The 56,551-nt window shown below is 61.8% G+C and carries 55 protein-coding genes (1 of these 55 cut by a window edge); 24 read left to right on the top strand and 31 right to left on the bottom strand.

Annotated features, from left to right (window positions below):
- Window positions 1-318 carry the end of an endonuclease/exonuclease/phosphatase family protein gene (locus HX786_RS13640; RefSeq protein WP_177055646.1) on the top strand. 771 nt of this gene lie to the left of the window's left edge, so the window shows 318 of its 1,089 coding nt (coding positions 772-1,089); its start codon lies beyond the left edge, outside the window; its stop codon occupies window positions 316-318.
- Window positions 319-456: 138 nt separating this feature from the next.
- Here HX786_RS13640 and hrpB read toward each other — a convergent pair whose 3' ends face one another.
- Window positions 457-2,964 carry an ATP-dependent helicase HrpB gene (hrpB, locus tag HX786_RS13635; RefSeq protein ID WP_178912212.1) on the bottom strand — a complete coding sequence of 836 codons (2,508 nt, stop codon included), beginning with the start codon at window positions 2,962-2,964 and terminating at the stop codon, window positions 457-459.
- A gap of 168 nt (window positions 2,965-3,132) precedes the next feature.
- Here hrpB and HX786_RS13630 point away from each other — a divergent pair, with 168 nt between their 5' ends.
- Complete coding sequence (locus HX786_RS13630; protein WP_017476229.1) at window positions 3,133-3,552, top strand: hypothetical protein; 420 nt, start codon at window positions 3,133-3,135, stop codon at window positions 3,550-3,552.
- Between the two features lie 15 nt (window positions 3,553-3,567).
- Entirely contained in the window at window positions 3,568-4,461 is an 894-nt protein-coding gene (locus HX786_RS13625; RefSeq protein ID WP_087693591.1) for a cation diffusion facilitator family transporter, read from the top strand.
- On the opposite strand, the gene HX786_RS13620 is transcribed toward HX786_RS13625, so the two are convergent.
- Window positions 4,458-5,585: a DUF6515 family protein gene (locus HX786_RS13620; protein WP_178912211.1), complete on the bottom strand. Its 1,128-nt coding sequence runs from the start codon at window positions 5,583-5,585 to the stop codon at window positions 4,458-4,460. The genes HX786_RS13625 and HX786_RS13620 overlap by 4 nt on opposite strands.
- 414 nt (window positions 5,586-5,999) lie before the next feature.
- On the opposite strand from HX786_RS13620, the gene HX786_RS13615 reads away from it, so the two are divergent.
- Both HX786_RS13615 and HX786_RS13610 read left to right on the top strand, forming a co-directional pair.
- A complete protein-coding gene (locus HX786_RS13615; RefSeq protein WP_003194418.1) occupies window positions 6,000-6,479 on the top strand; it encodes an Lrp/AsnC family transcriptional regulator in 480 nt (159 codons plus the stop codon).
- 228 nt (window positions 6,480-6,707) lie between these two features.
- Window positions 6,708-6,917 carry a DUF2788 domain-containing protein gene (locus tag HX786_RS13610; protein WP_026077819.1) on the top strand — a complete coding sequence of 70 codons (210 nt, stop codon included), beginning with the start codon at window positions 6,708-6,710 and terminating at the stop codon, window positions 6,915-6,917.
- Here HX786_RS13610 and HX786_RS13605 read toward each other — a convergent pair.
- The 4 genes from HX786_RS13605 to HX786_RS13590 all read right to left on the bottom strand — a co-directional run bounded on the left by HX786_RS13605 (window position 6,912) and on the right by HX786_RS13590 (window position 13,414).
- On the bottom strand, window positions 6,912-7,553 hold the full coding sequence (locus tag HX786_RS13605) for a pseudouridine synthase (RefSeq protein ID WP_003215483.1): 642 nt from the start codon (window positions 7,551-7,553) through the stop codon (window positions 6,912-6,914). The two genes, HX786_RS13610 and HX786_RS13605, sit on opposite strands and share 6 nt — an antisense overlap.
- Window positions 7,554-7,624: 71 nt before the next feature.
- Window positions 7,625-9,124 (bottom strand): AMP nucleosidase, encoded by a 1,500-nt coding sequence (gene amn, locus HX786_RS13600; RefSeq protein ID WP_172834544.1) that lies wholly within the window; start codon window positions 9,122-9,124, stop codon window positions 7,625-7,627.
- 170 nt (window positions 9,125-9,294) lie between these two features.
- Complete coding sequence (locus HX786_RS13595) at window positions 9,295-10,947, bottom strand: acyl-CoA dehydrogenase family protein (RefSeq protein ID WP_178912210.1); 1,653 nt, start codon at window positions 10,945-10,947, stop codon at window positions 9,295-9,297.
- 88 nt (window positions 10,948-11,035) lie between these two features.
- Window positions 11,036-13,414, bottom strand: coding sequence for a hybrid sensor histidine kinase/response regulator (locus HX786_RS13590; protein WP_178912209.1), 2,379 nt, complete (start codon window positions 13,412-13,414; stop codon window positions 11,036-11,038).
- A gap of 286 nt (window positions 13,415-13,700) precedes the next feature.
- Here HX786_RS13590 and HX786_RS13585 point away from each other — a divergent pair, with 286 nt between their 5' ends.
- From HX786_RS13585 to HX786_RS13570, 4 genes are all read left to right on the top strand, one after another.
- Window positions 13,701-14,498, top strand: coding sequence for a hydroxymethylpyrimidine/phosphomethylpyrimidine kinase (locus HX786_RS13585; RefSeq protein ID WP_177008849.1), 798 nt, complete (start codon window positions 13,701-13,703; stop codon window positions 14,496-14,498).
- Window positions 14,499-14,516: 18 nt separating this feature from the next.
- Window positions 14,517-15,140, top strand: a complete 624-nt coding sequence (gene thiE, locus HX786_RS13580) for a thiamine phosphate synthase (protein WP_178912208.1) — start codon at window positions 14,517-14,519, stop codon at window positions 15,138-15,140.
- Between the two features lie 17 nt (window positions 15,141-15,157).
- Window positions 15,158-16,441: a glutamate-1-semialdehyde 2,1-aminomutase gene (hemL, locus tag HX786_RS13575; protein ID WP_178912207.1), complete on the top strand. Its 1,284-nt coding sequence runs from the start codon at window positions 15,158-15,160 to the stop codon at window positions 16,439-16,441.
- Window positions 16,442-16,666: 225 nt separating this feature from the next.
- Entirely contained in the window at window positions 16,667-17,233 is a 567-nt protein-coding gene (locus HX786_RS13570; protein WP_177008851.1) for a tetratricopeptide repeat protein, read from the top strand.
- Here the strand turns inward: HX786_RS13570 and HX786_RS13565 are convergent.
- From HX786_RS13565 to HX786_RS13540, 6 genes are all read right to left on the bottom strand, one after another.
- Entirely contained in the window at window positions 17,225-18,337 is a 1,113-nt protein-coding gene (locus HX786_RS13565) for a succinylglutamate desuccinylase/aspartoacylase family protein (RefSeq protein ID WP_177055640.1), read from the bottom strand. The two genes, HX786_RS13570 and HX786_RS13565, sit on opposite strands and share 9 nt — an antisense overlap.
- Window positions 18,338-18,346: 9 nt before the next feature.
- A complete protein-coding gene (locus HX786_RS13560; RefSeq protein WP_003215465.1) occupies window positions 18,347-19,057 on the bottom strand; it encodes an ABC transporter permease in 711 nt (236 codons plus the stop codon).
- Window positions 19,054-19,770 (bottom strand): ABC transporter permease, encoded by a 717-nt coding sequence (locus HX786_RS13555; protein ID WP_003215463.1) that lies wholly within the window; start codon window positions 19,768-19,770, stop codon window positions 19,054-19,056. The genes HX786_RS13560 and HX786_RS13555 overlap by 4 nt, the downstream gene beginning before the upstream one ends.
- A gap of 31 nt (window positions 19,771-19,801) precedes the next feature.
- A complete protein-coding gene (locus HX786_RS13550; protein WP_177008854.1) occupies window positions 19,802-20,560 on the bottom strand; it encodes a transporter substrate-binding domain-containing protein in 759 nt (252 codons plus the stop codon).
- 38 nt (window positions 20,561-20,598) lie between these two features.
- Complete coding sequence (locus HX786_RS13545) at window positions 20,599-22,653, bottom strand: NAD(P)-binding protein (protein WP_178912206.1); 2,055 nt, start codon at window positions 22,651-22,653, stop codon at window positions 20,599-20,601.
- Between the two features lie 283 nt (window positions 22,654-22,936).
- A complete protein-coding gene (locus HX786_RS13540) occupies window positions 22,937-23,263 on the bottom strand; it encodes a DUF1820 family protein (protein ID WP_003215457.1) in 327 nt (108 codons plus the stop codon).
- Between the two features lie 132 nt (window positions 23,264-23,395).
- Here HX786_RS13540 and miaB point away from each other — a divergent pair, with 132 nt between their 5' ends.
- From miaB to lnt, 5 genes are all read left to right on the top strand, one after another.
- Entirely contained in the window at window positions 23,396-24,721 is a 1,326-nt protein-coding gene (gene miaB, locus HX786_RS13535; RefSeq protein WP_178912205.1) for a tRNA (N6-isopentenyl adenosine(37)-C2)-methylthiotransferase MiaB, read from the top strand.
- Window positions 24,722-24,939: 218 nt separating this feature from the next.
- Window positions 24,940-25,941 (top strand): PhoH family protein, encoded by a 1,002-nt coding sequence (locus HX786_RS13530; protein ID WP_003215453.1) that lies wholly within the window; start codon window positions 24,940-24,942, stop codon window positions 25,939-25,941.
- Window positions 25,934-26,407, top strand: a complete 474-nt coding sequence (gene ybeY, locus HX786_RS13525) for an rRNA maturation RNase YbeY (RefSeq protein WP_003215452.1) — start codon at window positions 25,934-25,936, stop codon at window positions 26,405-26,407. Before HX786_RS13530 ends, ybeY begins: the two co-directional genes overlap by 8 nt.
- Before the next feature lie 27 nt (window positions 26,408-26,434).
- Window positions 26,435-27,274: an HlyC/CorC family transporter gene (locus HX786_RS13520; RefSeq protein WP_003215451.1), complete on the top strand. Its 840-nt coding sequence runs from the start codon at window positions 26,435-26,437 to the stop codon at window positions 27,272-27,274.
- Window positions 27,275-27,282: 8 nt separating this feature from the next.
- On the top strand, window positions 27,283-28,806 hold the full coding sequence (gene lnt / locus HX786_RS13515; protein WP_178912204.1) for an apolipoprotein N-acyltransferase: 1,524 nt from the start codon (window positions 27,283-27,285) through the stop codon (window positions 28,804-28,806).
- Window positions 28,807-28,929: 123 nt separating this feature from the next.
- Here lnt and HX786_RS13510 read toward each other — a convergent pair whose 3' ends face one another.
- Complete coding sequence (locus HX786_RS13510) at window positions 28,930-29,691, bottom strand: YdcF family protein (RefSeq protein ID WP_008436576.1); 762 nt, start codon at window positions 29,689-29,691, stop codon at window positions 28,930-28,932.
- A 103-nt stretch (window positions 29,692-29,794) separates the two neighbouring features.
- Window positions 29,795-30,112, bottom strand: coding sequence for a hypothetical protein (locus HX786_RS13505; RefSeq protein ID WP_008436575.1), 318 nt, complete (start codon window positions 30,110-30,112; stop codon window positions 29,795-29,797).
- A 261-nt stretch (window positions 30,113-30,373) separates the two neighbouring features.
- Between HX786_RS13505 and leuS the strand changes: the two genes are divergently transcribed.
- The 5 genes from leuS to HX786_RS13480 all read left to right on the top strand — a co-directional run bounded on the left by leuS (window position 30,374) and on the right by HX786_RS13480 (window position 36,389).
- Entirely contained in the window at window positions 30,374-32,980 is a 2,607-nt protein-coding gene (leuS, locus tag HX786_RS13500) for a leucine--tRNA ligase (protein WP_178912203.1), read from the top strand.
- A 90-nt stretch (window positions 32,981-33,070) separates the two neighbouring features.
- Window positions 33,071-33,676, top strand: coding sequence for an LPS assembly lipoprotein LptE (gene lptE, locus HX786_RS13495; protein WP_008436571.1), 606 nt, complete (start codon window positions 33,071-33,073; stop codon window positions 33,674-33,676).
- Between the two features lie 39 nt (window positions 33,677-33,715).
- Window positions 33,716-34,753, top strand: coding sequence for a DNA polymerase III subunit delta (holA, locus tag HX786_RS13490; protein WP_178912202.1), 1,038 nt, complete (start codon window positions 33,716-33,718; stop codon window positions 34,751-34,753).
- A gap of 84 nt (window positions 34,754-34,837) precedes the next feature.
- Entirely contained in the window at window positions 34,838-35,002 is a 165-nt protein-coding gene (arfA, locus tag HX786_RS13485) for an alternative ribosome rescue factor ArfA (RefSeq protein WP_102369962.1), read from the top strand.
- 61 nt (window positions 35,003-35,063) lie between these two features.
- Window positions 35,064-36,389 (top strand): lytic murein transglycosylase, encoded by a 1,326-nt coding sequence (locus tag HX786_RS13480; protein WP_003215443.1) that lies wholly within the window; start codon window positions 35,064-35,066, stop codon window positions 36,387-36,389.
- A gap of 133 nt (window positions 36,390-36,522) precedes the next feature.
- On the opposite strand, the gene HX786_RS13475 is transcribed toward HX786_RS13480, so the two are convergent.
- The 13 genes from HX786_RS13475 to HX786_RS13415 form a co-directional block, all read right to left on the bottom strand.
- Entirely contained in the window at window positions 36,523-37,458 is a 936-nt protein-coding gene (locus HX786_RS13475; RefSeq protein ID WP_178912201.1) for an LD-carboxypeptidase, read from the bottom strand.
- Window positions 37,459-37,691: 233 nt separating this feature from the next.
- Window positions 37,692-38,711 (bottom strand): lipoyl synthase, encoded by a 1,020-nt coding sequence (gene lipA, locus HX786_RS13470; RefSeq protein WP_003215441.1) that lies wholly within the window; start codon window positions 38,709-38,711, stop codon window positions 37,692-37,694.
- A gap of 2 nt (window positions 38,712-38,713) precedes the next feature.
- Window positions 38,714-39,361 carry a lipoyl(octanoyl) transferase LipB gene (lipB, locus tag HX786_RS13465; RefSeq protein WP_003215439.1) on the bottom strand — a complete coding sequence of 216 codons (648 nt, stop codon included), beginning with the start codon at window positions 39,359-39,361 and terminating at the stop codon, window positions 38,714-38,716.
- Window positions 39,361-39,636 carry a DUF493 domain-containing protein gene (locus tag HX786_RS13460; protein ID WP_003215438.1) on the bottom strand — a complete coding sequence of 92 codons (276 nt, stop codon included), beginning with the start codon at window positions 39,634-39,636 and terminating at the stop codon, window positions 39,361-39,363. Before HX786_RS13460 ends, lipB begins: the two co-directional genes overlap by 1 nt.
- 84 nt (window positions 39,637-39,720) lie before the next feature.
- The gene (locus tag HX786_RS13455; protein WP_003215437.1) at window positions 39,721-40,878 is read right to left on the bottom strand and encodes a D-alanyl-D-alanine carboxypeptidase family protein; all 1,158 of its coding nucleotides are present in this window, start codon (window positions 40,876-40,878) and stop codon (window positions 39,721-39,723) included.
- Window positions 40,879-41,063: 185 nt separating this feature from the next.
- Entirely contained in the window at window positions 41,064-42,062 is a 999-nt protein-coding gene (locus HX786_RS13450) for a septal ring lytic transglycosylase RlpA family protein (RefSeq protein ID WP_003215436.1), read from the bottom strand.
- Window positions 42,062-43,075: a lytic murein transglycosylase B gene (gene mltB, locus HX786_RS13445; RefSeq protein WP_003215435.1), complete on the bottom strand. Its 1,014-nt coding sequence runs from the start codon at window positions 43,073-43,075 to the stop codon at window positions 42,062-42,064. The genes HX786_RS13450 and mltB overlap by 1 nt, the downstream gene beginning before the upstream one ends.
- A gap of 17 nt (window positions 43,076-43,092) precedes the next feature.
- On the bottom strand, window positions 43,093-44,196 hold the full coding sequence (gene rodA, locus HX786_RS13440) for a rod shape-determining protein RodA (protein WP_050442794.1): 1,104 nt from the start codon (window positions 44,194-44,196) through the stop codon (window positions 43,093-43,095).
- A 31-nt stretch (window positions 44,197-44,227) separates the two neighbouring features.
- Window positions 44,228-46,126: a penicillin-binding protein 2 gene (gene mrdA, locus HX786_RS13435; RefSeq protein ID WP_003215433.1), complete on the bottom strand. Its 1,899-nt coding sequence runs from the start codon at window positions 46,124-46,126 to the stop codon at window positions 44,228-44,230.
- 15 nt (window positions 46,127-46,141) lie between these two features.
- Entirely contained in the window at window positions 46,142-46,609 is a 468-nt protein-coding gene (gene rlmH, locus HX786_RS13430) for a 23S rRNA (pseudouridine(1915)-N(3))-methyltransferase RlmH (RefSeq protein WP_003185785.1), read from the bottom strand.
- Between the two features lie 9 nt (window positions 46,610-46,618).
- On the bottom strand, window positions 46,619-47,113 hold the full coding sequence (gene rsfS / locus HX786_RS13425) for a ribosome silencing factor (RefSeq protein ID WP_003215432.1): 495 nt from the start codon (window positions 47,111-47,113) through the stop codon (window positions 46,619-46,621).
- A gap of 69 nt (window positions 47,114-47,182) precedes the next feature.
- Window positions 47,183-47,827 carry a nicotinate-nucleotide adenylyltransferase gene (nadD, locus tag HX786_RS13420; RefSeq protein WP_003215431.1) on the bottom strand — a complete coding sequence of 215 codons (645 nt, stop codon included), beginning with the start codon at window positions 47,825-47,827 and terminating at the stop codon, window positions 47,183-47,185.
- Window positions 47,827-49,092 carry a glutamate-5-semialdehyde dehydrogenase gene (locus HX786_RS13415; RefSeq protein ID WP_003215430.1) on the bottom strand — a complete coding sequence of 422 codons (1,266 nt, stop codon included), beginning with the start codon at window positions 49,090-49,092 and terminating at the stop codon, window positions 47,827-47,829. The genes nadD and HX786_RS13415 overlap by 1 nt, the downstream gene beginning before the upstream one ends.
- Before the next feature lie 176 nt (window positions 49,093-49,268).
- On the opposite strand from HX786_RS13415, the gene HX786_RS13410 reads away from it, so the two are divergent.
- Window positions 49,269-49,952, top strand: coding sequence for a DNA-3-methyladenine glycosylase (locus tag HX786_RS13410; RefSeq protein ID WP_102369965.1), 684 nt, complete (start codon window positions 49,269-49,271; stop codon window positions 49,950-49,952).
- A gap of 113 nt (window positions 49,953-50,065) precedes the next feature.
- Window positions 50,066-51,382 (top strand): bifunctional DedA family/phosphatase PAP2 family protein, encoded by a 1,317-nt coding sequence (locus tag HX786_RS13405; RefSeq protein ID WP_178912200.1) that lies wholly within the window; start codon window positions 50,066-50,068, stop codon window positions 51,380-51,382.
- Here HX786_RS13405 and HX786_RS13400 read toward each other — a convergent pair.
- The 4 genes from HX786_RS13400 to HX786_RS13385 form a co-directional block, all read right to left on the bottom strand.
- Window positions 51,379-51,585 (bottom strand): hypothetical protein, encoded by a 207-nt coding sequence (locus tag HX786_RS13400; protein ID WP_003215427.1) that lies wholly within the window; start codon window positions 51,583-51,585, stop codon window positions 51,379-51,381. The genes HX786_RS13405 and HX786_RS13400 overlap by 4 nt on opposite strands.
- Before the next feature lie 112 nt (window positions 51,586-51,697).
- A complete protein-coding gene (locus tag HX786_RS13395) occupies window positions 51,698-52,288 on the bottom strand; it encodes an LON peptidase substrate-binding domain-containing protein (protein ID WP_003215426.1) in 591 nt (196 codons plus the stop codon).
- A gap of 21 nt (window positions 52,289-52,309) precedes the next feature.
- Window positions 52,310-53,026 carry an LrgB family protein gene (locus HX786_RS13390; protein WP_003215425.1) on the bottom strand — a complete coding sequence of 239 codons (717 nt, stop codon included), beginning with the start codon at window positions 53,024-53,026 and terminating at the stop codon, window positions 52,310-52,312.
- Window positions 53,023-53,385, bottom strand: coding sequence for a CidA/LrgA family protein (locus HX786_RS13385; protein ID WP_003215424.1), 363 nt, complete (start codon window positions 53,383-53,385; stop codon window positions 53,023-53,025). Before HX786_RS13385 ends, HX786_RS13390 begins: the two co-directional genes overlap by 4 nt.
- 179 nt (window positions 53,386-53,564) lie before the next feature.
- Between HX786_RS13385 and HX786_RS13380 the strand changes: the two genes are divergently transcribed.
- From HX786_RS13380 to HX786_RS13370, 3 genes are all read left to right on the top strand, one after another.
- Window positions 53,565-54,020 carry a MaoC family dehydratase gene (locus tag HX786_RS13380; RefSeq protein WP_177055621.1) on the top strand — a complete coding sequence of 152 codons (456 nt, stop codon included), beginning with the start codon at window positions 53,565-53,567 and terminating at the stop codon, window positions 54,018-54,020.
- Window positions 54,021-54,123: 103 nt separating this feature from the next.
- On the top strand, window positions 54,124-55,842 hold the full coding sequence (locus HX786_RS13375; RefSeq protein ID WP_178912199.1) for a C13 family peptidase: 1,719 nt from the start codon (window positions 54,124-54,126) through the stop codon (window positions 55,840-55,842).
- Window positions 55,843-55,870: 28 nt separating this feature from the next.
- Window positions 55,871-56,512, top strand: coding sequence for an oxidoreductase (locus tag HX786_RS13370; protein ID WP_003215421.1), 642 nt, complete (start codon window positions 55,871-55,873; stop codon window positions 56,510-56,512).
- Window positions 56,513-56,551: the final 39 nt, after the last annotated feature.

Raw genomic sequence — 56,551 nt, 5'->3', positions numbered from 1 at the left:
CTGCTGCCGCTGGGACAGTTCCTGCGCCTGGACCCCGGCAAGCGCGGGCAATACTCGCCGGACAGTGAGCTGCACCTGCTGTGGGAAAAGTACCCGATGATCCCGAGCAACAGCCAATCCAGCGGGATTGACCGGGACCAGTGGCTGACGTATTTCCCGAATGACCCAACCGTAGAGGGGCCGGACCGTACGCTGGATTACCTGTTCCACAGCTCGCGCATCAAGAAGGTTGAGAGCAAGGTGCGCCAGAGCGATACGGTGCGTATCTCCAATCATTTGCCGGTGATTGCGCGGTTCCTGTTGCCCGCCGCGCAGTAAGCCACGCGGCGAAACAGTGTGGGAGCTGGCTTGTGTGGGAGCCGGGCTTGCCCGCGATGCAGGCACCTCGGTCTATCCGACAGACCGAGGTGATGCCATCGCAGGCAAGCCAGCTCCCAATTTAGATCTGCGATGTACTTACTTTCTCGGCTTGATCCGGGCAGTCGGTTCAGCAATCAACGGATCATCCGGCCAGTAATGCTTGGGATATCGCCCCTTCAAATCCTTCTTCACCTCGGCGTAAGTACTGCGCCAGAAGTTCGCCAGGTCCTGCGTCACCTGCACGGGCCGTCTGGCCGGCGACAACAGGTGCAGCTTGACCACCTGCCGCCCGCCGGCAATCCGTGGGGTGTCCGCCAGCCCGAACAATTCCTGCAAGCGCACCGCCAGAATCGGCGGCTGCTCGCTGTAGTCCAGCCGCACCGACGAGCCCGACGGCACCTTCAGATGGTGCGGCGCCAGCTCGTCCAACCGCGCCGGCAACGGCCACGGCAGCAGGTTATGCAGGAAGCTGGAAATATCCAGATTGGCGAAATGGCTCAGGCGCGACACCTTGCCCAGGTACGGCATCAACCAGTGTTCCAGGCTGGCAAGCAAGGCGCTGTCGCTGACATCCGGCCATTCACTGGCCTTGCCGCTATCCAGACCACGCATCAGCATCACCCGCGCCTGCCATTGGCGCAGCTCCGGGGTCCAGGGCAGCAGTTCGAGACCTTTGCGCCGCACCAGGTTGACCAGCGCCTGGCTGCGGGCAGATTCGTCGAGGCCGGTCAGCGGCTCGCGGCTGAGCACCAGTTCGCCGACCTTGCGCTGGCGTTCGGCCCGCAGCACGCCTTCGCGCTCATCCCAGTCAAGCTGGTCGACATTGCGCACCTGCTCGGCCAACACCGAGTCGAACAGCGCCGGATCAAAATCCGCCGCGAGGTAAATCCGTTCTTCACGCTGGCCCTGGCGGCTGCCCAGATCGGCAATCACCAGCCAGGGTTGTTTCATCAGGCTGTCGGCTTCGGCGAACAACGCGGCACGGCCGTTGGCGAGGCGGTATTCGGCACCGCCCGCCCGCCGTTGCTGGGCGACGCGGTCCGGGTAGGCCAGCGCCAGCAAGGCTCCGAGCCAGCGCGGATGATCGGGATCAGCCACCGGCTGCTCTGCCTTGCCTCTTAAATAGCCACGGTATTGCCGCGCCAGTTGCCGGGCACGCTGCACGCCGCCCTGGGTGCCACGGGCCTTTTCTTCACCGGATAACAGGGCCAGGCGGCTGTGCAAATCCGCACCGGCACCACGCAGGATATCGCGCTCACCCAACAGTGCCGCCACGTCACAGGCCATGCTCGCCAGGCCCAGATCCTGACCACGCAGCAGCAAATGAGCGATTCGCGGGTGCGCCGGCAACCCGGCCATTTTCTGGCCGTGGGCGGTCAGCTTGGTATCGCTCAACGCTCCGAGGCGCTCGAGCAAATCCTGGGCCTGTGCATAAGCCGCGGTGGGCGGAACGTCGAGCCATACCAACTGAGTAGGCGCCACGCCCCAGCGGCCCAATTGCAGGGCCAAACCGGAAAGATCCGCCGAAAGAATTTCCGCACTGGAATACGCCGCCAGCCCTTCATGCTGGTCTTCGGACCACAACCGATAACACACCCCCGGCTCCAGGCGCCCTGCCCGGCCGGCACGCTGGGTGGCGCTGGCGCGGGAGATGCGCTGGGTGTCGAGACGGGTCATGCCGCTGCCCGGGTCGAAACGCGGGACCCGCGCCAGCCCGGCATCGATCACCACGCGCACGCCGTTGATGGTCAGGCTGGTCTCGGCAATGTTGGTGGCCAGCACCACTTTGCGCTGGCCGGCGGGCGCCGGTTCGATGGCGGCGCGTTGGGCGGCCAGGTCCAGTTCGCCGTGCAGCGGGCATAGCAGCACCTCGGGGTTATCGCCCAGCGCGTCAGCCAATTGCTGATTAACCCGACGAATCTCGGCCTGCCCCGGCAGGAACACCAGCACGCTACCGGTTTCATCATGCAGGGCTTCAAGGATGGTCTGCACCAACCGTGGCTCGATAAATTCGCCGGGCTGGAATGGCCGGCCCCAGCGCATCTGCACCGGGTACATGCGCCCTTCGCTGCGCAGGATCGGCGCGTCGTCCAGCAACCCGGCCAGGCGTTCGCCTTCCAGGGTGGCGGACATCAGCAAAATCTTCAGTGGTTGCTCGTCGCGAAACAGGTCTCGACCATTGAGACTAAGGGCCAGCGCCAGGTCGGCGTCCAGGCTGCGTTCGTGGAACTCGTCGAAGATCAACAAACCCACGCCGTCGAGTGCCGGGTCATCCTGCAGGCGCCGAGTGAGGATGCCTTCGGTGACCACTTCAATACGGGTGTTGGGGCCGACCTTACTGTCCAGGCGAATGCGGTAGCCAACGGTTTCGCCGACCTTTTCCCCCAACTCGCTGGCCAGCCTTTCTGCCGCTGCACGGGCGGCCAGGCGCCGGGGCTCGAGCATCAGGATGGTTTGCCCGGCCAGCCAGGGTTCATTCAACAGCGCCAATGGCACTCGTGTGGTTTTACCGGCGCCGGGCGGTGCTTCGAGCACGGCTTCATGGCGCGTCGCCAGGGCGTCACGCAGGGCGGGTAAAACATCATCGATTGGCAACGAATTCATACTGGCTCCAAAGCAGAGCGGCGAGTATAACGGCGAACTGCCGGGTGTCGGTGGTGGTCTCAACGACACGGCCCCGTCCTGACTGGAATGCGGCCAGCTCCCACACTTGATCATCGTCGCCTTGTAGACTGGCTTATAGTCATTTTCATTATGTTCAAGGAGAGTCCCATGCGTGTTGCTTCCCGTGTCATCGGCGGTGTTCTGGCCGTCACCCTGCTGAGCCAGTTGACGGCCTGCGGCTCGATTTTCTACCCCGACCGCCGGGGCCAGATCGACGGCAAGATCGACCCGGCAATTGCCGTGCTCGATGCGGTCGGCCTGCTGTTCTACGTGATCCCGGGCCTGATCGCCTTTGGTGTCGACTTCGCCACCGGCGCGATTTACTTCGAGCCTGGCAAGACCGCCCAGGTGGCCCCGGAAAAACTCCAGCAAGCCATCGGCGCCGACGGCAAGGTCGACAACGCCAAGCTGCAAACCATCATCCAGAAAGAAACTGGGCATAACCTGCCGCTGGACGACCCGCGCATGATCCAGTTCAAGGGCAGCGTGCAACAACTCGCCACCCTGGGCCTGCAACCCGCCGCTTAAGGACTGACCCGCCCCATGACCACCAGTCCCGAACACGCCCGGCTGTTGCGCCTGGCCACCCGCGCTTCCGTCGGCGTGGCCTGTGTGCTGATTGTGACCAAGGCCATCGCCTGGTGGCTCAGCGGCTCGGTGAGCATGCTCGCCGGGCTGACCGACTCGCTGCTCGACGGCGTTACCTCGCTGCTCAACTTGCTGGCCGTGCACTACGCGTTGCGCCCGGCGGATGACGATCATCGTTATGGCCATGGCAAGGCGGAATCCCTGTCGGGCATGGCCCAGGCGTTGTTCATCGCCGGCAGTGCGGTGTTGATCGCCTTCCAGGCGTTCCAGCGTTTGCAGCATCCGGAACCTGTGGGCGCGCCATGGCTGAGTATTGGCGTGATCGTTCTGTCCCTGGCGTTGACGGCGGCGCTGCTGATCCTGCAATACCGGGTGATCCGCGAAACCGGCTCCAACGCCATCCGCGCCGACTCGCTGCACTATCGCTCAGACATGATGCTCAACGGCAGCATCCTGGTGGCGCTGGTGCTGGCGGCGTTTGGTTTTCATCAGGTAGACGCCTGGTTCGGCCTGGGCATCGCGGCCTACATTTTGTGGAGCGCCATCCAGATCGCCCGGGAAAGTTTTTCGGTGCTGATGGACGAGGAACTGCCGCCGGATGTCAGCCAGCACATGCTCGAACTGGCGTGCAGCGTGCCCGGTGTATTGGGTGCCCATGACCTGCGCACGCGGATTTCCGGCAGCCACTGGTTTGTGCAGCTGCACCTGGAGTTACCGGGGGAATTGAGTTTGTCCGTGGCCCACGGCATCAGCGATCAAGCCGCCGATGCCATCCACAACGCCTACCCGCGAGCCGAAGTGCTGGTGCACGCCGACCCGCAGGAAGTGGTCAAGGGCGCGAAGGCCTAGTACTGCACCTGATACCCGCGACTGCTCAGGCAGTTGCCCTGGGCCTGGCGGTAGGTTTGCACCACGGCCGGGTCGGGGGCGTAGGTGACGGTCCTTGGGTCAAAGCCACTTTGTTGCACCGCCCAGCGATAGCAGTCGTAACCATCCTGCTGGACCTGCGCCGGTGACTGGCCGTTGGCCGGGTAAGCCACCACGTCATAACCATTGCCCTGGGGCACGGGCTGCGGCGCTGGCGCGGCGGGTGGCGGCTGCACCACAACGTACTGCTGGCTGCTTTCTTCGTAGGTGTAATAGGCACCGGCGGCGAGGAAGAACAGCGCACTGCCCACCCACACTTCCCGCGCGTAGTCGGGCAGGTATTGCACGCGAATCCCGTAAGGCGGCGTCACGACGACATAGCGCGGGCCTTGTGGGCGATACCAGTAGCCACCCGAGAAGAAGTAGTCCTGGCCGCGATACGGCACGCGGTAATTGCGGTCGGGGAAGCGGTCGACGATGTAACCCGGACGGTATTGCGGGCCTGGGCCCCAGCCATTGCCGTGCCCGTCGGGGCGGCCTGGCCAGCGGTGATCGTTGGGGTGGTTATTGCCACCGCCGTTACCCCCGTTGAAGCCGGGCCGGCCCGGGCCACCCTGGCCGCCATTGCCGGCCTGCCAATGCTGGTTGCCGTCGTTGCGACGCGGGATGTCCTGGTAATTGCCGGGACGCGGTTCCTGGGTCTGGCGCACGGTGTCCGGGCGACCCTGGATCGGCAGGTTATTGGCCGGCTGCGGCGCCGGGTGCGGAGGTTGCTGCTGGTTGCCTTGTGGACGACCTTGCCACTGGCCACCCCCATTCGGGCGCTCGACATTCTGGTTCTGCGGCCGTGGCTGATTGTTTTCGAAATGCTGATTCTGCGGACGCGGCTGATTGTTCTCGGGCCGAGGGGCTACAGGGCGCGGTTGACTATTTTGTGGTCGCGGTTGGTTGTTCTGCGGCCGAGGCTGATTATTGCCTGGATGCCCTTCCGGGCCTCTTTCATGCTGACCACCGCCTTCCTGGCGTGGCGGGTCGTCGGCCATCACTTGCGCACCAACGCTCATCATCAGCAAACCAACACCTGCCAAACGCCAGATGCGCTTCATGCTATTCCTCACTGCGGATTAGGGCCTACACGTAAGACTGGAAAACCGGGGCCCGGTTCTGCGAGAGGTTATCAGTCACGAGAAGTATTTTCGCAGGCAATAAAAAGGGGCGACCCGTCGGTCGCCCCTTGAGAACTTCGTCCTGGCTCAACGCTTTTGACGTTGGCTCACCTCACGCCGTCTTGTGGACAGTATGCAGCCCGGGGGCCGGGGCAACCCTGTGGGGTTGGCGGCCGCAGCCGGCCTTATTGGCGGGCTGCAGTGGACTGTATGTCCGGGCAGTGATTCTGTTGATAACTCTACGCCTCGGCCTCGGGCAGATGATTGCGAAGATTGCGTCAATAAACAGTGCTTGCGCAATTTTTAACCCTGGATAGATAATTCACCGCAATAGTTACGACAAAGGCCAGCCCCATGAGCAAACTTGACCGATACGACCTGAGTATTTTGGCGGAATTGCAGCGCGACGCGAGGATCTCCAACCAGGAGTTGGCCGAGCGCATCGGCCTGTCGCCTTCGCCGTGCTCACGCCGGGTCAAGCAACTCGAAGACGACGGCTACATCGCCCGCCAGGTCGCCTTGCTCGACCGCAAGATGCTCGGCCTGAGTCTCACGGCCTACGTGCTGATCGGCATGGACCGACACACCCCCGAACGTTTCGAGAACTTCGAAGCGGCCATCCGCACCTTGCCGCAAGTGCTGGAATGCAGCCTGGTGACCGGGATGGACGCCGACTATCAGCTGAAAGTGGTGGTGCCAGACATGGATCACTACCAGAAGTTGCTGCTGGGCCACCTGACCCGCATCGAAGGCGTCACCAGCGTGCGTTCAAGCTTTGTGCTGAACCAGGTGCTCAACAGCACCGAGCTGCCGCTGACCCACCTGCGCACTTAAGACCAGCGCGGAACAAATGTGGGAGCGGGCTTGCTCGCGAATGCGGTGTGCCAGGCACCGAATGTGCTGACTGATCCACCGCATTCGCGAGCAAGCCCGCTCCCACATTTTGACTGTGTTCCCGCAGGGTGGTAAGTCTGCGGCAGACCGACGCAGGTCAATGTCGCGCCGATTGCCCTGGCGTATAATCGGCGCCCTGCCCCAGCCGGAAACGACCCGATGAACTCGATTGATCCCGCCGTGTTTGAAGAATGGATGATGACCGGCCTGGTCAGCATCCTGATCATTTTCATGGGCTTTATCGTCTGGGACCTGGCGAAGAAATCCAAGGCCGGGCGCTTTGGCTCGATGATCCTGTTCTTCGTGCTGGGCCTGGGCGTTGCCGCGTTCATCATCAAGAGCGTGGTGATCGGCCTGATCGAGTCCGGCGCCTTATAAGCGCGCCGGCACTTCTTTCCATTGGCCTTGGTCCAGGCCGTCGATCGACCAGTCACCAATCCGCACCCGCACCAGACGCAACGTCGGCAAGCCTACCGCGGCCGTCATGCGCCGCACCTGGCGGTTACGCCCTTCACGAATCACCAACTCCAGCCAATGGGTCGGCACGCTTTTGCGAAACCGCACCGGCGGATTGCGCGGCCACAACTGCGGCTCGTCCAGTTGCCGGGCTTCGGCGGGCAGGGTCATGCCGTCATTGAGCTCCACACCGTCGCGCAGGCGTTGCAGCTGTTCCTCGGTCGGTTCGCCTTCCACCTGCACCCAATAGGTTTTCGCCAGCTTGTGCTTGGGGTCCGCGATGCGCGCCTGCAATTGGCCGTCGTTGGTCAGCAGCAACAGGCCTTCACTGTCACGGTCCAGGCGCCCGGCCGGGTAAATGCCGGGGATGTCGATGAAATCCTTGAGGGTCGCCCGCCCGCCTTCATCGCTGAATTGGGTCAGCACATCGAAGGGTTTATTGAACAGGATCAACTTGGGATCGGCCGGTGGCGCCTTGGCGACACGACGCGGGGCTGACGAGGTTTGCGGACTTTTCACACCGGGGCGGCGGGAAACAGGACGGGCAGGACGGGACATGGCAAAGGAACATCTAACGGTCAGGACCGACAATGCTAGTGGCCCGACCGTTAAATAACCATCCCAACCGTTTAGCGGAACGGCGGCTCGTCGAAGCTGCGCAGTTTGCGCGAGTGCAACGAGTTGAGTTCGGTGCGCAACAGATCCACCGCCTCGATGCCGATCTTCAAGTGCTGGCTGACCGCACGCTCGTAGAACGCGTTGGCCGATCCCGGCAGCTTGATCTCGCTGTGCAGCGGTTTATCCGACACACACAGCAACGTGCCGTACGGCACCCGCAGGCGGTAGCCCTGGGCGGCGATGGTGCCGCTTTCCATGTCCACGGCCACGGCGCGGGACAGGTTGATCAGCGGACGTTCCTGGGCCCAGCGCAGCTCCCAGTTGCGGTCGTCGTAGGTCAGCACGGTGCCGGTGCGCAGGCGTTTTTTCAGCTCTTCGCCTTTCTCGCCGGTGACGTTGGCCGCGGCTTGCTGCAAGGCCATCTGCACTTCGGCCAGGGCCGGGATCGGAATGTTCGGCGGCACTACCCGGTCGAGAATCCCGTCGCGACGCATGTAGGCGTGAGCCAGCACGTAGTCACCGATGGTCTGGGATTGGCGCAGCCCGCCGCAGTGACCAATCATCAGCCAGCAATGCGGACGCAATACGGCGAGGTGGTCGGTGATGTTCTTGGCATTGGACGGGCCGACGCCGATGTTCACCAGGGTCACACCATGGCCGTCGCTGGCCTGCAAGTGGTAGGCCGGCATCTGATAACGGTGCCAGACCACGCCGGCAGCAATGGCAGACGCTTCGCCGTGGTCCATGCTCTTGTCGATGATCACATTGCCCGGCAGCACCATGCGGATAAAGCGCGGGTCGCTGCGCAACTGTTCCAGGCCATGCACGATGAACTGGTCAACGTAGCGGTGGTAGTTGGTCAGCAAAATCCACGGCTGCACATGGCGCCAGTCGCTGCCGGTGTAGTGCACCAGGCGGCGCAGGGAGAAGTCGACGCGGGCGGCATCGAACAATGCCAATGGCAGCGGGTCGGTGTTTTCCCAGTCGTACAGGCCGTCGGCGATGCCATCGGTGGCGGCAGACAGGTCGGTACTCGGGAACACCCGCGCCAGCGTGGCGGCAGTTACACCGGAGCCGGCCAGTTCGTCACCCTGCTCCACCACGTACGGGTAGGGAATGTTCTGCTGGCTGACGCCCACTTCCACCGTCACGGTGAAGTCGTGCATCAACGGCACCAGTTGCTCCAGCAGGTATTTGCGGAAGGCCGACGGATGGGTGACGGTGACGCTGTAGGTCCCCGGCAACTGAACCTTGGCATACGCCCGGGTGGTCTGTGGGACTTCGCCCTGCACCAGGTAGGTCAGGCGCAGTTCCGGGTAGCGAAACATCGCACGTTGTTCAGCGTCGGGTTCGACGCGGTCTTTGAGGTAGCGCTTGAGGGCTTGATTGAGCGCGCCGGTAGCACGCTCATGGAGAGCCGCCAGCCGATCCACGGCTTCTTCGGCGGTTTGAACGACAACAAAAGCTTCGGTCACGGTAAGCATCCTGTGTTCTGACTTGCAGGCCTTCATCTTGCCTGTATCCCTGGCGCACTGGAACACCGGAATTGGAATGCGATCAATAATGTGGGAGCGGCGGTGCGACGATTCGACTTGCTCGCGAATGCGGTAGGTCAGCACATGTATTGGCTGATCCACCGCCTTCGCGAGCAAGCCCGCTCGCACATTTTGCCCGCATTCATTCAGAGGATTTGAGGTGTCGACCGGGCGACGATGGCCTCCACATCCACACCGCGCGGCAAGGTGCCATAGACCCGGCCCGACGACTCACCCAGTCGGCTGGCGATAAAGCCATCACTCACACTGGCATTGCCCGCCTCCAGCAGCAGCTTGGCCTGCAACGCCACCGCGATGTCCTCGGTGAGTTGGCGGGCACGGTACTGGATGTCCTGAGTGTCCATGAACGCCGACTTCAACTGCTCGATATGCCGCGCCAGGTGCTTGTGGCCATGACCATCCCCCAGCTCGACAAACAGCGCCTCCAATACGCCCGGTTCTTTGGACAGGGCCCGCAGCACATCCAGGCACTGCACATTGCCGGAACCTTCCCACGTCGAGTTGACCGGCGCCTCACGGTACAAGCGCGGCAGGATACTGTCCTCGACATACCCCGCACCGCCCATGCACTCGGCGGCTTCGTTGATCATCGCGGGCGCGCGCTTGCAGATCCAGTACTTGCCCACCGCCGTCACCAGCCGGGCGAATTTGGCTTCCTGTTCGTTATCCAGATGGTCCAGCGCGCGCCCCATGCGCATGCTCAAGGCCAGGGACGCCTCGCTTTCCAGGGCCAGGTCGGCCAGTACGTTCTGCATCAACGGTTGCTCGCTGAGCACCCGGCCACCTACTAGGCGGTGAGCGCAATGATGGCTGGCCTGGGTCAGCGCCTGGCGCATCAGGGCGCTGGAGCCGACCATGCAATCGAAGCGGGTCATCGCCACCATCTCGATGATGGTCGGTACGCCGCGCCCTTCTTCGCCGATCATCCAGGCCAGCGCGCCACGAAACTCCACTTCGCTGGAAGCGTTGGAGCAGTTGCCGAGCTTGTTTTTCAGGCGCTGGATGTAGAACTCGTTGCGGGTGTCATCCGGGCGGTGCCGGGGCAGCAGGAAACAGGTCAGGCCCTTGTCGGTCTGGGCCAGGGTGAGGAAGCCATCGCACATCGGCGCGGAGCAGAACCACTTGTGCCCCACCAACTCATACGCCTGGCCCGGGCCGCCAGCGCACACCGGGTAAGCGCGGGTGGTGTTGGCGCGCACGTCGGTGCCACCCTGTTTCTCGGTCATGGCCATGCCGATGGTGGCGCCGGCCTTGTGGGCGATGCCGACGTTGCGCGGGTCGTATTCGGTGGCGAGGATTTTCGGCAGCCAGGTTTCAGCCAGGTCTGGCTGCAGGCGCAGGGCCGGGACGCAGGCGAACGTCATGGTCAGCGGGCAGCCGGTGCCGGCTTCGGCCTGGCTGTGCAGGTAGGTCATCGCCGCACGGGCCACATGGGCGCCGGATTGCGGATGGGCCCACGGCAACGACGGCAGGCCGTGTTCGACGGCGGTGCGCATCAGCTCGTGGTAGGCCGGATGAAACTCCACCAGGTCGATGCGATGGCCAAACCGGTCATGGCTGTTGAACACCGGTTTGTTCTGGTTGGCCAGGAACCCGGCTTCCATCAGCGGCCCGCCCGCCAGCGCACCATAGGTGTCGATGCGCTGCTCGGCCCAGCCGGCGCCGAAGCGCCGGGACCAGTCTTGCAGCGGCAAGTCGATACGGTACAGGTTGGTGCCGTCCAGGGACGGTGGCTGGTTGGTGACGTCGTGGGTTTCGGCGAACTGGTGCAGGTGCATGACGGGCCTCCTGAAAAAAGGCCACGTTGATTGAGGCCTGAATTTCAGTTAAGCACCGTCACCCGGGTTAAAAAAGTGGCATAAACGCCTAATTGGCGGCGCTTTCACCCTCAACCATATGCAACAACCGCAGTTGCAGCACCCGTTGCAGGGCCTCGAAACGTACCGGCTTGGCCACTCGGTCGGTGATACCCACGCCGTGGCAGCGCTCGCGTTCCGGGGCTTGTAACGAGGTGCTCAAGGCGATCACCGGCAGCTCACCACAGCCGGGCAACGCACGGATCTGGCAGCACAGCGAAAAGCCGCCCTCCGGCACATCCAGCAACACTGCGTCGAAGGTTTGACTCTGCAGCAACGCCAGGGCGGCCGGCCCATTGTCGACGGTTTTCACCCGATAACCGAGCTTGAGCAACATGCCGCGCACCACCAGTTGCGCCACGCTGTTGTCGTCTACCAGCAGCACCGTGCACTCCTGCGGCGTGCGTTGCGCCTGCGGTACTCGCCGCACGGCAGCGGGTTCGGGCTGGACGGGGCTGACCGCAAGCTCCAGCTGGAAGCGACTGCCGCGCCGCGGCTCGGAATTGTGGGTGAGGCGCCCACCGAGCAACTCGATCAATTGCCGGCAGATCGCCAGGCCAATGCCCATGCCGCCGTATTGGCGAGTGGTCGAGCCATCGAGCTGGAAGAAGCGCTGATACAGGGTCGCCTCATCGAGATAGGCGAAGCCGATGCCGGTGTCAGTGACAATGAAGGTCAGGCGCAGCGTTCCGTCCGCCTGGGGCACACCGACCACCCGCACACGCACCGAGCCCTCGTGGGTGAACTTGAAGGCATTGTCCAACAGGCAATCCAGGCACTGCGCCAGCTTGCCGGGATCACCGTTGATGCGGTCCGGCAGGTCTTCTGCCAGATCAATGGAGAACGCCAACCCTTTGTGCTGGGCGCTGGCCGCGAACTGCTGGCGCAAGGTGTCGAGCAGCCCACGCAGGCTGAACACTTGGGGTTGCGGGCTGAGGCGCCCGGCCTGCAATTCGGTGAGGGTGAGGATGCCGTTGACCATGCGCATCATCTCGCGGGCCGCACCGGAGGCGGTTTGATGGTACTGCGCGAGGTCGCCTGGCAGCGGCTCGGTCTGCATCAATTCCAGGGAGCCGATCACACCGTTCATCGGCGTGCGCAGCTCGTGGGTCAAGGTGGCGAGGAATTCATCCTTGAGCTGGTTGCTGTGGGCCAGTTGCGTGTTGAGCACTTCGAGTTTCTGGCTGGCGTCGAACAGGATTTGCGCCTGTTGCTCGCGCATCGAATTGATCCGGTCGGCCAGCGCCAGGGACAGCAAGGCCACTTCCAGTGCCGAGCCGATCTGGCTGGCGTACATCGTGAGGAACACATTGGGCAGGTAGCCCAGCACCATCATCGTATTGACTACACCGCCCAGCAGGAACGCGGTCCAGGCGATGATGAAGTAGCGCGCCATGCGCTGGCCGCAATACCAGGCCTTGATGGCCGCGACGAAGATGGTCACGGTAAAGACCAGCGCCAGGGCGGTGGCCAGGCGCAGCGCCAGCGCATAACTGGTGAACAATGCCAGCACCATCACCACCCCGCCGCTGACCGCCAGGGCCAGCAACAGCCGGTTGATCCAGCGACTGTAAAGCGCGGTGTGCAGGAAACTGCGGGCAAAGAGGCTGCCGAACAGCGCCGCCGAACCGATCAGGAAGGGCACCGCCGCGTTCGCCCACCACGGGTTATTCGGCCAGAAATACTGCACGGCGACGCCGTTCACCGACAGCTGATACAGGCCGAACGAGGCGATATAGAGGATGTAATAGAGGTAGCTGGTGTCGCGCACGCTCAGGTAGATGAACAGGTTGTAGATCAGCATGCCGAGCAACACGCCGTAGATCACACCCAGCACGTACAGGCGCAATGGCTGTTCTTCGAGGTACGCGGTGGTGGACCAGAGGGTCAGCGGTGCCTGGATCGAGCCCTGGCTTTGCAGGCGCAGGTACAGGGTTTCCTGCTGGCCAGGGACGAAGTCGAGCTTGAACAGGTAGTTGCTCTGGCGGATTTCGCGGCTGGAAAACGGCAGGATGCTGCCGGTGCGCGACACCAGTCGATAGTTGCCGACACTGTCAGGCTCGTACAGCTCCAGTTGGTTCAGCGGCGGGTAAGCCAGTTCCAGCAGCCAGCGGCGCGGGGCATCCGGGCGCTGTGCACGGTAATGCAAATCGACCTTGAGCCAGAACACCGAGCGCGAATAGCCGGCATTCAATGTGGCTTTGTCGTGGGTCTTGAAACGACTGGCGAGGACCGGCGAGCTGATATCGCCAATGGTCAGGGCGCCACTGGGGTCCTCAAGGACTTGCATCACTTGGCCCAGGGGCAACCGCGTGGTGGTCTCGTTGAACTCGACTGCGCCGGCCAGCATCGGCAGCCCGGTCAACAGTAACATCAGCAAATAGCGCATAGAGCCCCAGCGTGACCTGTCCGGTTATGTCAAAAGCCTCCATTCCTTTTGAGCAGACGTAAACCGGCGATACAGTTATTGGTTTGAATCCACTCTAGCATAGCCATTACAGGCCAAAAGACACCATTGAAATAATTTTTTGAAAGGCTCTAGAGCGGGCATTACAGGGCATTTGACCTGTATTTCACGATGATAGCAAACAGCCACTTCCACCTTCCCCTCCGCTAAAAATTCAACCATCGCCCGACAGCCACCCAAAAAGCGTTTGGTGGTAAGCTCGCGCACCATGAATATCTACAGCTCTCGCCCCGTTGTCCTCTGTCTCTCCGGCCATGATCCCAGTGGTGGCGCCGGCTTGCAGGCAGATATCGAAGCCCTGCTCGCCCAGGGCTGTCATGCGGCCCCGGCCGTCACCGCGCTGACTGTGCAGAACACCGTCAACGTCAGCGATTTCCGCGTGCTGGATCGCGAGTGGGTGCTGGCCCAGGCCAACGCCGTGCTCGGTGACTCCGAAGTGGCCGCGGTGAAACTGGGCATGCTCGGTTCCCTGGAGATGGTCGACACCGTGGTCGAACTGCTCAAGGCGCACCCGCATTTGCCGGTGGTCTGCGACCCGGTGCTGCGCGCCGGCGGCGGCGGCAGCCTGGGCAAGGACGAGGTCGGCTACGCCATGCGCGAGCGGCTGTTGCCGCTGTCGATGATCGCCACCCCCAACCTGCCTGAAGCGCGCATCCTCGCCGAATTGCCCGAGGGCACGGCGGACGAATGCGCAGCGAAACTGCTGCCGTTCATCAAGCACCTGCTGATCACCGGCGGCCATGGCGACGAGCACGAAGTGCACAACCGCCTCTACAGCCGCGACGGCACGCACCAGACCTTTACCTGCCAGCGCCTGCCCGGCAGTTATCACGGTTCGGGCTGCACCCTGGCCAGCGCGCTGGCCGGTCGGTTGGCACAAGGCGAAGGGTTGGTCAGCGCGGTGCAATCGGCCCTCAACTACACTTGGCGCACCCTGCGTGACGCTGAACAACTCGGCCAGGGGCAATTCGTGCCTCGTCGTCTGCCGTTGGATTTCTGCTCGTAACACCAAGAGGCCTGCCCGATGAAACTACGTGGCCTTTATGCCATTACCGACAGCCAACTGTTGGCCGGCAAGTTCCTGGCCTACGTCGAAGCGGCGTTGGACGGTGGCGTGACCCTGCTGCAATACCGCGATAAAAGCAGCGACGAAGCGCGCCGCCTGCGGGAAGCCGAAAAACTGCGAGAGCTGTGCTCGCGCTACAAGACCCAACTGATCATCAACGATGACGCCGAACTGGCCGCACGCCTCGGCGTCGGCGTGCATCTGGGCCAGACCGACGGCCCGCTGACCCCGGCCCGTGCGCTGCTCGGTTCCAAGGCGATCATCGGCTCCACCTGCCACAGCCAGATCGAACTGGCCGAGCAGGCTGCCCGCGAAGGTGCCAGTTATGTCGCCTTCGGCCGCTTCTTCAATTCCAACACCAAGCCCGGCGCGCCGGCAGCCACCGTTGAACTGCTGGCCCAGGCCCGCGCGCGGTTGCACCTGCCGATCTGCGTGATCGGCGGCATCACCCTGGAAAACGCCGAGCCGCTGGTGGCCCACGGTGCCGACTTGCTGGCAGTGGTCCACGGCCTGTTTGGTGCCGACAGCACCCAGGAAGTCACGCGCCGCGCCCGCGTTTTCAACGATCTTCTAAAATCTTGAATTCAGAGAACACGATCATGTCCCGTTCCGAAACCCTGTTTGCCAATGCCCAGAAACACATCCCCGGCGGCGTGAACTCTCCCGTGCGAGCGTTCAAGAGCGTTGGCGGCACCCCACTGTTCTTCAAGCATGCCGAAGGCGCCTACGTCACCGACGAAGATGACAAGCGCTACGTCGACTACGTGGGTTCGTGGGGCCCGATGATCCTCGGCCACAGCCATCCGGAAGTACTGGACGCGGTGCGCCAGCAGCTGCAACACGGCCTTTCCTATGGCGCACCGACCGCCATGGAAACCGAGATGGCTGACCTGGTGTGCTCCATCGTGCCCTCCATGGAGATGGTGCGGATGGTCAGCTCCGGCACCGAAGCCACCATGAGCGCGATTCGCCTGGCCCGTGGGTTTACCGGCCGCGACAGCATCATCAAGTTCGAAGGCTGCTACCACGGCCACTCCGACAGCCTGCTGGTCAAGGCCGGTTCCGGTGCGCTGACTCAGGGCGTACCGAGCTCCGCCGGGGTGCCGGCCGCGTTCGCCAAACACACCCTGACCCTGCCGTTCAACAACATCGCTGCCGTCGAGCAGATGCTCAGCGAAGTCGGCCAGGAAGTGGCGTGCATCATCGTCGAGCCGGTGGCCGGCAACATGAACTGCGTGCCGCCGGCGCCGGGCTTCCTGGAAGGCCTGCGGGAACAGTGCGACAAGCACGGCGTGGTGCTGATTTTTGATGAAGTGATGACCGGCTTCCGCGTTGCCCTCGGCGGCGCCCAGGCTTACTACGGCGTCACGCCGGACCTGAGCACCTTCGGCAAGATCATCGGCGGCGGCATGCCGGTGGGCTGCTTCGGCGGCAAGCGCGAAATCATGCAACACATCGCGCCGCTGGGCCCGGTGTACCAGGCAGGCACCCTGTCGGGTAACCCGCTGGCCATGGCCGCCGGCCTGAACACCCTGCGCCTGATCAGCCGCCCGGGCTTCCACGCCGAGCTGACCGACTACACCACTCGCCTGCTGGACGGCCTGCAACAGCGCGCCGATGCCGCCGGCATTCCGTTCGTGACCACCCAGGCGGGCGGCATGTTCGGCCTGTACTTCAGCGGCGCTGACGACATCGTCACCTTCGACGATGTGATGGGCAGCGATGCCGACCTGTTCAAGCGCTTCTTCCATCTGATGCTGGAAGGTGGCGTGTACCTCGCCCCGAGCGCTTTTGAAGCCGGCTTCACCTCGATCGCCCATGGTGATGCCGAGCTGAAACTGACCCTCGATGCCGCCGAGCGCGCCTTCGCCGCCTTGAAATAAGCGGATCAAAAATCAGGCGCCGCCCCTGGCGGCGTCAGATTTGCTACTTTGCTTACAGGCATTTCCGTCTTTTTTCGAGAATTCACCTGCAATCCGGCAGATAACTTGCCCACGCAGCAGAAAAACGAGTAAAGACTTTGTAAGCAGGTGCCTGCTTATTTCATAATGCGCGCTTATTGGATCCCCCCGTGGGTCCCGCGCCCCGTCAGAGGTAAGTCGATTCCCATGAAACGCACCGGCCGCACCCTGGTTCTGGGCTGCCTGTTGCTCCTTCAGCCGCTGCTGGCGTATGCCCAGGCAGGCGGCAACTCGTTGTTAATCCCAGCGATGGGTCGTTGCACCCTCAATACCCAGCCGGAAAGCCAGGCCGAAGCCCTGAGCGCGTGCCAGAAACAGGCCGATGGCGGGGATGCGCAGGCGCAATACGAGTTGGGCGAGTACTTCTACGACAGTAAAAACCCCGCACGCGACCTCAACAAAGCCTTGAGCTACTTCGAGAAAGCCTCGTTGCAGGGCCACGCGCAGGCGCAATTCCAGCTGGGCACCATGTTTTTCCACGGCGAAGGCGTACCGGCCAATAACGTCCAGGCGTACATCGTGCTGAAAATGGCGGCGGTGAACGGCGCCGAAGATGCACTGGACACGGCCGACGAAGTGGCCGAACACATGCAGCGCGACGAACTGGAAGTGGCTACCCAAGTGCTGGGACAGATTTTCCGCAACTACCTGCAGGAACTGCAGAGCGCAGATGGCAGCTCGCCGTTTTCCCCGCTGCCGGATCCTTCAAGGTGATAACAGATAACCCTGTCGATGCGCCTTCGGGCCAGCTACATGGGCAATCGTCATACCGGCACTCGCCATTCGCCGCACTGATCGAACATACAAAAGCCCTTCTCGGGTGCAAGCAACCGGTGTCACCCGATCAGTGATCGGATCGATAACTTCGGCGAGGATTTGCCCGGCCGCCAGGTAATCCCCCACCTTCGCGCAAAACACAATCAAGCCTCCCACTGGGCTCACCACCGGTTCTACTCCCGCCAACGGCGTTGGCGCATTCAGTAATGGCGGTAGCGGTGGTGCCTGGCCGTCAATGGCTCCCCGTTGAATCAAGTAGTCGATCAACGCCTGGCAATCCTGACGCGCCAGTCCGTGATCCACATCGGCAACACCCCGCAGCTCTACAGTCACAGCAAACCCCGGTGCCGAAAAGCGCCCGGGAAAACGCGCCTGCATGTGCGCCCAGAACAACGTAAAACACTCATCGAACGATTGCCCGCCGGCCTCTTTGGCCAAAAAACACGCCCTGGCTCCCAGGTAACGGGCCAAAGGCTCCACGTGCAACCAGAAATCCGGCGACAAATACAAATGCTGCACGGCCTCGAAATCGCAATGAAGGTCCAGCACGATATCGGCATCGCAGGCCAGCGTTTGCAGGGTCAAGCGCATGGATTGCAACTGTGTCGCCGGCTCCTGGCTGGCCAGTGTTTGCAGCAAGGCGCCACGGATCAGTTGCAGATTGGCGCCCGGTTCATCCGCCAACAGGGCTTCGACGCGATCACCGACCTGCTGGCTGACGTCGAGGAAGAAACGATTGAAGTTTTCCCGACTGTCGTTATCGAAGCGCCCCTGGGGCACATCCATCAACACTTGCTCCAACCCCAGCGGATTGGCCACCGGCACCACCACAACCGACCAACGCATCAACCCTGCTGCCTCCAGGTGCGCCAGCCGCTGCTTCAGATGCCATAAGACCAGCATGCCCGGCAGTTCATCGGCGTGCAGGGACGCCTGGATATAAACCTTGCCGGCTGCACTGGCCGGGCCGTAATGAAAACTGCGAATCTGTCGCGTCGTCCCCGGTACGACCTCCAACAACTCATGCACGTGGGTCTGCATTTCGATCTCCTATCGGGCCGCATCCAGAAAACGCAGCCAGCGCCGTTCAGCCAGGCGAAACAAACCTACCAAGGCAAAGGTAATGCACAGGTAAAGGGCTGCTGCGAAGCCGAATGATTCAAAGGTCAGGAAGGTTGCGGCGTTGGCATCCCGTGCCACTTTCAGGATATCCGGCACCGTGGCGGTGAACGCCAACGTGGTGGAATGCAACATGAAAATCACCTCATTGCTGTAGTAGGGCAATGAGCGGCGCAATGCGGATGGCATGATCAGGTGGACATACAGCTTCCAGCCGTCGAACCCCAGGGATCGGGCGGCTTCGACTTCACCACGAGGCATCGCCCGAATGGCGCCCGCGAGAATTTCCGTGGTGTAGGCGCCGGTATTCAGGGCAAATGCCAACAGCGTACAGTTCAGCGCCTCACGGAAAAACGCATCCAGCACGGGCTGTTCACGCACGGCGGCAATGCTGTAGATCCCGGTATAAAAGATCAGCAACTGGATATACAGCGGCGTGCCGCGAAACAGGTAGGTGAAGCATTGCACCGGCCAACGCAGCCAGCATCTGGATGACACCCTGGCGATGGACAAGGGCAGTGCCAGCAGTAGGCCAAGACACAGCGAGGCACTGGTCAGCCATAGGGTCATGGCCAGGCCGGTAAGTTGTTGACCGTCGGAATAGATGAACGGCCGCCAGTATTCCTGGATCAACTCGATCATGGTGACGACTCCTGCGCACCGACGCCGTAACGACGCGCCAGCCAGCGCAAGGCAAGGTTTGAAACGCTGCTGAGCAACAGGTAGATCAATGCGGCCATCAGCAAAAAGGCCAATAACTGCTGGCTACTTTTGCCCGCTACCTGGGCGACCTTGACCAAATCCGCCAAGCCAATGATCGACACCAGCGCAGTCGCCTTGAGTAAAACCATCCAGTTATTGCCCAGCCCCGGAAGGGCGAACCGCATCATTTGCGGGAATATCACGTGCACGAAGCCCTGACTGAAGGTCATGCCCAAGGCCTTGGCGGCCTGGAACTGGCCGCGAGGTACAGCCAGCAGGGCACCACGAAAGGTTTCGGTGAAATAGGCGCCGTAGATAAACCCCAAGGTGAGTACGCCTGCGCTGAATGGGTCGATTTCGATGTAGGCCATGCCCAGTTCCTGCGTCAGACGACTCAAACCGGTTTGCACCCCATAGAAAATCAACAGCATCAACAGCAGGTCGGGCACCCCGCGAATCAGAGTGGTGTAGAGCTGTGCGCAGAGGCGCCAGGCCCTGACCCTGGACAACTTGGCGCCAGCACCGAGCAGGCCGAACGCCAGCCCCAGCAGCAGTGACAGTAGCGCCAGTTGCAGCGTGACCCAGACACCGCCCAACAAGAGTGGCGCAAAACTGTCCAGGGTCGAGGTGAATTGAGTGAAGGTGGGCAACATGTTTGCGCTCTCGCTCGCCATTGAAGGACGGTCATTGACCGCTGAACATGTTCACACCCGGAAAATACTGGTCTTGCAGCCGAGCGTAGGTACCCTCGGCGTGCAGTGCCGCGAGGCCCTTATCCAGCAGGGCTTTCAGGGCATGATTGCCCTTGGCGATGCCGATGGCGCTTTTGGAGGGCATCAATGCACTTTCGATCGGCGGCCCGAGGACGAACCCCGCACCCTGGGCTGTGCGCATAAATCCGCTTTGCGCTTGCTGTGCATCCTGCAATGAGGCTTGCAGCCGCCCTGCCACGAGATCGGCATACACCTGTTCCTGATCGGCATAAGCCACGATCTTTATGCCCTGCCCGGCGAGCACTTGGCGGGCATAGACTTCCTGGGTACTGCCTTGCAGATAGCCAACAGCCGTACCCTTGGCCAGCTCAGCGCCGGGGCGGAGCACCATGGCGGTGGGGCTGGAAAATACCTCCGAGGAGAAATCAATCACCTTTTCTCGTGCGGCGGTGACCGTCACTGAGGCGAGGATGGCGTCGATCTTGCCGGCATTCAGACTGGGAATCAGCCCGTCAAAATCACTTTCAACCCATTGGCAGCGAACACGCAACTGAGTGCAGAGGGCGTTACCGATATCAACTTCGAACCCCGTCAACGTGCCTTTGTTATCTTTATAGGCAAAAGGCGCGTAATTGGGATCAACACCAAAACGGATGACGGCATAGTCATTGGCAAACAGTGGCGTGTTTAATAAAAGAACAGCGAATAACATCAGGATTGTTTTTTTCATTATTGTATTCCTCGTTATTAAATAAACAGCGAGACTGACTACACCTCGATAAGCGGAATCTCTCGCCGGACCAATAAAGAATCAACGGGTGCATCAAACTCCCGTGCCATTCGATGCCCCGAATACACCGCCGCAGCAATCGTGCCGGGCGCCACGCAATCGCCGATCAACGTCAGCGTGCCGATCCCGGCCGCGCGCACCTGTTCGGGTGCGCTGTTCAACGCCTGATACAACGCCTGCTCGGGTTCGCGGGAGGTGACCAACAGCAAGGAAGCGGCGGGAATGAAGCGTGTCCGCTCCGTGTAGACGCACCCTGCGACAAGGCCTTCAGGCATACACCTGACCAACGTATGGGACGGGAAGATCGTGACGTTCAGCTCCAGCAGGCGGCGCTGGATGCGGTGTTGCTCAAGGGTGTTGTGGGTCCAGGCCGCCACATCCGCCGCCGGGGTGACGAATATCACTTGCACGCCCCGCGCCACCAGGTGCTCAGCCAATACGCTGCCCATGTAATAGTGATCGTCATCGAACAGCAGCACTGGTGACGCCGGCAGGACACCGGCCATCAAATCATCCGGCGTGATGACGGGCAGGCTTTCCAGGCCCGGTAACGGTTGACGCAAGGCTCGTCCCAACCCGTCCCGCCGCCAGCGGGAGCCGGTGGCGATAAATACATGCTCTGCGGCGAAGTCCAGGATGTCCTGGGCCTGCAATCGACTCTCCCGATAAATCTCAACCGACGCCAGGCGACTCAAGGCGTCCAACCGATAGTCGATTACCCGCCCCCAGCTCGCCAACCCTGGAAGCCGGGACTCCAGCGCCACCCGTCCGCCAAGGGTGCGCAAGCTGTCCACCAGCGCCACCTCCATGCCCCGAACGCCCAGTATTCGCGAGCACTCCAGCCCTGCGGGCCCTGCGCCGACCACCAGCGCCCGCCCAGGTTGAAGCGCACGATTGACCGACTCGGGGTGCCAACCGCGCCGCCACTCCTCGCCCATGGTCGGATTTTGCGTGCAGCGCAACGGCGTGCTCGTGTGGTCGCCACTGACACAGACGTTGCAGCCAATGCACTCACGAATCTCGTCCGCTCGACCCTCTTCAATCTTCTTCGGCAAGAACGGGTCAGCAATCGAGGGGCGGGCCGCGCCAATCAAGTCCAGGACGCCACGGCGGACCAGCGAGACCATGGTGTCTGGCGAGGTGAACCGCCCGACGCCCACCACCGGCTTGCGGGTCAGAGCCTTCAGCCCCGACAGGAGGGCCTCTTGATAACCCTCCGAGGCAAAGCGCGCCGTTACACTGTCGTTGGACCAATCGGCGACGTTGACGTCCCACAAATCCGGCAAGTCCGCCAGCATCGAGAATATTTCAGCGCCCTCTCCATCGCGAGACAGGCCGTCGACCCTCTGCTCGTCTACCGCCAGGCGCACCGCCACGGCACACCGATCACCCACCGCATCGCGGGTGTCTTCAATCAACTCGCGCAACAGCCGCACGCGGTTTTCCAGCACACCGCCATACTCATCAGTACGGCGGTTGTTGCGTGGCGTGAGGAAATGGAACGGCACGCCGAGGTCATGCCCGGCATAGACATAGATGATGTCAAACCCCGCGTCGCGCGCCCGCAGTGCGGCGGCACGGTGCATGGCGCGCAGTTGCTGGATATCGGCACGACTCATGGCCCGGGCCTGTACCGGGTCATAACCACGCACCGGCGTATTGGAGGGCGCCCAGGGAATCTCACGACTGTAGCGGTTGGGGGCCGAGTAACCATTGAATGCCAACTCTACGCCGGCCAGTGACCCGTGCTGGTGGACGGCCTCACACATTCGCGCGAGCGCCGGGATGTCGCGTTCATCCCACAAGCGCGCCTCTATGTAGGGAGAGAACTCGCTCAGCGGGCTGATCTCACATTCTTCAGTGCAGACTACGCCCCACCCACCTTCGGCTTTTATCCCGCGCATGCGTGCCATGGCGGAAGGATGCACATGGCCCATGCCATTGCAGTGGGGAACTTGATAAAAGCGGTTACGGGTGCGAACCGGGCCTATTTGTACCGGCTCAAACAAAATGTCATAACGAGGATCGCGCACAGGGCTACTCCCGAACAGATAAGTCCGTTGATGACTGCGTCATAAGAAATTCGGTGTTAACTAATGCCAGGCGATAAAACGCTAATACCCTTGTATTCCAGGGCAGAGCCTTTTTGATGGAGAGTTAATTAAAAAAGTGGAACTCACGTCCCATTGAAACAGGCTTTTTATTATTGGTGTATTCATGGCGCCCTCTCTGCATAAACAAAATCTGCTGTTTTTTAAACAGAATGTCCATGCACGAGAGGCAAGAATCAGAAATGCCCTACAAAATAGTTGAACGTCACTTCTCAGGCATCGGCATCGGAAACGGCATGACATTGCTCATGCCCCGGGCCTCGCTGATTTTCGGCGTGCCCAGGCGCTCGACTTCGTCGATGCGCACGATCGAATGCATCGGCACAAAACTGCGCACCACGCCTTCGAACTGAGCCTTGAGTTTTTCCTCGCCCGGGTCGACGACCAGCTGCGTGCGCTCGCCAAAGACGAACTCTTCCACTTCCAGGAAGCCCCACAGATCACTTTGATAGATCTGCTTGGCGTACATTTCGAACACCTGGCCCTGGTTAAGGAAAATCACCTTGTAGATTGGAGCTTCACGTTTGGTCATGGTGGGCGGGTAACACATCGGGGGATTTAAAAGAGGGCGCGAACTATAGCATGGCGTCCGATGCACAGTGCTAGGAACCTATCGGCATGCCCCCTATAATGCGCGGTTCTTTACCACCAGTTGACGATCCCCATGGCCAAGAAGCTTTACATCGAAACCCACGGTTGCCAGATGAACGAGTACGACAGCTCGCGCATGGTCGATCTGCTGGGTGAACATCAGGCCCTGGAAGTCACCGCTCGCGCTGAAGACGCCGATGTGATCCTGCTCAATACCTGCTCGATCCGCGAGCGGGCCCAGGACCGGGTCTACTCGCAGCTGGGCCGCTGGCGTGAACTGAAACTGGCCAACCCGGACATGGTGATCGCCGTCGGCGGTTGCGTGGCCAGCCAGGAAGGCGCCGCCATTCGCGACCGCGCACCGTACGTCGACGTGGTCTTCGGCCCGCAGACCCTGCACCGCCTGCCGGAAATGATCGACGCCGCGCGCATCACCAAGCTGCCGCAAGTCGACGTCTCGTTCCCGGAAATCGAAAAATTCGACCATTTGCCCGAGCCGCGCATCGACGGCCCAAGCGCTTATGTGTCGGTAATGGAAGGCTGCAGCAAGTACTGCACCTTCTGCGTGGTGCCATACACCCGCGGCGAAGAAGTCAGCCGCCCGTTCGACGACGTGCTGGCAGAGATCATTCACCTGGCCGAGAACGGCGTGCGTGAAGTGACCCTGCTGGGGCAGAACGTCAACGGCTACCGTGGCCAGACCCACGACGGGCGCCTGGCGGACCTCGCAGAGTTGATCCGCGTAGTGGCTGCCGTCGACGGGATCGAGCGGATTCGCTACACCACCTCGCACCCGCTGGAGTTCTCCGACAGCCTGATCCAGGCCCACGCCGAAGTGCCGGAGCTGGTCAAGCACCTGCACTTGCCGGTGCAATCGGGCTCGGACCGCATTCTCTCGGCGATGAAGCGCAACCACACCGCCCTGGAATACAAATCCAAATTGCGCAAATTGCGTGCGGCGGTGCCGGGGATCTGCATCAGCTCGGACTTTATCGTCGGCTTCCCAGGGGAAACCGAGAAAGATTTCCAGCAGACCATGAAGTTGATCGAAGACGTAGGCTTCGACTTCTCCTACTCCTTCGTCTACAGCCAGCGCCCGGGCACTCCGGCGGCTGACCTGTTCGACGAAACCCCGGAAGCGTTGAAGAAGGAGCGTTTGAACGCCCTGCAACACCGCCTCAACCAGCAGGGTTTCGAGATCAGCCGACAGATGGTGGGCTCGACCCAGCGCATCCTGGTGACCGACTACTCGAAAAAAGACCCTGGCGAATTGCAGGGCCGGACCGAGAACAACCGGATCGTCAACTTCCGCTGTGATAATCCGACGCTGATCGGGCAGTTCGCCGACGTGCACATCGACGCGGCACAACCGCACTCGCTGCGCGGTTCGCTGGTGTAACAATAATTCGGCCACCGGGAACCAATGTGGGAGCGGGCTTGCTCGCGAAGGCGGTGTATCAGGCAACGAACAGGCTGACTGCCCCATCGCATTCGCGAGCAAGCCCGCTCCCACATTAGAACGGTACCAGCTTCGGGCTATATAAGTGCTTTCGCACGCAGCCTGCTGGCGTTATCCTTGATTTCATCTTAATTGCCCCAGGGCGGCTAAAAACGACCTTGAACGCACCCATAGAACCACATCGTTTTCTCCTCGAGCCCTTTGAGGCTCGCCGTTTCGCCAATCTGTGCGGACAGTTCGACGAGCACCTGCGCCTGATCGAACAACGCCTGAGCATCGAGATCCGCAACCGCGGCAATCAATTCGAGCTGATTGGTGAACCCCAGCACACCACCTCGGCAGAAAACCTTCTGCGCCGCCTCTACCGGGAAACCAAAGGTAGCGAGCTGTCGCCGGAAACGGTGCACCTGTACCTGCAGGAATCCGCCGTGGAGGACCTGGCCAATAACCCGGTAGCCGAAGCCAGCGTCGCGTTGCGCACCAAGAAAGGCATGATTCGCCCTCGCGGCTTGAACCAGCAGCGCTACGTCAAAGAGATCCTGGGCAACGACATCAACTTCGGCATCGGCCCTGCCGGTACCGGCAAGACCTACCTGGCCGTGGCCTGCGCGGTCGACGCCCTGGAGCGCGAGCAGGTGCGACGCATCCTGCTGGTGCGTCCGGCGGTGGAAGCCGGCGAGAAGCTGGGCTTTTTGCCCGGCGACCTGGCCCAGAAGATCGACCCGTACCTGCGCCCGCTCTACGACGCGCTCTACGAGATGCTCGGCTTCGAATACGTGGCCAAGCTGATCGAGCGCCAGGTGATCGAGATCGCCCCGCTGGCCTACATGCGTGGCCGTACGCTGAACAACAGCTTCATCATTCTCGACGAAAGCCAGAACACCACCGTTGAGCAGATGAAGATGTTCCTGACCCGGATCGGTTTCGGCTCCACCGCCGTGATCACCGGCGACGTCACCCAGGTCGACCTGCCCAAAGGCACCAAGTCGGGCCTGGCCCAGGTGATCGACGTACTCAAGGACGTGCCGGGGATCAGCTTCACGCACTTCATGCCCAAAGACGTGGTACGTCACCCGTTGGTGCAGCGCATTGTCGAAGCCTACGAGCGCTTCGAACACCGCGACGACCAACCGGCCAAGGACACTCGCCGCGATGCTTGAGCTTGACCTGCAGCTGGCCACCGAAGCGCCCGCCCCCAGCGAAGAACAGTTCCGCCAGTGGTGCACCCTGGCCCTGCGCCAGCGCACCGCCGACTCGGAGCTGACCATTCGCCTGGTGGACGAGCCCGAAGGCCGTGAACTGAATCACACCTGGCGACAAAAAGACTACGCGACCAACGTGCTGTCGTTTCCCGCCGACGTACCCGATGAGCTGCTGGATATCCCGTTGCTGGGCGACCTGGTGATCTGCGTCGAAGTGGTCGAGCGTGAAGCAAAGGAACAGGGCAAGGAACTTGAGGCCCATTGGGCCCATCTAGTCATCCACGGCTGCTTGCATCTCTTGGGTTACGACCATATAGACGATGACGAAGCCGAAGAAATGGAAGCACTGGAACGAACGTTGCTTGCAGAACTGGGTCATCGTGACCCGTATGCAGACGACGAAATTGCAACTACACCTAACTGAAACAATAAAGGATTTAGAGTAATCGCTATGAGCGAAGACCGATCGAGCAACGGGCAAAAGTCATGGCTGGGGAAACTCACCCAGGCCTTTGCCCACGAGCCGAAAAACCGCCAGGAGCTGCTGGAGCTGCTGCGCGAGGCGCATCAGAACAAGTTGCTGGACAGCGAAGCGCTGGCCATCGTCGAAGGCGCCATCCAGGTCGCTGACTTGCAAGTACGGGACATCATGGTTCCGCGCTCGCAGATGGTCAGCATCAAGGCGACCCAGACCCCACGGGAATTCCTCCCGGCCGTGATCGACTCGGCGCACTCGCGCTACCCGGTGATCGGCGAAAGCCATGACGACGTCATGGGCGTCCTGCTGGCCAAGGACCTGCTGCCGCTGATCCTCAAGGAGAACGGCGACAGCTTCAACATCAAGGACCTGCTGCGTCCTGCCACCTTCGTCCCTGAATCCAAGCGCCTGAATGTGCTGTTGCGCGAATTTCGTGCGAACCACAATCACATGGCCATCGTGATTGACGAGTACGGCGGTGTAGCGGGTTTGGTGACCATCGAAGACGTGCTGGAACAGATCGTCGGCGACATCGAAGACGAGCACGACGTCGAAGAAGACAGCTACATCAAGCCGCTGCCCAGCGGTGATTTCCTGGTCAAGGCCCTGACGCCGATCGAGAACTTCAACGAGTTCTTCGACAGCGAATTCTCCGACGATGAATTCGACACGGTTGGCGGCCTGGTGATGAGTGCGTTCGGGCACCTGCCCAAGCGTAACGAGACCACGGAAATCGGTGCCTATCGCTTCCGCATCCTGAATGCCGACAGCCGCCGTATTCACTTGATCCGTTTGACACCTATTGCCCGCTAAGGACTGACATGCGCCGTATGATTGCACCCGGCTGGCCCGGTAACTTGCTGGCCGTGGTGGCCGGCGCCATCACCACCCTGGCGCTGGCGCCGTTCGACCTCTGGCCGTTTGCGCTGGTGGCGGCCGGGTTCTTTTATGCGGGATTGCGTGAACTGACACCGCGCCAGGCCTTGTGGCGCGGCTGGTGTTTCGGTTTCGGCCTGTTTGGCGCCGGTACCAGCTGGATCTACTACAGCATCCACCACTTCGGCGGCGCTTCGGTGTTGCTGGCGGGCATGCTGATGCTGGCGTTTACGGCGGCCATTGCCTGGTTCTTTGCCCTGCCCGCCTGGCTGTGGGCGCGCTGGCTGCGCCGCAACGAAGCGCCACTGGCCGATGCCCTGGCCTTCGCGGCCTTGTGGGTTGGCCAGGAAGCGTTTCGCGGCTGGTTCCTCACCGGTTTTCCCTGGCTCTATTCCGGTTACAGCCAGCTCGACGGTCCTCTCACCGGCCTCGCGCCGCTGGGCGGGATGTGGCTGATATCCTTTGCCCTGGCGCTGACCGCCGCACTGATCTGCAACCTGCCGCGTCTGCTGGCGGCTAAGCGCAACCTGTTCATCGGTGCCGGCTTGCTGTTGTTGGTGGCGCCATGGGCCATCGGCCTGGCACTCAAGCATCATGCATGGACCACCCCCGCCGGCGCGCCGCTGACCGTGGCCGCCGTCCAGGGCAACGTCGAACAAAGCATGAAGTGGGACCCCGAGCAGTTGAATGCGCAGCTCACGCTGTACCGCGACATGAGCTTCAGCTCCAAGCCTGTCGACCTTCTGGTATGGCCGGAAACCGCCGTGCCGGTGCTCAAGGAATCCGTGGAGGGTTACCTGGGCATGATGGGCAAGTTCGCCGCTGACCGGCACACTGCGCTGATCACCGGTGTACCGATCCGCCAGGAAGTGCATCACCACAAGCGCTTCTTCAACGGCATCACGGTGGTGGGCGAAGGCGACGGCACCTACCTGAAGCAGAAGCTGGTGCCGTTTGGCGAGTACGTGCCGCTGCAGGACATGTTGCGCGGCTTGATCGCGTTCTTTGACCTGCCGATGTCGGACTTCGCCCGCGGGCCGTCCGACCAGGCTTTGCTGCAAGCCAAGGGCTATCAGATTGCGCCGTTCATTTGCTATGAAGTGGTGTACCCGGAGTTCGCCGCCGGCCTGTCGGCCCGCAGCGATTTGTTGCTGACCATCAGCAACGACACCTGGTTCGGCCGCTCCATCGGCCCGCTGCAACATTTGCAGATGGCCCAGATGCGCGCCCTGGAAGCCGGGCGCTGGATGATCCGCGCCACCAACAACGGCGTCACTGGCCTGATCAACCCGTACGGGCAGATCACCGTGCAGATCCCGCAGTTTGAACGCGGGATTCTCTACGGCGAGGTCGTGCCGATGCACAACCTCACGCCTTACCTGGAATGGCGTTCCTGGCCGTTGATCATCCTGTGCCTTGGCCTGTTTGGCTGGGCGCTGTTAGCGGGCCGGATGTCCAAAACGGTTTAAAAGAAATACTCGGACGACAATGTGGGAGCGGGCTTGCTCGCGAATGCGATCTGTCAGTTAAAGCACCAGTGACTGACACACTGCATTCGCGAGCAAGCCCGCTCCCACATTTGACCTGCGGTATTACCTGTAAAACATCCGGTAACCCACCTGCCCCACCGCTTCATTCAGCAACTGCCCGCTCTGCCATACCGACTTGAACTCCGGCATCCAGCCACCCAATGGCCGGGCATTGTCCAAACCAAGAAACCCCACTGGCGCCGGAACAACCGTGAACCCGGCCTTTTCGAAGCTCCAGCGCGAGCGCGGCATATGCCAGGCCTGAGTCACGACCACCACACGCTTGATCCCCTGCGGCAGCAGAATCTCGGCACTCATCTGCGCGTTTTCCCACGTGGTACGGCTGCGCTCTTCCTTCCAGCGCACGCTCACGCCAAAGTCATCCTGCATCGATACCGCCATCAACTCCGCCTCGCTGGGCGGTGTGCCGTAGTGCAAGCCGCCGGTGGTCAGCACCGGCAAGCCCGAAGCCTTGGCCAGGCGGGCTGCATAGCGCTGGCGCTCAAGGCCGATACCCGTCGGCTGATCGGAGCCCCACGCCGGATCCCCGCGCTCACGCCCCGAGCCCAACACCACGATGGCATCAGCCCGCTGCGCCAGGGTCGCCCATTCATCACGGGCCAGAGGCGGCTCGGTCTCCAGGGCCTTTGCGCCCCATTGAACCGCCACCGGCAGGCTCATCAGCCACATCCCGCCAAACCCCAGGGCAAAGCACACGGCCGCCAGCCGCGGTCGGCTGCGACGAAACCACCAGGCAAGGGCCAGCAACAGCAACAGGATGCCGGGCGGCAACAACAATTGTTTAATGAAATAGCGAATAGGCATCGGGCATCTCCAAAGATGCCCGAAGCCTAAGGTGTAACGGGGTTAAGCGACAATCTTTACAGGAACAGACGCTGAGAAGGCTACAGATCACTAACGCGGTACTTCACTTGAAACGCACGGACCGGAGTTTTTCCGGGCTGCGACCGGCCGAAAAATCCTTGAGCCATACCACCTTGGCCGATCGCGAAAACTCCTGGGCTGGCGGGGAGGCCATGCCATGGGACGCGCGATGCTCATTCAATTCCAGATACACCCTGATCACGTCCAGCTCTGCCTGGCTCAAGCCACGCAGTTCCAACTCCAGAGGCCGTTCATCACACAATCGGCCTGCGGTTTTTGCTGCATCCAGTGCTCGACCCAAACGGTCGATCAGTCCTTCGTACACCTGCGGTTTCGTTAAAGTTCGCTGCGAATCAACCATCCCTCACCTCATTGAAGATAAGACTCACTCCCCACTAAACAGCGTAGTCCTGCTTGCCCTGCCTGCCTGGCGCCGCGACCAACGGCCTCGGCGGCGCAATCAGGGTTTCCCTCGATAGAGTGGGGTCATGTATGCTACGGCGCTTCCTGTAACTCCACTTCCCGCAGGGTTTGGGCACGGACGCGCCGCTTTTTGGTGTCGATCAACCTGAACGTTGCACCGAAGAGGATTAGGCCACCCCTATTCAGTTCAAAAGTAGCCATGCACGAACAATATCAGCCCCGTGAAATAGAAAATGCCGCCCAGTCGTTCTGGGATGAGCAAAAGTCCTTTGAAGTCAGTGAACAGCCAGGCAAGGAGACTTTCTATTGCCTATCGATGTTCCCTTACCCCAGCGGCAAGCTACACATGGGGCATGTGCGCAACTACACCATCGGCGACGTCATCTCCCGCTACCAGCGCATGCTGGGCAAGAACGTCCTGCAACCCATGGGTTGGGACGCCTTCGGCATGCCGGCGGAAAACGCCGCGATGAAGAACAACGTAGCGCCCGCCAAGTGGACCTACGAAAACATCGCCTACATGAAGACCCAGCTGCGCAGCCTGGGCCTGGCGGTGGACTGGTCCCGCGAGGTGACCACCTGCAAGCCTGATTACTACCGCTGGGAACAATGGCTGTTCACTCGCCTGTTCGAAAAAGGCGTGATCTACAAGAAGAGCGGCACCGTGAACTGGGACCCGGTGGACCAGACCGTACTGGCCAACGAACAAGTGATCGACGGCCGCGGCTGGCGTTCCGGCGCGCTGATCGAAAAGCGCGAAATCCCGATGTACTACTTCAAGATCACCGCCTACGCGGATGAACTCCTGTCGAGCCTCGACGATTTGCCGGGCTGGCCCGAGCAGGTCAAGACCATGCAACGCAACTGGATCGGCAAGTCCCGTGGCATGGAAGTGCAGTTCCCCTACAACGTCGACTCCATCGGCGCAGAAGGTGTACTGAAAGTCTTCACCACCCGTCCGGACACCCTGATGGGCGCGACCTACGTCGCCGTGGCCGCCGAACACCCGCTGGCCACCCAGGCCGCACAGAACAACCCTGAGCTGCAGGCGTTCATCGCCGAATGCAAGGGCGGCAGCGTCGCCGAAGCCGACGTCGCCACCCAGGAGAAAAAGGGCCTGCCGACCTCGTTGTTCGTCGAGCACCCATTGACCGGCGAGAAGCTGCCGGTGTGGGTCGCCAACTACGTGCTGATGCACTACGGTGATGGCGCAGTAATGGCTGTGCCGGCCCACGACGAGCGCGATTTCGAATTTGCCGTCAAGTACAACCTGCCGATCAAGTCCGTGGTGCGCACCAGTTCGGGCGACACCAACCCGGCTCCGTGGCAGGACGCGTACAACGAACACGGCACACTGATCAATTCCGGCGAGTTCGACGGCCTGGATTTCGAAGGCGCCTTCGACGCCATCGAAGTCGCGCTGATCAAGAAAAACCTCGGTGCCTCGCGCACCCAGTTCCGCCTGCGTGACTGGGGCATCAGCCGCCAGCGCTACTGGGGCTGCCCGATCCCGATCATCCACTGCGAAACCTGCGGTGACGTGCCGGTACCGGAAGACCAACTGCCGGTCGTATTGCCCGAAGACGTGGTGCCGGACGGTGCTGGCTCGCCATTGGCGCGCATGCCCGAATTCTACGAGTGCACCTGCCCGAACTGCGGTGCCCCGGCCAAACGCGAAACCGACACCATGGACACCTTCGTGGAGTCTTCGTGGTACTACGCCCGCTACGCCTCGCCGCACTATGAAGGCGGCCTGGTGGAAAAATCCGCGGCCGACCACTGGCTGCCGGTAGACCAGTACATCGGCGGTATCGAACACGCCATCCTTCACCTGCTGTACGCGCGCTTCTTCCACAAGCTGATGCGTGATGAAGGCCTGGTGAGTTCCGACGAGCCGTTCAAGAACCTGCTGACCCAGGGCATGGTGATTGCCGAGACTTATTACCGCCGCGAAGCCAATGGCGCCTACACCTGGTTCAACCCGGCAGATGTCGAGCTGGAGCGTGACAGCAAGGCCAAGGTGATCAGCGCCAAGCTGAAATCCGACGGCCTGCCGGTGGAAATCGGCGGCACCGAGAAGATGGCCAAGTCGAAGAACAACGGCGTCGACCCACAGTCGATGATCGACCAGTTCGGCGCGGACACCTGCCGCCTGTTCATGATGTTCGCCTCGCCGCCTGACATGAGCGCGGAATGGTCGGACTCCGGCGTCGAAGGTTCGCATCGCTTCCTCAAGCGCGTCTGGCGCCTGGCGCACGCCCATGTCAGCCAAGGCTTGCCGGGCAAGCTGGACGTGGCGGCCCTGAGCGATGAGCAAAAAGTCATTCGCCGCAGCACCCACCTGGCCATCAAGCACGCCAGCCAGGACGTGGGCCAGCACCACAAATTCAACACCGCCATCGCCCAGGTGATGACGCTGATGAACGTGCTGGAGAAAGCGCCGCAGGCCACCGAACAGGACCGCGCACTGGTACAGGAAGGCCTGGAAACGGTCACCCTGCTGCTGGCGCCGATCACGCCGCACATCAGCCACGAACTGTGGAACCAGTTGGGCCACAGCGGTGCCGTCATCGATGCCGGCTGGCCGGCACAGGATGACAGCGCCCTGGTACAGGACACGCTGCAACTGGTGATTCAGGTCAACGGCAAGCTGCGTGGCCAGATCGACATGCCGGCCAGCGCCAGCCGTGAAGACGTCGAAGCCGCCGCCCGTATCAATGAGAACGTGCTGCGCTTCACCGAAGGCCTGACGATCCGCAAAGTGATCGTGGTGCCCGGCAAACTGGTCAATATCGTCGCTAGCTAATCGGATCGGGCGCCGAGGGAATAACCTTGGCGCCGAACAAAACCTCCAGGGCCTCGATAAGGCCCATATGGTTTCAAGGGGAGCATCAAAATGATCAAACGCAATCTGCTGGTTATGGGCCTTGCCGTGCTGCTGAGCGCTTGCGGCTTCCAGCTGCGCGGCACCGGCACCACCGAACTGGCGATCAAGGAACTGGACGTCACCGCCCGCAACTCCTACGGCGAGACCGTGCAACAGCTGCGCCAGGTCCTGGAAAACAGTGGCGTCAAAGTCTATTCAGGCGCGGCTTACAAACTGAACCTGGTGGATGAAAAAGAAGAGCAGCGCAGCCTCAGCTACGCCAGCGCCGGGCGTGCTTCGGACATTGAGCTGAGCACCACGCTCTTCTTCGAAATCCAGGGCCATGACCACCTGCCGCTGATGGGCGACAAGATCCAGATACAGAAAGTCGTGAGCCACGACGGCAACAACCTGGTGGGTTCGGACTCCGAAACCATCCAGGTGCGCAAGGAAATGCGTCGCGAACTGGTGCAGCGCATGGTCCTGCGCCTGCAACTGATCACGCCGGAGCAACTGGATAAGCTGCAGCAAACCGCGGATGCCAAGGCCAAGGCAGATGCCGATGCGCTGAAAGCGGCGCAAGAGTATGAAGACAGCCAACCTAAACAGTCGCCTGTCGAAGTTCCTGTCGAGTAAGCCAGACGGGGCGCCCCAGGCGCCCCGTTCGCCCTGCCTATGAAACTCGCCCCCGCCCAACTCGCCAAGCACCTGCAAGGCAGCCTTGCGCCCGTCTACATCGTCAGCGGTGATGACCCGCTGCTGTGCCAGGAGGCTGCGGACGCAATTCGCACCGCCGCCCGCCAACAGGGCTTCGATGAACGCCAGGTATTCAGCGCCGACGCCAGTTTCGACTGGGGTACGCTGCTGCAAGCCGGGGCGAGCATGTCGCTGTTCGCCGAAAAACGCCTGCTGGAACTGCGCCTGCCTTCGGGCAAGCCCGGCGACAAAGGCGCGGCAGCGTTGATGGAATACTGCGCACGCCCTGCCGAAGACACGCTGCTGCTGATCAGCCTGCCCAAGCTTGATGGCAGTGCGCAGAAAACCAAGTGGGGCAAGGCGCTGGTGGAAGGTGGCCAGACTCAGTTCATACAGATCTGGCCGGTGGACAGCAGCCAACTGCCGCAGTGGATTCGTCAGCGCCTGTCGCAATCAGGGCTGAGTGCCAGCCAGGATGCGGTGGAGCTGATCGCGGCGCGGGTGGAAGGCAACCTGTTGGCCGCCGCCCAGGAAATCGAAAAGCTCAAGCTGATGGCCGAGGGTGGCCAGATCACCGTCGAAACCGTGCAAGGCGCCGTGGCGGACAGCGCGCGCTTTGACGTATTTGGCCTGGTGGATGCGATCCTCAACGGCGAACCCACCCACGCCCTGCGCATGCTCGAAGGGCTGCGCGGCGAAGGCGTCGAGCCGCCGGTGATTCTCTGGGCCCTGGCGCGAGAATTACGGCTGCTGGCCAATATTGCCCTGCAGTATAGCCAGGGCATCCCACTGGACAAGGCCTTCAGCCAGGCGCGGCCACCGGTATGGGACAAGCGCAAACCACTGATCAGCAAAGCCCTGCAACGGCACTCGGCGCAACGCTGGGCGCAATTGCTGCTGGAGGCCCAGCGCATTGACGCGCAGATCAAGGGCCAGGCGGCTGGATCGCCGTGGATGAGCCTGAGTCGTTTGTCACTTTTGATGTCAGGACAGCGCTTGGCGCTGCCTGCTGAATAGTCCTACGTATCGCTGGGCTGGACAGAATCCAAACTTCGGCAGATGATTCGCACCGCATCATCAACCTGCCAGAGAGTACCCATCATGAGCAAAAAGCCATCCAAGCATGGCCCCAACAAGGCCAAATCCATCATCGCCCAGCCGTTGTTCCGCAGTCGCAAGGAACGAGCCGGCAAAGGCAAAGGCAGCTACCGCCGTGAAGCCTTCCAGTCTAATAGCTGGGAGGCTTCTTACTTTCTGGCTGCCTGAAGGCAAGCGCCCCTCCGGCATGATAAGGTCTGTACCTGATTCGTATTCCCTGGACCTGTGCATGCCCTCTAGTCTTTCCCGTCGTTGGCACCTTCGCCAACTGATCGCTGCCTCCAGCCTCATTCTGTTAGTCGCCTGCGCGGAAAAACCCACCGCTGCCGATGCCCAACCCCTGCCCCCGCTCCAGACTGCACCGGTAGCTGCGCCTGCCGTCGTTGCGCCACTGGTGGCAGACAATCTTGATATCCAGCCGACCCAGACCTTTGCCGAATGGCAGGCGGGGTTTCGCGTGGAAGCCTTGAAGGCCGGTATCACGCCGCAGGTTTTCGACACGGCCTTTGCCAATGTCGTACCCGACATGGCGGTGATCCGCGCCGACCGCAGCCAGCCGGAGTTCTCCCGGCCGGTATGGGAATATCTCGATGGCGCGCTGTCGCCGCTGCGGGTGCGCAATGGCCAGTCGCTGCTGGTGAAGTACGCCGACATTCTGCAACGCATTGAGGACCGTTACGGCGTCGACCGCCAGGCGCTGGTCTCGGTGTGGGGCATGGAGAGTAACTTCGGCCAGTTCCAGGGCAACAACTCGGTGATCCGCTCACTGGCGACCCTGGCCTATGAAGGCCGTCGCCCGGCCTTCGCCCAGGCGCAGCTGCTGGCGGCGCTGCAAATCATCCAGCATGGCGATATCGCCGCCGACCAGATGAAAGGCTCCTGGGCCGGGGCCATGGGCCAGACCCAGTTCATCCCGACCACCTATAACACCCACGCCGTAGACTTCGACGGTGACGGCCGCCGCGATATCTGGAACAGCCCGGCCGACGCCCTCGCCTCCACCGCGCACTACCTGCAAAGCTCCGGCTGGCAGAAAGGCCAGCCCTGGGGCTTCGAGGTGCAGCAACTGCCGTTGAATTTTGATTACGCCCTGGCCGATGGCAGCGTACGCAAGACCGTTGGCGAGTGGCTGAAACTGGGAATCCAGGTGCCGCCGGGCGCCAGTGTCCCGGCCAACGTCGACCAGCTTTCCGCCGCCCTGTTGCTGCCGGCCGGCTATCGTGGCCCGGCGTTCCTGGTGCTGGATAACTTCCGCGCGATCCTCAAGTACAACAACTCGTCGTCCTACGCGTTGGCAGTTGGCTTGTTGTCGGAACGCTTCGGGGGCGGTGGCTTGATTCGTGGGAGCTGGCCGAAAGATGAGCTGCCGTTGACTCGCTCGCAGCGAATTGACTTGCAGACGGTGCTCAGTGCCAATGGTTACGACGCAGGCAACCCGGACGGGATCATCGGTGCGAATACCCGCAAGGCGATTCGTGCCGCGCAGCAGTCCCTGGGCTGGCCGGCGGATGGGTATCCGACGGTGAAGTTGCTGGAGTCGCTGCAAAGCCGATAGATCGGCGTATGGCTGCTACCGCATTCGCGAGCAAGCCCGCTCCCACATTTTGACCGTGCACTTCCTGAAGGAACGCGATCGAAATGTGGGAGCGGGCTTGCTCGCGAAGAGGCCTTTATCGGCGCTACAAAGTTCAGGCCTTAAACACCACATCCTGCTCCAACACCAACCGCTTCTCCCCCGCATCCAGCCGCACCCTGGCGCCCAACGGCAAGGTCAGGTTCGGGTTGCAGTGCCCGCTGCGCCAGCCGGACAGCACAGGAATGCACAACGGCTCGAAGGTCTGCTTCAGCAAGCGCTCAAGCGCAAGGCTATCAACCCCAGCCACATCCCCCACCACCACGCCCGCCACCTGGGCCAGCTTGCCCGCCAGGCGCAAATGGGTGAGCAACCGGTCAATGCGGTACAACGGCTCGTTCACATCTTCGATAAACAGAATGATGCCCTCGGCATCAATCTCGTAAGCCGTGCCCATCACTGCTGCGATCATCGATAGATTGCCGCCCAGCAGCCGCCCACAGGCGATGCCTGGCTCGACGGTGGTCAGCGGGTAGGCCACAGGGTGAGCCAGCTGGCTACCGGCTTTCACTTGCCCACGCAGCATGCTGAACAGCGACGACTCGGTAGGCTGTTGCTTTTCACCTAACAGGTCAGCGTTGAACATCGGACCATGGAAGGTGACGAAACCGGCGTACCGGTTGATCGCCAGGTGCAGGGCGGTGATATCGCTGTAGCCTACGAATGGCTTGGGGTTGGCCCGGAGCAGGTCAAAGTCCAGGCGGTCCAGCAGGCGTGGCGTGCCGTAGCCGCCGCGCAGGCAGAAAATCGCGTCGATGGTCGAGTCGGCGAACGCCGCGTGCAGGTCATCAAGGCGTACCTCATCACTGCCGGCCAGATAGCCATCACACTGGCTCACGCCCGGAAAGATCCGCAGTGTGTAGCCCCGGGCGCGCATCCATTGCGTGGCCGTGTCGATATCCAGCTCGGCCGGCCCGGCAGGGGCAATCAGCCCGATCACGCCTTCGGCGCGCAGCGCAGGTACCGCACAAGTGGTCAATTGAGTCGTCATCCATGGTTCTCCTCGTGTGGATTGCCCAAGGCACTCTAAACAGCAATGGTTGCAAACAGAAGAGGAAGAGTCAGTAGCAAATGTGGGAGCGGGCCTGGGGGGGAGCGGGCTTGCTCGCGAAGACGGTCAGTCAGTCACCGGACAGGTCAACTGATCCAACGCATTCGCGAACAAGCCCGCTCCCACTCAAGCCGGCTCCCACATGGGTCCTGCAGTGTCCGGCGTTCCGCGTATCAGGACACTAGGCTGGCCTTGACCAGTTTCGCCTGCTCGTCGGCGTGGTACGAGGAACGTACCAGCGGGCCGGAAGCGACGTTCTTGAAGCCCATCTTGTAGCCTTCTTCGGCAAACCAGGCGAACACATCCGGGTGCACGAAGCGCTGTACCGGCAAGTGGCTGCGGGACGGCTGCAGGTACTGGCCGAGGGTCAGCATGTCGATGTCGTGTTCGCGCATGCGCTTCATGACTTCGATGACTTCTTCGTCGGTTTCGCCCAGGCCCAGCATCAGGCCGGATTTGGTCGGAATGTGCGGCATCATCTGCTTGAACTTCTGCAGCAGGGTCAGCGACCACTGGTAGTCCGAACCCGGGCGCGCAGCCTTGTACAGGCGCGGTACGGTTTCCAGGTTGTGGTTGAACACATCCGGCGGCTCGGCGGCGGTGATTTCCAGCGCCACGTCCATACGGCCACGGTAGTCCGGCACCAGGGTCTCGAGCATCACGTTCGGCGACAGCTTGCGGATCTCGCGGATACAGTCGGCAAAGTGCTGGGCACCGCCGTCACGCAGGTCGTCGCGGTCTACCGAGGTAATCACGACATACTTGAGTTTCAGGTCGGCGATAGCGATGGCCAGGCTTTCCGGCTCGTTGACGTCCAGTGGCTTCGGCCGGCCGTGGCCAACGTCGCAGAACGGGCAACGACGGGTGCAGATGTCACCCATGATCATGAAGGTCGCGGTGCCACCGGAGAAGCACTCGCCCAGGTTCGGGCAGGACGCCTCTTCGCACACGCTGTGCAGCTTGTGTTTGCGCAGCAGGGCCTTGATGCGGTCGACTTCCGGCGAAACCGGGATACGCACGCGAATCCAGTCAGGCTTTTTCGGCAGTTCGGTGGTCGGAATGATCTTCACCGGGATGCGTGCAACCTTCTCGGCGCCGCGCAGCTTGACGCCGGCTTCTACCTTGGCACGCGGGGCCGGACGCTCGGTAACATCCAGCGTCGGGATCATGGTTTGCACTGCATCAGTAGTCATAATCAGTCGATTCCGCCCGTTAGGGTCGTCTGCTCAGCATAGTCGAGGTGTTTGACGAGCTGCGCGCGCAGCCGGGCACTTACCTCGGCAAATTCTAGTGGTGTTGCGTGATCGCTCAACTGGGTCATCGCCAAACCGGCGTAGCCGCAGGGATTGATCCGTCGAAACGGCGCCAGGTCCATGTCCACATTCAAGGCCAGGCCATGAAAGGAACAACCGTGGCGAATCCGCAAGCCCAGGGAAGCGATTTTCGCGCCATCAACATAAACCCCCGGTGCATCCGGCTTGGCCGCCGCGGTCACACCGTAGCTGGCCAGCAGCTCGATCAGGCATGACTCCATGCGACTGACCAGCTCACGTACGCCAAAACCCAGCCTGCGCACGTCCAGCAACAGATAAGCCACCAATTGACCTGGGCCATGGTAAGTCACCTGCCCGCCGCGGTCGACCTGCACCACCGGGATTTCTCCCGGCAGCAGCAAATGCTCGGCCTTGCCGGCCTGGCCCTGGGTGAAAACCGGCGGGTGCTCCACCAGCCAGATTTCATCCGGGGCTTCAGTGCCGCGCTCGTTGGTGAACCGCTGCATGGCGTGCCACACCGGTTCGTAAGCCATTTGGCCGAGCTCGCGAAAGCCCAGGGTCTGTGACATCACAACACCATGTGCACGAAGCCGGTAGCCCGCAGTTCGCTGTTGATGTTGTAGAGCTGGTCCTGGTCAGTCGCCACGATGTGCAACTGAATAGTGGTGTACTTGCCGTTGGTGCTTTGACGCTCATCCACACGGTCATGGTTGATCGTTGCGTGTTTCTTGACGATCTCGATGATCTTGTCCTTGTTGCCCACGCCCGTATCGCTGATCACCTTGACGGGATAGTCCACGTTTGGGAATTCGATCTTTGGCGCCTTTACTTCGGTATCGGTCATGGCGTAACGGCCTCGTAAGCGTAAGCCGTGGCGACGGGCATAACCCCGCGCCGGATCAGCGCGGGGTCATGCAGGTGCACACTATCAGTTGAACAAGCTGTAGAAGAATAGACGGATGCTATCCCACACGCGTCGGAAGATACCACCTTCGTCGACGGCGTCCAGAGCGATCAGATCGGCGCTGTGCACCACCTTGTCGTCCAGCTTCACTTCGACTTTACCAATCACATCGCCCTTGGCGATCGGTGCGACCAGTTGCGGGTTCATGGTCATGCTGGCCACCAGCTTCTTGAGCTGGCCTTTAGGCATGGTCAGGGTCAGGTCTTCAGCCAGGCCGGCCTTGACTTGATGGGTCGCGCCTTTCCATACAGGGGCTTGAGCCAGCTCGGTGCCTTTCTGGTAGAAGGTCTGGGTTTCGAAGAAACGGAAGCCATAGGTCAGCAGCTTTTGCGTCTCGGCCGCACGGGCCTGCTCGCTGTTGGTACCGAATACCACGGCAATCAGGCGCTGGCCGTCACGGACAGCGGACGACACCATGCAGTAGCCGGCTTCTTCGGTGTGGCCGGTTTTCAGGCCATCGACAGTCTTGTCACGCCACAGCAACAGGTTGCGGTTAGGCTGCTTGATGTTGTTCCAGAAGAACTCTTTCTGGGAGTAGATCGCGTAGTGCACAGGGTCGACACGAATGATCGCGCGAGCCAGGATCGCCATGTCGTGAGCCGACGAGTAGTGCTCAGGGTTCGGCAGGCCGGTCGGGTTCATGAAGTGGCTGTTGGTCATGCCCAGGTCGGCCACGGTTTTGTTCATCATGTCGGCGAACGCATCTTCGCTGCCGGCGATGTGCTCGGACAGGGCTACGCTGGCGTCGTTACCCGACTGGATGATGATGCCGTGCAGCAGGTCGCTGACGGTCACTTGCGAGCCGACCTTGATGAACATCCGCGAACCGCCGGTGCGCCAGGCGTTTTCGCTGACGGTCACCGGATCGTTTTCGCCGATCTGGCCGCGACGGATTTCCAGGGTCGCGATGTAGGCGGTCATCAGCTTGGTCAGGCTGGCTGGGGGCAGGCGCTGGTCACCGTTGTTCTCCACCAGCACGTTGCCGCTGGCGGCGTCCATCAGGACCCAGGCCTTGGCAGCCAGTTGCGGGGAAGCTGGCACCATTTCAACCGCCCAGGCGGCCGGGGTGATGATCAGCGAAAGAAGCAGGCACGTGCGTTTGGCTAAGGTGGTGATGTTCATCCGTCTCTCGAAATTGCTTATGGAAACTTGCCCTCGCGGGCAAAACTATTCAGACAGCCCGTCGCCAGACTGTCGCGTGTTCGGTTGCATGCCCACCCCTTGCCCCTGGGTTTTTATTGTTCAACGAGCCAACAACCAGGGCTCAAACCCGCATGCGAGCCTGAGCCATCAATCCTTTGTACTGCTTACTCGGCGGTGACCACGCTGGGTTGCCCCAGGTTGGCCAGGCGCACGCTGTTCTGCACTTGCGCAACTTCACTCGGCGAGCCGATCGGCCCCATGCGCACACGGTGCAGGGTCTGCTGGTTACGCACAATAGAGCTGATAAAGACTGGCGCGCTGACCATCCCGCTGAGCTTGGACCTTAGCAGCTCTGCCGCGTCCGGGTTGGCGAAAGCGCCGACTTGCAGGTACTGGCCGCCCACGGTAGAGGCTCCCGGTGCTGCATGCGGAATGACGACCGTGTCCGGGGCGTGCTGCGCCGGCGGCGGGGTCCACTGTTCGATCTTGCCGGCCGAGGCCGTGACTTGCGGTTGCGGGGTTTGCGGTTCGTTGAGCATCAACGGCGCCGGCTTGCCACGCTGGGCCCAGTACTGGGCCGGGTCGATACCTTCGACCTTCACCCGGGCGGTGCCGATTTCGGCATACCCGAGTTTCTTGGCGGCGGCGTAGGACAAGTCGATGATCCGGTCCGAATAGAACGGCCCACGGTCATTGACCCGCAGGATTACCGAGCGGTTGTTGTCCAGGTTGGTCACGCGTACATAGCTGGGCAGCGGCAGGGTCTTGTGCGCCGCGCTCATGCCGTACAAGTCATAGACTTCGCCGTTGGCGGTGTTCTGGCCGTGGAACTTGGTCCCGTACCAGGATGCCGTACCTGATTGCACGTAGGTCTTGGAGTCTTGCAGCGGGAAGTAGTTTTTGCCCAGCACGGTATAGGGGTTGGCCTTGTAAGGGCCGGTGTGCAGGGTCGGCGTGGCATCCGGGATCTTCGAAACATCCACATCCCACCACGGCGCGCCGTCTTTGTGGGCGCGGTTGATATCCAGCCCCGGCTGGGAGCGGATCGCCGTGCCAGCGGTTTTTTGCACCGGTGCACGACTGGTGGAGCAACTGACCACCAATAACGACAATGCGGCGTACGCCAACAGCTTCAGGGGTTTGTACATCGGTGATACCGGCATTACTTGACGCCCCGTGCTTGGACCAGCATGTCTGACAGTTGATGCACGGCCATGGCGTACATCACGCTGCGGTTATAACGCGTGATTGCGTAGAAATTCTTCAGGCCCATCCAGTATTCGGGGCCATTTTCGCCTTCGAGGCGGAACGCCGTCACCGGCATATCATCGCGTGGCGCATTCTGACTCGACCAGCCCAGCGCCCGCAACTCCCCGACCGTCTTGACCGGCTCGATACCCTGGGTCAGGCCTTCATCGGCGCGCTCACCGGTCACATCGGCGCGAATCACCACCGGCTCGCCGGCTACCCAGCCGTGACGCTTGAAATAGCTGGCGACGCTGCCGATAGCGTCATCGGGGTTGCTCCAGATATTGATATGGCCGTCGCCGTCAAAATCCACGGCGTAGGCGCGAAAGCTGCTCGGCATGAACTGCGGCAAGCCCATGGCGCCGGCGTAGGAACCCTTGAGCGTCAACGGGTCGACCTGCTCTTCACGGGCCAACAACAGGAACTCGCGCAGCTCTTTGCGGAAAAATTCGGCGCGCGGCGGGTAGTCAAAGCCCAGGGTCGACAGGGCGTCGATCACCCGGTAGCTGCCGGTGTTGCGGCCGTAGAAGGTTTCGATGCCGATGATTGCCACGATCACCTGGGCCGGTACGCCGTATTCCTGCTCGGCGCGGGCCAGCACCGCTTCGTGCTGGCGCCAGAAGTCCACGCCCCGCGCCACGCGGGCGTCGGTCAGGAACATCGGGCGATATTCCTTCCACTGCTTCACGCGCTCGGCGGGCCGGGAGATGGCGTCGAGAATCGCCTGCTTGCGCTGGGCCTCGCGGAACACGCCCATTAGCTGTTCACCGGCGAAACCATAGTCACGGGTCATCTCACCGACAAACTCGGCGACCTGGGGCGAACCGTCGTAGTCGCCGGCCTGCGCTTCCTGCACAGCGGCTCCCAGCAGGCCCAACAGGCCCATCCAGGACACGTGCCGGGCAGCCCAGCCGCGCATTACTTGCATTGACATCTTCACCTTATTCAAACCTGTGCGATCCACTTACGATGGGTATGGATCGACATCAAAACCCCAAACGCTGACAGCAATGTCACCAGCGAAGTTCCGCCGTAGCTAATGAACGGCAACGGCACCCCAACCACCGGCAACAGGCCACTGACCATACCGATGTTGACGAAAACGTAAACAAAAAACGTCATGGTGAGGCTACCGGCGAGCAATTTGCCAAACAAGGTTTGCGCCTGGGCAGTAATCACCAGGCCGCGCCCGATCAGCAGCAAGTAAATCAGCAACAGTGCGCAGATGCCCACCAGGCCGAACTCCTCGCCCATCACCGCGATAATGAAGTCGGTGTGGCTTTCCGGCAAAAAGTCCAGGTGCGACTGGGTGCCCAGCAGCCAGCCCTTGCCGAATACGCCGCCGGAACCGATGGCCGCCTTGGACTGGATGATGTTCCAGCCGGTGCCCAGCGGATCGCTCTCCGGGTCGAGGAACGTGAGGATTCGCTGCTTCTGGTAGTCGTGCATGAAGAAGAACCACATGGCCACGGCCACCGGCACGGCCGCGGCCAGCACGCTGAGGATCCAGCGCCAGCGCAGCCCCCCCATGAACAGCACGAACGCGCCGCCCGCCAGGATCAGCAGCGAAGTGCCGAGGTCGGGCTGGCGCACGATCAGGATAAACGGCACCCCGATCAATATCAGGCTGATGCCCACGTGCTTGAGCTGCGGCGGTAATGTGCGTTTTGACAGGTACCAGGCGATGGTCGCAGGCATCAAAATCTTCATGAATTCCGACGGCTGGAAGCGAATCACCCCCGGGATGTTGATCCAGCGCGTCGCGCCCATGGCGTTGTGACCCATGACATCCACCACCACCAGCAGCAACACGCCGGCGACATACCCCAGCGGCACCCAGCGCGCCATGAAGCGCGGCTCCAGCTGGGCGATCACCACCATCGACAACAGGCCCAGGCCAAACGACGACGCCTGTTTGATCAGCAAGTCCCAGTTCTTGCCACTGGCCGAATACAACACGAACAGGCTGCCGGCGGCCAGGGTCAGCAGCAGGATCAGCAACGGGCCATCAATGTGCATGCGCTGCAGCAAAGTGGCGCGGCGGCGCATCACATCCTCGCTGGAGAGGATGCGGTCAAAATTACTCTTCAAGGGCCGTAGCCTCCACACTGGATGGGGTGCCGCCATATTCGGGCTTGAGCTTGCCGTCTTCGGTCAACAGCCAGGCATCCATGATCTGCCGCACCACAGGCGCTGCTACGCCGGAACCGGATTCACCGTTCTCGACCATCACCGCCACGACGATCTTCGGGTTGTCAGCCGGAGCAAAGCCGACGAACAAGGCGTGGTCACGGTGGCGTTCCTGAACCTTGGAGCGGTCGTATTTCTCGCCCTGCTTGATCGCGACCACCTGGGCCGTACCGCTCTTGCCGGCAATCCGGTATTGCGCGCCGGCTGCCGCTTTACGAGCGGTACCCCGGGCGCCGTGCATCACTTGCTGCATGCCGTGGTTGACCTTGGTCCAGTCGGACGGGTCGCGCAGCACAATGTCGGGAATCGGGTTTTCGTCCACCGGGCGTTCACCCTCGATGGTCTTGGCCAGGTGCGGACGGTTCCACACCCCCTTGTTGGCCACCAGCGCGGTGGCCTGGGCCAGCTGCAGCGGCGTGGCCTGCATGTAGCCCTGGCCGATCCCCAGGATCAGGGTTTCGCCCGGGAACCACGCCTGGCGCCGGGTCGCACGCTTCCACTCGCGGGACGGCATCAGGCCGGGGGATTCTTCGAACATGTCCAAGGAGACTTTCTGACCAAGGCCGAACTTGCCCATGTAGGCCGACAGCCGATCAATCCCCAGCTTGTGGGCCAGGTCATAGAAGTAGGTGTCGTTGGAACGCATGATCGCCGTATCCAGGTCCACATAGCCGTCGCCGGTGCGGTTCCAGTTACGGTATTTGTGATCGTAGTTGGGCAGCATGTAGTAGCCGGGGTCGAACACCCGGCTCGACGCCGTGACCACGCCCGAGTCCAGGCCGGCAATCGCCACCGCCGGCTTGATGGTCGAGCCCGGCGGATACAGGCCGCGCAATACGCGGTTGAACAGCGGCCGGTCGATGGAATCACGCAGCTCGGCGTAGGCCTTGAAGCTGATCCCGGTGACAAACAGGTTCGGGTCAAAACTTGGCTGGCTGACCATCGCCAGCACTTCGCCAGTGCTCGGATCCAGTGCCACCACTGCACCCCGACGCCCGCCCAGGGCCATCTCCGCCGCTTCCTGCAACTTGATGTCCAGGCTCAGCACGATGTCCTTGCCGGGCACCGGGTCGGTACGCTTGAGCACCCGCAGCACGCGGCCACGGGCGTTGGTCTCGACTTCCTCGTACCCCACCTGGCCGTGCAGTTCCGGCTCGTAGAAACGCTCGATGCCGGTCTTGCCGATATGGTGGGTGCCGCTGTAGTTGACCGGGTCGAGGGTCTTCAGCTCTTTCTCGTTGATCCGGCCCATGTAGCCGACCGAATGCGCAAAGTGCGCCCCTTGCGGGTAGTGCCGCACCAACTGCGCCACCACTTCCACACCCGGTAGACGGAACTGGTTCACCGCGATCCGGGCGATCTGCTCTTCGGTCAGCTCGAACAGGATCGGCACCGGCTCAAACGGCCGGCGCCCCTGCTTCATGCGTTTCTCGAAGATCACCCGGTCTTCCGGCGTCAGTTGCAGCACCTCGACGATCACATCAAGGATCTGCTGCCAGTCGCCGGAACGTTCGCGAGTCATGCTCAGGCTGAAGCTGGGCCGGTTATCCGCGACCACCACGCCATTGCGGTCGAAAATCAGCCCACGGGTCGGCGGAATCGGCTGCACGTGCACCCGGTTGTTTTCCGACAATGTGGAGTGATAGTCGTACTGGATCACCTGCAGGAAATACAGGCGCGCAATCAGCACCCCCAGCAATGCCACCACCAAAATCGCGCCAAACACCACCCGCGCGCGTACAAGACGTGCGTCTTTCTCGTGGTCCTTGATGCGGATCGGCTGGGTCATCAGGCAGGGCGCAGATTATTTGTGGTAAGGGTGCCCGGACAGAACTGTCCAGGCGCGATACAGCTGTTCACCGATCAGAATTCTTACCAGCGGGTGCGGCAGTGTCAGGGGCGACAGCGACCAGCGCTGGTCCGCCCGCGCGCACACTTCCGGCGCCAGCCCCTCGGGGCCGCCGACCATGAAGTTGACCGTGCGCGAATCCAGGCGCCAGCGATCCAGTTCCACCGCCAACTGCTCGGTGCTCCAGGGCTTGCCGTGCACTTCGAGGGTCACGATCCGCTCGTTGGGCCCGACCTTGGCCAGCATGGCTTCGCCTTCCTGACGGATAAAGCGGGCCACGTCGGCATTCTTGCCCCGGGTATTGAGCGGTATTTCCACCAGTTCCAGCGCCAATTCGGATGGCAGGCGCTTGGCATATTCATGCCAGCCTTCTTCCACCCACTTGGGCATGCGTGAACCGACAGCGATCAGACGCAGGCGCACAGCCGTTCCTTATTCCTGGTCTTTGTTGAGCTTGTCGAAGTGCGCGTGGCCGACTTCAGGGCTGTGGTGCTTGCCATCGGCGGCACGGCTCTGCTCGGCGCCTTTCCACAGACGCTCCAGGTCGTAGAACTGACGGGCGTTGCTGGTCATCATGTGAACGATCACGTCGTCCATGTCCAGCAGTACCCAGTCGCTGTCGCCCTTGCCTTCTTCACCCAATGGCTTGACGCCCTGGGCTTTGACCGCTTCGCGAACCTTGTCCAGCATCGCGCCGATCTGGCGGTTGGAGGTACCGGTGGCGATGATCATGAAGTCGGTGATGCTCTGCTTGTCGCGCACGTCCAGGACCTGGATGTCCTGGGCCTTCACGTCTTCCAGGGCAGCCACGGCAACCTTCACCAGCTCTTCGCCGGCCAGCTCAGGGCCGGTGTGGGCTTCTACTGGCAGAGGAGCGCTCTTGAACGTGCCTTTGCGCTTAACTTTGCTTACGTCTTTGTTCGTCATATAAAACTCGTTTTGCTCGTATGTTCGGGCGCTCGCTGCACGACTGTTCGTGCGTTCAAGCGCGCCTTTTCAGTTCGACGCACGGTAAAGCCCGTGCGCATCGATGTAGGCCAGGACCGCGTCAGGCACCAGGAAACGTACCGACTTCCCGCTGGCCAGCAGTTGACGGATCTGGGTGGCAGACACCGCAAGCGGGGTTTGCCAGACGAATGCAATATTCCCGCTCGGCCCGGTCAGGGCCAAAGGGTCACTTACCGACCGCGCCGCCAGCAGGTTGCGCAAGGCATCCGGCGATTCTGCGTCGGCATCCGGGCGTTGCAGCACCAGGATGTGGCAATGCTGGAGCAACTCTTCCCAGCGATGCCAAGTGGGCAGGCCGCAAAACGCGTCCCAGCCCAAAAGTAGAAATAACTGGTCATCCGCGGCCAACTCGGCCCGCATCAGTTCCAGGGTGTCGACAGTGTAGGACGGTTTGTCGCGCTTGAGTTCGCGGTCGTCCACCACCAGCGGTGCAATGCCGGCCACAGCAAGGCGGACCATCTCCAGGCGCTGCTGCGCAGACACCTGCGGCGTATCGCGATGGGGCGGCCGGGCATTCGGTGCCAGGCGCAGTTCATCCAGCCCGAGGGCGTCCGCGACTTCCAGTGCACTGCGCAAATGGCCGATGTGCACGGGGTCGAAGGTGCCGCCGAGCAGCCCGATGCGTTTACCCATCAAGTGCGCACATGACCGTCACCGAACACCACGTACTTCTCGCTGGTCAGCCCTTCCAGGCCAACCGGGCCGCGTGCGTGGAGCTTGTCGGTGGAGATACCGATCTCCGCCCCCAGGCCGTACTCGAAGCCGTCGGCAAAGCGCGTCGAGGCGTTGACCATCACCGAAGCGGAATCCACTTCGTTGAGGAAACGCCGGGCATCACTGAAATGCTCGGTGACAATGGCGTCGGTGTGCTTGGAGCCGTATTGATTGATGTGTTCGATGGCCTGGTCCAGGTCGTCGACGATGCGGATCGACAGGATCGGCGCCGTGTATTCGGTGTACCAGTCCTGCTCGGTGGCCTCGATCACGTCGCTGCCGAGGATCGCCCGGGTACGCTCGCAACCACGCAGTTCAACGCCCTTGTCGCGGTAGATGGCAGCCAGCGGCGGCAGCACGCGATCGGCAATGCCGACGTGCACCAGCAGGGTTTCCATGGTGTTGCACGGGGCGTAGCGGTGAGTCTTGGCGTTGTCGGCAATGCGGATCGCCTTGTCGAGGTCGGCGGCGATGTCGATGAACACGTGGCAGACGCCATCCAGGTGCTTGATAACTGGCACCTTGGCATCACGGCTCACGCGTTCGATCAGGCTCTTGCCACCCCGTGGCACGATCACGTCGACGAACTCAGGCATGGTGATAAGCGCACCAACGGCAGCGCGGTCAGTGGTCTCGACCACTTGCACCACTTCGGCCGGCAGTTCAGCCACGGCCAGGCCCTGCTGAATGCACGCGGCGATGGCACGGTTGGAATTGATGGCCTCGGAACCGCCCCGCAGGATGGTGGCGTTGCCCGACTTGAGGCACAGGCTCGCGGCGTCGATGGTCACGTTCGGGCGTGACTCATAGATGATGCCGATCACGCCCAGGGGTACGCGCATCTTGCCGACTTGAATGCCGGAGGGCAGGTAGCGCATGTCGCGGATTTCACCGATGGGGTCAGGCAGCTTGGCCACCTGACGCAAGCCTTCGATCATGTCGTCGATCCGCGCCGGCGTCAGCGCCAGGCGATCCAGCAATGCAGGCTCCAGGCCATTGGCGCGACCGTTGGCCAAATCCTGTTCATTGGCGGCGCTCAGCTCGGAGCGCGAAGCATCCAGAGCGTCGGCGGCCGCCAGCAAGGCGCGGTTCTTCTGCGCAGTACTCGCACGGGCGATCAACCGCGAGGCCTGACGGGCAGCGCGACCCAGGCGGGTCATGTAGTCAAGAACGGACTCAGTCATGGTCTGGTGGGGTCTTGGCAAAGAGGAAAGCGGCAGATTATAGCTGTGACGCCGTCCTACGGACAGCGGTGAGGGGCGGATGGTCGAAATGAACTGTAAAAACCCGACGTTCAGCGGGAATTAAGGCTGGAGTTGTTATCATCCTGTCACATTTAGCCGTATTACCTTTGATCGCCATGTCCAGTTTCTCGCCGCTGATCCCCGCCAACGCCCTGCCCGACGGCTTTTTCGACCGTGACGCGCAACTGCTCGCACGCGAATTGCTCGGAAAAGTCATTCGCCATCGTGTTGGTGATTTGTGGCTGTCGGCACGAATTATCGAAACCGAAGCGTATTACCTCGCCGAAAAAGGCAGCCACGCGTCCTTGGGCTACACAGAAAAGCGTAAGGCTTTGTTTCTGGATGGCGGGCACATCTATATGTACTACGCCCGCGGCGGTGATTCGCTGAACTTCAGCGCCCACGGCCCGGGCAATGCGGTGCTGATCAAATCAGCCTATCCGTGGGTCGACGAAGTCTCCGGCCCGGCCAGCCTGGCGCAGATGCTGCTGAATAACCCGGACGCCAGCGGCAGGCCACGACCCTCGCAAAAGCTGTGCGCCGGCCAGACCTTGCTGTGCAAGGCGCTGGGTTTGAAGGTGCCGATGTGGGACGCCAAGCGCTTTGACCAGGAACTGCTCTACGTGGAAGACGTAGGGCTGGCGCCAGCGCAGATCATCCAGACCACCCGCCTGGGCATTCCCGGTGGGCGCGATGAACACCTGATGTACCGCTTCGTCGATGCCGGTTATGCGCCGTATTGCACACGGAACCCGCTGCGCCGGGGCCAGGTCGAAGGCCGCGACTATTTTTTGATTTGAAAACATACATAAACCTGTAGGAGCCCGGCTTGCCCGGCGATAGCGGACTCAAGGACGCCATCGCCGGCAAGCCGGGCTCCCACAAGGACGATCTACAAAAGGGAGTTGATTGTATGGGCCCATGGCTCGATAGCATTACCGGCTGGCTGACCCTGAACCCGCAATGGCTGGCCGTGGCGGTGTTTATCGTGGCGTGCGTGGAGTGCCTGGCCATTGCCGGCCTGATCGTACCTGGCACGGTATTGCTGTTTGCCATCGCCGCCCTGGCCGGCACCGGCGCACTGTCACTGGGAGAAACCCTGTTGCTGGGCTTCCTCGGCGGCGTGCTGGGCGATGTTGTTTCCTACTTCCTCGGTCGCCATTTCCACCAGAACATCCGGCGCCTTCCCGGCCTGCGGCATCACCCGGAATGGATGAGCGGCGCCGAGGCTTACTTCCAGAAGTACGGCATCGCCAGCCTGTTGGTAGGCCGCTTCATTGGCCCGCTGCGGCCAATGTTGCCGATGGTTGCGGGCATGTGCGACATGCCCTTCCCACGTTTTGCCGCCGTGAGCCTGCTGGCCGGCGCAGGTTGGTCGGTGGCGTATCTGTTGCCGGGTTGGGCCACCGGCGCGGCCTTCCGCCTGCCATTGCCCGAAGGCTTCTGGCCGGAGGCCGGGATTGTCGCCGCCTGTCTCGCAGTGTTGATCGGCGTAAGCCTCAACAGCAGCCTGCGTGGCCATCGGCGCGCCACCCTATGGATTGGCTGCATTGGCGGCACACTGTTGATCGCGTTGTTTATCGGCTATCCCTACCTCAACGACTTTGACCAGGGCTTGATGGCACTGGTGCAGGAACACCGCGGCCCGGCGATCGACCGGGCGATGGTGATGGTGACCCAGCTCGGCGAGTTCAAGAAGATGTTTGTCGCCAGCGCGGTGCTGACCGGCCTGCTGGTGGTGGCGCGGCAATGGCGCCAGGCAATCTTTGTCGGCGCCACCCTGCTGGGCGCGGCGCTGATCAATACCGGGACCAAGCTGTTTTTTGCGCGGATGCGCCCCGAAGTGCTGACCGACCCGCTCACCAGCTTCAGCATGCCCAGCGGCCATGCGTCCGGCTCGTTTGCATTCTTCCTGGCCTTGGCAGTGCTTGCCGGTCGCGGTCAACCGACACGACTGCGCCTGACCTGGCTGGTGCTTGGCTGCATTCCCGCCGCCACCATCGCGATTTCCCGGGTGTACCTGGGTGCACACTGGCCGACGGACATCCTGGCCGGCACCCTGCTGGCAATGACGGTGTGCGCCTTCAGCCTGACGTTAAGCCAGCACCGCAGCCTGTTGCCACCGATGCCGCCGAGAGTCTGGTGGCTGATCCTGCCGGTGTGTGGCGCGGTGCTCGGGTTCATTGCGTTTACCGGCACTTCCCACGCGCTGCTGAGGTATGCCTACTAGGCAGGCCCCAGCCAATCCAGGGGTGCAGCGCGGCGTTCGACGCTGCGCTCGCGCCGCTCCAGAAGCATTTCGTCAGCCATCTCCGCGGCGCGTTCGGCGATGTACTCCGCGCCGCGACCGTCGTTCATATGAAGAATTTGCGTGGTGACGGCCATAAAAAACGCATCCCACACGACTTGCTCCGATTGCGAAAGCCGAATCATCCTTTCCCCCTGATCATCGTTACGTGACTGCCAACTATTTCAGGCAACGGGATCAGGACAACCACGGAAAATCTGAAGACCGGGAAGGACAAGTCCGAGTGACACTCGCGGGTCAGGTGAACAGCTCGCCCTGCAACTCATCCAGCAGCAACTGGATCGCGTCCAGGCGCTGTTGCGGGTCATCGAGTTGCAACAGGTCGATCTTGTCGGCCTCGGTAAAGGGCAGCAGATAGGCCAACTGATTGCCCAGGGCTTGCTGGCCATCGGCGTGGGTGCCCATATCCAAAGACGCCACCATCGGATGCTCGGCCAGGGCATGAAGCAACGCCAGCAAGTCAGCGTCTTCCTCTTCCAGCGGTTGCTCGGGATGCTCGTGCAGCCATTGCACCTCGGCCACCAGCAACTGGTCCTTCTGCACACCGGCATCACGCACGCGGAAACGCCGGCCACCCTCGACCCGAATCCCCAGCAGGCCATTGTCCTGCTGCTTGAAGTCGCGGATCAGCGCCTCGCAGCCAATCAACGCATAGCCATCCGGCGCCAGCCCCACTTCCTTGCCGTCGAGGATGCACACCACGCCAAAGCTTTCGCCCTTTTTCATGCAGCGGCTGATCATGTCCAGGTAACGCGCCTCGAACAGCTGCAGGTCGAGGGTGCACCCGGGAAACAGCACGGTATTGAGCGGGAAAAGCGCCAGACTCATAAAGGTTTCCTTAAACCCGACTTAAATAACCAGCGACACGGCCAACGGCAGGAACACCGCCGTGGCCACGCCCATCAGACTCATGGCCAGCGCCGCAAAGGCGCCGGTCTCTTCGCTTTCCTGCAAGGCCACCGACGTACCTACGGCGTGGGCGGTCATGCCCAGCGCCATACCGCGCGCTTCGGGGCTGTGCACGCCCAACCGTGACAGATACGCCGGACCGATCATCGCGCCGATCACCCCGGTGATCAGCACGAACACCGCCGCCAATGCCGCCACGCCGCCGATCTGCTCGGCCACCAGCATCGCAATCGGTGAGGTCACGGACTTGGGTGCCATGGTCATCAGCATCATGTGTTCGGCGCCAAACCACCAGCCCAACAGCACGCACAGGCCGGTGGCCAATACGCCTCCCACCACCAGCGTAGTAAAAATCGGCCAGAACAATTGGCGAATTCGTCGCAGATTCAGGTAAAGCGGCACCGCCAGGGCTACCGTCGCCGGGCCCAGCAGGATGCTCATGATCTCGGTGCTCTTGCGGTACTCGACGTACGTCAGGCCACAGCCGAGCAACACGCCGATCACCAACAGCATCGACACCAGCACCGGTTGCAGGAAAATCCAGCGGGTTTTCTCGAAACCGGCCAGCACCAGCTGATAGGCGCCGAGGGTGATGCCGATGCCGAACAACGGGTGATGAATCACGGCGGCCCAGGCGCCCTGCCAGTCCAGTGTCATTGGCCGTCCTCCCGCTGCGCCTGGCGCTTGACCAGTTTCTGCATCAGCACGCCGACAAAGCCCATGGCGATCACCAGCGACAGCACCAGCGCGCCGACGATGGCCCAGAAGTCGGCGGCAATGTCCTTGGCATACACCATAACGCCGACCGCAGGCGGCACCAGCAGTAGCGGCAAATAACGCAGCAGACTGCTGGCCGCCAGGCTCAGGGGTTCACCGACTTCGCCGCGCCACACCAGGAAGGCCAGCATCAGCAGCAGCCCAATAATCGGCCCCGGCAGCACCGGGACAAACAAATGATTGATCGCCGTGCCGAGCAATTGAAACAGCACCAGCCATGTCAGACCGCGTAACAGCATCCGTTCTTCCCCCCAAAAGCGTGTCGGCATTATAAGCACGCTGCCTCTATGGAGCGGCATTCGCCAAAAGCATGGTGGGTTGACCGGGCCAAGTGCCCGTGATGATCTACATTGGTTCTCTGGACCTGTCCAAAACTACAAAAACGATGAAGCCAACCGAGCAAAGAAGGAGAGTCGCAATGCCCTCAGTACCCGTAGCGCAACTCAAAGAATATGTCGGCAAGGAACTGGGACGTTCTGCATGGCTCACCATCGACCAGGAACGTATCAACCTGTTCGCGGAAGCCACCGGCGATTTTCAGTTCATCCACGTCGACCCGGTGAAAGCCGCCCAGACCCCGTTTGGCGGCACCATCGCCCACGGTTTCCTGTCGCTGTCGCTGATACCCAAGCTGATCGAAGACATCCTGATCATGCCCGAAGGCCTGAAGATGGCGGTCAACTATGGCCTGGACAGCGTGCGTTTCATCCAGCCGGTGAAGGTCGACTCCAGGGTGCGCCTGGCCGTGACCCTGACCGACGCCACCGAGAAAAAACCTGGGCAATGGTTGCTTAAAGCCACCTGCACCCTGGAAATCGATGGCCAGGACAAACCGGCCTACATTGCAGAATCGTTGTCACTCTGCTTCGTATGAAGCCTGGCTGTGGTGAGCCCGTCCGCTCACCACAATTCATGTAAATTTATGTATAGATCTCGCAGCTGCGGCATACTCGGCGCTCAATTATCCGGATCCCGCTATGCGCCCACTCGCTCCCCTTGCTCTTGTCCTGTTGCTCACCGCGTGCGGCGACGGCGAATCGCTGTTGCCGCCCGATGCGCGGCTGCCCGATGGCGGTCGTTACCGTGGCGATGTGGTCAATGGCTTGCTGCAAGGCCAGGGCCGGGTGGATTACCCCAATGGCAGTTGGTACGCGGGCCAGTTCGATAAAGGCCAGTGGCACGGCCAGGGCGAATGGCATGGCAGCAACGGCGAGGTCTATAAAGGCCAGTTCCAGCAGGGCCTGTTCGACGGCCAGGGCAGCCTGACCACGTCGGGCAACAGCTACGTCGGCGGTTTCAAACAAGGTAAGCGCAACGGCGAAGGCACCCTCAAAGAGGGGCAGATGACCTATCGCGGCGAATTCAAGGACGACCAGTATTCCGGCCTCGGCCGCCTCGAGCTGGCCGACGGCAGCCAGTACCAGGGCCAGTTCGCCCACGGCAAGCCCAACGGCGAAGGCCAGCGCAACGACGACAGCGGCAACCAGTTCAGCGGCCGCTTCGTCGATGGCCAGCTGGAGGGCAACGGCACCTTCAACAGCGCCGACGGCGACATGTACATCGGCCATTTCAAACAAAACCAGCTCAACGGCAAGGGCCGCTACGAAAACGCCGACGGCGACGTATGGATCGGCGAATTCAAGGAAGGCGCCCTCAGCGGCAAGGGCGAACTGATCGGCGTCGATGGCAGCCACTACGTCGGCCAGTTCGTCGACTGGCGCTTCACAGGCACAGGCCGCCTGAACCTCACCGACGGCAGCTTCTATATTGGCGGCTTCGACAGCGACAGCTATCAAGGTCGTGGCACTTTGGTGCTCACCGACGGCACCGTGCAGGCCGGCACCTGGGTCAACGGCATGCGCGTGCGCGACGCCGAGGGCAAATTGTTGCCTGACCCGCTGGAAATCGGCCTGTTTGCCCAGGGCCACTTGCTGGATGCCGCCCTCGCCGCCGTGCCCGCGTCCAAATCGGGGGTGGAGCTGTATACCCTGGTGGTGGCCGGCGACGGCAAACAAAGCGTGTTCCTGCGCGAAGCCGACTACGTCAGCAACATGCTTGCCACGCGCTTCGGCGCCTACGGCCAGATCCGCCTGGTGAACCATCGCGACCATATTGCCGACCGCCCGATGGCCACTCGCGAAAGCCTGCGCCGCGCAGTCCAAACCCTGGCCGAACGCAGTGGCCCGCAAGACCTGGTGTTTATCTACCTGACCAGCCACGGCACTCACGAGCACGAACTGGTGCTCGACCAGCCGCGCATGGAGCTGGCCGACCTGCCGGCCGATGAGCTGGCCGCCGTGCTGGCACCGCTGAAGAACCGCGACAAGATCATCGTGATTTCGGCCTGCTACTCCGGCGGGTTCATCCCGGCCCTGAAGGACGAACACACCCTGATCATGACCGCCTCGCGCGCCGATCGTGTGTCGTTCGGCTGCTCCGAAGAGGCCGACTTCACCTACTTCGGCGACGCCCTCTTTGCCCAGGCCTTCAGCGAGACCGACGACTTGCAGCAAGCCTTCAAGCTGGCACAGACCCACGTGGCCGAACGCGAACAGGCGGACAACTTCGAAGCCTCCGAACCGCAGATCTGGGCCCCCAAAGGCGTAATCGCCCATTGGCAATTATTACGCAAACAGCAGGCACGAAAGGCGCTCGAAAGCGTCTCAATGAATAGCAAGGAAGCCAAGAGCAACTAAGCTGAATCTGTATCAAGGGGGAAACATCATGTACCTGACGCCTCAGCATATCTTGCTCGCCGGAGCCTCCGGCCTGACCGGGGAGCACCTGCTGGACCGCCTGCTCAACGAGCCGACCGTGACCCGCGTGCTGGCACCCAGCCGCAAGCCTCTGGCCGAGCATCCACACCTGGAAAACCCGGTGGGCGACCCGGCAGTATTCCTGCCGCAACTGAGCGGCCAGGTGGACATCGCCTTCTGCTGCCTGGGCACCACCATCAAGCAGGCCGGCTCCGAAGAAGCGTTCCGCGCCGTCGACCTGGACATGGTCGTGGCCTTTGCCAAGCGCGCTCGGGAAATGGGGGCGCGGCACCTGATCGTGATCAGCGCAATCGGCGCCGATCCGAAATCCTCGATCTTCTACAACCGCGTCAAGGGCGAGATGGAACAGGCGTTGAAAGCCCAGGATTGGCCGCAGTTGACCATCGTCCGACCTTCGCTGTTGTTGGGTGAGCGATTGGAACCGCGGCTGGCCGAGCAACTGGCCGGGCCATTGTCGCGGCTGATTCCGGGCAAGTACCACGGCATTGAAGTGTGCGAACTGGCGCGGGCGATGTGGCGACTGGCGCTGGAAGAGCAGGATGGGGTGCGGGTTATAGAGTCGGACGAGCTGCGCAAGCTCGGCAAATAACACGTAATTCCAGGCAGGACACCATCCAAATGTGGGAGC

The organism is Pseudomonas sp. 21615526 (assembly GCF_013386245.1).
Taxonomy (GTDB): Bacteria; Pseudomonadota; Gammaproteobacteria; order Pseudomonadales; family Pseudomonadaceae; genus Aquipseudomonas.
This window is presented reverse-complemented; position numbering and strand designations above follow the sequence as displayed.

Bases quoted from the DNA above. Each gene is read 5' to 3' on its own strand.
- HX786_RS13505 (WP_008436575.1), bottom strand. From the start codon at position 30,112: ATGGTTGATTCGCAGCGAACTTTAACGAAACCGCAGGTGTACGAAGGA.
- miaB (WP_178912205.1), top strand. From the start codon at position 23,396: ATGGCCAAGAAGCTTTACATCGAAACCCACGGTTGCCAGATGAACGAG.
- rsfS (WP_003215432.1), bottom strand. From the start codon at position 47,113: ATGACGAACAAAGACGTAAGCAAAGTTAAGCGCAAAGGCACGTTCAAG.
- rodA (WP_050442794.1), bottom strand. From the start codon at position 44,196: ATGCGCCGCCGCGCCACTTTGCTGCAGCGCATGCACATTGATGGCCCG.
- HX786_RS13395 (WP_003215426.1), bottom strand. From the start codon at position 52,288: ATGAGTCTGGCGCTTTTCCCGCTCAATACCGTGCTGTTTCCCGGGTGC.
- HX786_RS13385 (WP_003215424.1), bottom strand. From the start codon at position 53,385: ATGCTGTTACGCGGTCTGACATGGCTGGTGCTGTTTCAATTGCTCGGC.
- HX786_RS13405 (WP_178912200.1), top strand. From the start codon at position 50,066: ATGGGCCCATGGCTCGATAGCATTACCGGCTGGCTGACCCTGAACCCG.
- lipA (WP_003215441.1), bottom strand. From the start codon at position 38,711: ATGACTACTGATGCAGTGCAAACCATGATCCCGACGCTGGATGTTACC.
- HX786_RS13415 (WP_003215430.1), bottom strand. From the start codon at position 49,092: ATGACTGAGTCCGTTCTTGACTACATGACCCGCCTGGGTCGCGCTGCC.
- HX786_RS13400 (WP_003215427.1), bottom strand. From the start codon at position 51,585: ATGATTCGGCTTTCGCAATCGGAGCAAGTCGTGTGGGATGCGTTTTTT.
- lnt (WP_178912204.1), top strand. From the start codon at position 27,283: ATGCGCCGTATGATTGCACCCGGCTGGCCCGGTAACTTGCTGGCCGTG.
- lptE (WP_008436571.1), top strand. From the start codon at position 33,071: ATGATCAAACGCAATCTGCTGGTTATGGGCCTTGCCGTGCTGCTGAGC.
- thiE (WP_178912208.1), top strand. From the start codon at position 14,517: ATGAAACTACGTGGCCTTTATGCCATTACCGACAGCCAACTGTTGGCC.
- HX786_RS13455 (WP_003215437.1), bottom strand. From the start codon at position 40,878: ATGAACATCACCACCTTAGCCAAACGCACGTGCCTGCTTCTTTCGCTG.
- HX786_RS13510 (WP_008436576.1), bottom strand. From the start codon at position 29,691: ATGCCTATTCGCTATTTCATTAAACAATTGTTGTTGCCGCCCGGCATC.
- arfA (WP_102369962.1), top strand. From the start codon at position 34,838: ATGAGCAAAAAGCCATCCAAGCATGGCCCCAACAAGGCCAAATCCATC.
- nadD (WP_003215431.1), bottom strand. From the start codon at position 47,827: ATGGGTAAACGCATCGGGCTGCTCGGCGGCACCTTCGACCCCGTGCAC.
- HX786_RS13370 (WP_003215421.1), top strand. From the start codon at position 55,871: ATGTACCTGACGCCTCAGCATATCTTGCTCGCCGGAGCCTCCGGCCTG.
- amn (WP_172834544.1), bottom strand. From the start codon at position 9,124: ATGAAGGCCTGCAAGTCAGAACACAGGATGCTTACCGTGACCGAAGCT.
- hrpB (WP_178912212.1), bottom strand. From the start codon at position 2,964: ATGAATTCGTTGCCAATCGATGATGTTTTACCCGCCCTGCGTGACGCC.
- ybeY (WP_003215452.1), top strand. From the start codon at position 25,934: ATGCTTGAGCTTGACCTGCAGCTGGCCACCGAAGCGCCCGCCCCCAGC.
- HX786_RS13380 (WP_177055621.1), top strand. From the start codon at position 53,565: ATGCCCTCAGTACCCGTAGCGCAACTCAAAGAATATGTCGGCAAGGAA.
- HX786_RS13570 (WP_177008851.1), top strand. From the start codon at position 16,667: ATGAAACGCACCGGCCGCACCCTGGTTCTGGGCTGCCTGTTGCTCCTT.
- HX786_RS13630 (WP_017476229.1), top strand. From the start codon at position 3,133: ATGCGTGTTGCTTCCCGTGTCATCGGCGGTGTTCTGGCCGTCACCCTG.
- hemL (WP_178912207.1), top strand. From the start codon at position 15,158: ATGTCCCGTTCCGAAACCCTGTTTGCCAATGCCCAGAAACACATCCCC.
- HX786_RS13375 (WP_178912199.1), top strand. From the start codon at position 54,124: ATGCGCCCACTCGCTCCCCTTGCTCTTGTCCTGTTGCTCACCGCGTGC.
- lipB (WP_003215439.1), bottom strand. From the start codon at position 39,361: ATGTCACAGACCCTGGGCTTTCGCGAGCTCGGCCAAATGGCTTACGAA.
- HX786_RS13520 (WP_003215451.1), top strand. From the start codon at position 26,435: ATGAGCGAAGACCGATCGAGCAACGGGCAAAAGTCATGGCTGGGGAAA.
- HX786_RS13450 (WP_003215436.1), bottom strand. From the start codon at position 42,062: ATGCCGGTATCACCGATGTACAAACCCCTGAAGCTGTTGGCGTACGCC.
- HX786_RS13480 (WP_003215443.1), top strand. From the start codon at position 35,064: ATGCCCTCTAGTCTTTCCCGTCGTTGGCACCTTCGCCAACTGATCGCT.
- HX786_RS13560 (WP_003215465.1), bottom strand. From the start codon at position 19,057: ATGATCGAGTTGATCCAGGAATACTGGCGGCCGTTCATCTATTCCGAC.
- HX786_RS13550 (WP_177008854.1), bottom strand. From the start codon at position 20,560: ATGAAAAAAACAATCCTGATGTTATTCGCTGTTCTTTTATTAAACACG.
- HX786_RS13390 (WP_003215425.1), bottom strand. From the start codon at position 53,026: ATGACACTGGACTGGCAGGGCGCCTGGGCCGCCGTGATTCATCACCCG.
- HX786_RS13590 (WP_178912209.1), bottom strand. From the start codon at position 13,414: ATGCGCTATTTGCTGATGTTACTGTTGACCGGGCTGCCGATGCTGGCC.
- HX786_RS13620 (WP_178912211.1), bottom strand. From the start codon at position 5,585: ATGAAGCGCATCTGGCGTTTGGCAGGTGTTGGTTTGCTGATGATGAGC.
- HX786_RS13595 (WP_178912210.1), bottom strand. From the start codon at position 10,947: ATGCACCTGCACCAGTTCGCCGAAACCCACGACGTCACCAACCAGCCA.
- HX786_RS13460 (WP_003215438.1), bottom strand. From the start codon at position 39,636: ATGACCGATACCGAAGTAAAGGCGCCAAAGATCGAATTCCCAAACGTG.
- HX786_RS13565 (WP_177055640.1), bottom strand. From the start codon at position 18,337: ATGCAGACCCACGTGCATGAGTTGTTGGAGGTCGTACCGGGGACGACG.
- holA (WP_178912202.1), top strand. From the start codon at position 33,716: ATGAAACTCGCCCCCGCCCAACTCGCCAAGCACCTGCAAGGCAGCCTT.
- leuS (WP_178912203.1), top strand. From the start codon at position 30,374: ATGCACGAACAATATCAGCCCCGTGAAATAGAAAATGCCGCCCAGTCG.
- HX786_RS13475 (WP_178912201.1), bottom strand. From the start codon at position 37,458: ATGACGACTCAATTGACCACTTGTGCGGTACCTGCGCTGCGCGCCGAA.
- HX786_RS13585 (WP_177008849.1), top strand. From the start codon at position 13,701: ATGAATATCTACAGCTCTCGCCCCGTTGTCCTCTGTCTCTCCGGCCAT.
- HX786_RS13605 (WP_003215483.1), bottom strand. From the start codon at position 7,553: ATGTCCCGTCCTGCCCGTCCTGTTTCCCGCCGCCCCGGTGTGAAAAGT.
- HX786_RS13555 (WP_003215463.1), bottom strand. From the start codon at position 19,770: ATGTTGCCCACCTTCACTCAATTCACCTCGACCCTGGACAGTTTTGCG.
- mltB (WP_003215435.1), bottom strand. From the start codon at position 43,075: ATGCAAGTAATGCGCGGCTGGGCTGCCCGGCACGTGTCCTGGATGGGC.
- mrdA (WP_003215433.1), bottom strand. From the start codon at position 46,126: ATGACCCAGCCGATCCGCATCAAGGACCACGAGAAAGACGCACGTCTT.
- HX786_RS13540 (WP_003215457.1), bottom strand. From the start codon at position 23,263: ATGACCAAACGTGAAGCTCCAATCTACAAGGTGATTTTCCTTAACCAG.
- HX786_RS13625 (WP_087693591.1), top strand. From the start codon at position 3,568: ATGACCACCAGTCCCGAACACGCCCGGCTGTTGCGCCTGGCCACCCGC.
- HX786_RS13615 (WP_003194418.1), top strand. From the start codon at position 6,000: ATGAGCAAACTTGACCGATACGACCTGAGTATTTTGGCGGAATTGCAG.
- HX786_RS13410 (WP_102369965.1), top strand. From the start codon at position 49,269: ATGTCCAGTTTCTCGCCGCTGATCCCCGCCAACGCCCTGCCCGACGGC.